Genomic DNA, 57671 nt, shown 5'->3' on the forward strand with positions numbered 1-57671 from the left:
CTTCTTTTTTGTATTTTTCTCAATCCCTTTTATATCTCCTAAAACTATTTCACATACTTGTTGCTCTACACAAAAGTTTATAAACTTTCTAGTTGTTTGGTGGTATAAATTTATTAATTGGTTATCTATTTTAGTTCTAATAGTGTTTTTTAATTTCCATAATCTCTTATATTGTCTACTACCTTTTTTACATCTACTTAATCTTTTAGAGATATAAGCATATATCTTATTTCTAAATTGCTTAATACTTCTATCTTCTCTATTAGATATTATAAGTCCGATACCTTCATTAGTTATACTAGCTATCGAATGTATTTCTCCTAAGTCTACACCTACGGTGTTGTTACCTTTCGGTGTTGGGTTAATGATTCCATCATCAAATGTATAATACAAATAATATCCGTTTCGCCATACTATTTCAGCAGTCTTTATATTTTCAATATTAAAATCTAACTCTAAATATATACCTTTTGACATTGATAACTTTAAGTTACCTTTAGCATTGATATTTATTGCACTAGCTTTGAATGGTATTATATAAAATTTCTTGGTTTTATATGGATACTTTGCCTTGGTATTACCTTTCTTTCTTAACTCTGAAATAGTCTTTCTATTAGCATCAAATTTATCTGATATTGCTTGTATAGTTTGACTATGTAGATTGTATTTACCTTTGATTATCTTTTGTATATCATTCTTTTTTATCCATTGTTTATGTTCAAAATAGTATTCTTTGGATAAGCTAACTATATGATTTCAACAATTAGCACTCTCCATTTGTTTTTCCCTTACTAATTCAAATTGTGTTCTAGTTAGGTTTAATTTTACTCTATGAGTTTTTATCATTTTTTCTTACTCCTAACTTGTTGATTCTCTACGTATTGTTTAACTACTTCTAAACTTACAGAGCCAACAGTTTTTCTACTTCGCCAACTAAAACAGGTTTACGATACTTAGGACAAAATATTATATGATATTTACAATCATATGTTATATTTCCGTTAGATTTATACATAAAAACTAACACCTCCTACACATAATCTATCATTCGTAGTGTTAGGTTGCAAGTATTATTCTGATTTTTATTTATATTAATACCTTGCCTTTCATCCCCACATCTAAAGAAGGGGTGCTTTTCGGCAATTTTATTGTAATAATTAAGTCCATTATATTTATAAAATTATATTATTTACTCATGACAAATCAAATTATATATTAATTGCTTTTTTTACATTTCTAAGTGGTATAGCAATCTTAACTACAAATTTTTTATCATCATACTCAATCACAACATTGCCACCATATTTATTTACAGCGTTTTTTATACTTTTTATTCCTAATCCATGAAGTGTACCTTTTTTATCTGTTACAATTTTCCCATTCTTTGTGATAATTTCATTTACTTTAGTGTTTTCTACTCTTATAAGATAAAAATTTTGTAAAACATCACCTTTAACACAAATTACTTTACTTCCCTCATCAATTTTTTTGCATGCTTCAATTGCATTATCTAAGACATTTGAAAATATATGGCATACATCTATTAATTCAATAGCTTCACAGTGACCAAAATTTATTCCTATTTTAAGTTCTATATTATTTTTATCACAAACTTCTTTCTTCTCACTCAATATAGCATCCAAGATAAAATTACCAGTATTAAATGAAATGTCATTACTTTGAATCTCCATCTGTAAGTCATCTAAATATGAAGTAACATCAATACCTTTTTTAACCATAGTTTTTATGCATAAGATATGATTTTTCATATCATGACTTAATAATCTAGTTTTTAAATGTTTCTTTTCTATATCCTCATAATATTCATTTTTAGTGTGTAAAACGTTTTTAATCATATTATTTTCTGCTATCAATGCATTATACTGTTGTAGTTTTTTAGCAATTAAAATCAAGATAATACTTGATAGAAGTAACATGATAGAGATAATAAGTAATTGATAATTATGTATTAAACCACCACTAGTTTTAGGATTAAATATGTATTTAAAAATAGTAAAAAAAGATGCTATATTGGCAATTATAGGTATAATTACATATGTTAATGTCTTTTTATTTATTTCTATATTCAATTTTGTTTTTAATGTCTTATATAAAAATAAAGTTAAAAGCAAAATTGTCTTTCCAGATACAATTGACTCAATTCTGTATATATTTTCTGTTAACATTTTGCTCATATCATCTATAGAATTAATCCAAATTGTTAAAGACATACTCAAAGCATCTATACCCATTAATAACATCCAATACATTAAAGATATTAGTATGGCTTTTATAAGCCTTACTCTATATGAAATTTTGTAAAATACAACCATAATCATCACAGATATAATTACTCTTATATTTGGAAGTACATCAAAGAAATAAAATAGATTAGCAAAAATAATAATACCTATCATGTAAATATTTATTCTTTCATTAGAAATTTTTTGTATACTTGTGTAATCTAGTATTTTTTTACAAACAAACCATTCTATGATAAAAGACATAGCAATGAAAATATTCCAAAACAAATTTGACTTTATCATAATATTTTCTCCTAGTGTATTAATAATTTAATTTTTAAAATTTTCCATATAACTTAATTATATACGACTCTACACCTGTAGTAAATACCTTGATAGAATTATCCTAAATAAATTAAATTTTGTTTTCTTTTTTAATCATATCATTACATATGCTAATCTATTTAAGCATTATTCCTTCTTCCAATTTAATAACAACATCATTTCTCTATAAATAACTATAAAAGTACGTTTTTTATATAATTTAGTATGTAATTCTTCCCTAAAACAGCATAAAGCCGTAAGAATTATAATAAAATAAATTTTATCACACGAAATACATTGACAGGCGAGGTATATAAAAGTATTATATACTTAAACGGAGGTGATGTTTATGACAATCGCATCTGATATGATAAGAGGTCATACAGAAACAATTATCTTAAAGCATTTACTTGAAAAAGATAGCTATGGTTATGAGATTAATAAATCTATATTAGAAAAAACACAAGGCTTGTACGAGTTAAAAGAAGCAACTTTATACACAGCCTTTCGTAGACTTGAACAATCTGGTGCAATAACATCTTATTGGGGAGATGAAGCTACTGGTGCTAGAAGAAAATATTATTCTATAACAAGCGAAGGTAGAGAAAAATATAAAAAAAGCCGTGAAGAATGGGATAATACAAAATTGTTAATAGACACATTAATTTAGGAGGTGAAAATATGTTAGATAAAATACATGATTATATTGAACAAAGCTTTACAGAAGTTAAAGAAACAAGAAAGGTCAAAGAACTTAAAGATGAACTATTCGAAAATCTAAAAGAAAAATACAACGACCAAATACAAAATGGTAAATCAAAGCAAGAAGCATATAATTCAGTAATATCTGGGATTGGAGATTTATCTGAATTAATTGAAAGTGTTAAAGAGCCATATTTTATGCCTTCTGAATTAATTGAAGAAAGAAAGAAAAGAGCTTTGAGAGTATCAATAGCAATTGCTCTTTTTATAATAAGCCCATTTTTAACTGCGGTTTTAATTGTAAACATTGGTATCCAACCAACTCTGGCTAGTCTTCCAATGTTTATATTAATAGCAGTTGGAACAGGTCTACTAGTCTACAATGGAATGACAAAACAAAACTATAGTCCATCTGATGATACTATGGTAGAAGAATTCAAAGAATGGAGAGTAAAAACTAAAAGTACAAATCTTGCTTATAAATCATTTATGAGTGCATATTGGATGATAATAGTTGGCATCTTTTTAATTGTTAACATATGTTTTGATGCTTGGAGCTTTTCATGGATAATATTCATAATAGGTGCTGCTGGAATTCATATAGCCGAAGGGGTACTACAATTAAAAGACGCGGAGGATGATGATAAATATGAATAAAAAATTTTTAAAAATAAAAATTATTGTTTGGAGTATTGTAGCTATAGTATTTTCTATAATATTTATTGTTTTCCTTACAAATACTATAATTTCGTCTGAATATGATGTCAAAGATTTGATTAAAGATTCAGTTAAAAATGAAAGTTTTTTATCCTCTAATAAAAATTATGATAAGTATCTAACCGTTAAAAGCGAGAGTTTTTCAAACAAAATAAATAATATTAATGTTGACTGGACTTCAGGTGAAGTTAGAGTTTTAAAGAGTGATTCTAATAAAATTAAATTAATTCAAAAAGCTCCTTCTAATTTTTCAAAGAAAAAGATTGCAAAAATAAAGGTTGATGGCAATACTCTTTCTATCATTGATAATTCTGCAAAAAAATTCTTCATTGGAATTGGACTTCCAAAATCAACAGTACTTGAACTATATTTACCTGGAAAATTATATAACAATATAAATGTATCTACTACTTCAGCAGATATATATAGTACTTATCTTAAAAGTAACATGACAGATATTGAATCAGTTTCAGGTAATATAGAAATGTCTGGTAAGATTGACAAAATTACTTTGGAGACAACTAGTAGCAATATCAACATAAAAAAACTTGATAGTAAAAGTGTTATTTGTAATTCAGTCTCTGGTAAAATTCAGCTTTCTGGTAAAACTGACGATTTGAAGATAAATACAACAAGCGGAGATATAGATTTAAAAAATATGGACAACAAGAATCTTATATGCGAATCAACTTCTGGTAAAGTTAATATAGAAGGTAGATTTTCTAATATTAAATCTGAGGCAACTAGTGGGGATATAAAAATTAATTCAAGTGAAATGTTATCTTCTTTCAAATGTGATACTATTTCTGGTGATATTGATTTGTATATTCCTGAAAATTCAGGATTTACTTTAGATTTTAGTAAGGTCTCTGGTAATTTAAATAGTAGCTTTAAATTACTTCAGGATGGCGATTCATATATTTATAAAAATGGGACTGCAAAGATGTATGTAGATACTACAGGTGCCAATTTAAATATTAGAAAAAACAACTAACAAAAAATAGCTATATTAAAGCGTTATATAAATTACATAAAGATAAATATATATTAAAAAGTTATATAAATTACATGAAGATAAATCTTTATATCTTACAAACAAAAATTAGAGGCACATTATCATAAAAAATATGACTAAATGTGCCTCTAATTATACTTATTTATTCATAAGATACTTATTTATTCATAAGATACTTATCTATCCAAAAAATACTTAGCTATACACAAGTTAATATTTTATATATCAATTAACTTTATTTTATATATTAGTTTTGGATAATACTTTCTCTTGATTCAATTTCTTTTGAGATACTAGCTATAAACTCATCTAATTTAATGCTACCTATTTCACCTTTATCTCTTGATCTTACAGAAACATTATTTTCAGCTACTTCTTTTTCACCTACTACTAACATATAAGGAACTTTTTCAAGTTGAGCTTCTCTTATTTTAAATCCAATTTTTTCAGCTCTATCATCTAGTTCAACTCTTATGCCTTTATCAAATAATACTTTTTTAACTTCATTAGCATAATCCATAAACTTATCAGATATAGGAAGTATCTTAACTTGAGTTGGAGATAACCAAACTGGGAATTTACCAGCATAATGCTCAATTAATATACCTATGAATCTCTCTATACTACCAAAAGCAACTCTATGAATCATAACTGGTCTATGTTTTTCACCATCTTGTCCAATGTAAGTATTATCAAATTGTCTTGGAAGTTGCATATCTAATTGGATAGTACCACATTGCCAAGTTCTTCCTAAACAGTCTCTTAAATGGAAGTCTATCTTAGGGCCATAGAATGCTCCATCACCTTCATTTATAGTATATGGTAGACCTAACTCTTCTAAAGCTTCTCTTAATCCATTTTCAGCTGCTTCCCACTCTTCTTCGCTTCCCATAGAATTTTCTGGTCTTGTAGATAATTCTAGATTGTATTCAAATCCAAAAGTCTTGTAAATACCATCTATTAGATTAGCTACACCTTTTATCTCATCTTTAATTTGTTCTGGTAACATGAATATATGTGAATCATCTTGAGTAAATGCTCTAACTCTCATTAACCCTTGTAATGCCCCAGATAACTCATGTCTATGAACTCTACCAAGCTCTGCAACTCTCATTGGGAAATCTCTATATGAGTGTAATTGAGAATTGTAGTAAATTAATCCACCAGGACAGTTCATAGGTTTTATAGCATAATCCTCATCATCTATTTTAACTGTATACATATTCTCTTTGTAATGATACCAGTGACCTGAAGTCTCCCATAATTTTCTGTTTAATATAATTGGAGATTCTATTTCAATATATCCAGCTTTTCTGTGTATTTCTCTCCAGAATTTTAATAATTCATTTTTAAGTTCCATTCCTTTTGGTAAGAACATAGGGAATCCAGGACCTTCATCAGGTATCATAAATAAACCTAATTCTTTACCTAATTTTCTATGGTCTCTCTTTTTAGCTTCTTCTAATAAATGTAGGTACTCTTCTAAATCTTTATTTTTTTCAAAAGAAGTTCCATAAATTCTTTGAAGCATTTTATTTTTTTCGTCACCACGCCAGTATGCACCTGCTACACTTTGTAATTTAACAGCTTTAACCTTTTTAGTAGATGGTAAATGTGGTCCTCTACATAAATCAGTAAAATCACCTTGTTTGTAGAAAGATATTATTTCACTTTCAGGTAAATCAGATATAAGTTCTACCTTGTAATCTTCTCCTTGTTCTTTCATAAGCTCTAAAGCTTCATTTCTAGGAAGTTCAAATCTTTCTATCTTTAAATCTTCTTTAGCTATTTTTTTCATTTCAGCTTCTATTTTTTCCAAGTCTTCTGGAACTAATCTATGTTCTAAATCTATATCATAGTAGAATCCATTCTCTATACTTGGCCCTATAGCAAGTTTTGCTTCTGGGTAAAGTCTCTTTATAGCTTGAGCTAACATATGTGCTGATGTATGTCTAAAAACGTCTTTTCCTTCTTTATCCTCAAATTTAAATAAGTTTAAATCACAATCACTATCTATCATGTGGTCCAGACCTACAACCTCTCCGTTCACAGACGCTGCTACCACATTTCTAGCTAATCCTTCACTAATGGATTTAGCCACATCCATAACAGAAAGAGCATTTTCAAATTCTTTTATTGAACCATCTTTTAAAGCAACTTTAATCATTGTTTTTTCCTCCTTATTGAGATAATTTTTTAAATTTTTTGTAATAAAAAATCGCCCCAAAAATATTTGGGACGATATTAATTCGCGGTTCCACCCAAGTTGGCGTATACAAATATATACAACCCTCTTGATGACTATAAGGTCGTCACCCGAGCACTTTCACAAATTGTATAAAACAAACACTGCTAATAAGCTCAGCTCCAAGGTAGTTTTCAAATAGACCTATTACATGGGTTTTCAGCCATAGACCCAGACTCTCTGTGAATGGTTTCCACTTTACTCTTCCTCTTCAACACTATAATTTTTGATATATTTTCATTATAACAGATAGTCATACATCAATCAACATTAATGTAATATATTAATTACCCATTATTTTTCATTTCAATCAATTGTAAACTAATATTCTTATATTTTATATTAATTTAATCTTTTGATTTATAGTGACATTATAATATTTTTACTAATTTTAAATTTTTAAAACGCATCTACATGCATGATAGATATAACTAGATAAATATAGTCACTAATCCTTGAACTATACCTATTAAGAAACCTAATACAAGGCCTAAGATTTCTATGTGTTTTAATTCATTTTTAGCTATTCTTATAATTATTTCTTCTAGTTCATATAAATCTAGTTCATTAATCTTATCTTCGACCATTTTTTGTATATCTATACGCTCATTTGCTTTATTTATTATATTTTTGCTTAATTCATCTATACTTTGTTTCACTTCAGATTCAATTATATCTCCTAAATAGTCCTGAATCATGTTCTTTATACTGCTTGGTATAAATGAAACTTTCTCATGTATGATAATTTTTACCCTTGCTTTTATGTATCTTACAACTTCTTCCTTATCTTCGTCAGTAATGATATTTGCAAGTATTTCGTCCATTGAAAGAAATTCGTTTTGAATTATTTCACCTACATTTGCTGCTATTTCTGCTCTTCTCTTTGGTATAAGACCTACTATCTCTATATTTAAAACAGGTATCTTAATAGGTACTATTGGTCTAAATATCAGTCTTATAGCAACTACATTTGTGACATAACCTATAAATCCACCAATAACAGCTAATATTAATATCCTAATTAAATTATCCATTATAAAACTTCTCCTTATCAATTGTATATTTGTTAGCTATATTTTATCTTTAATAACTCTAGTTATATTATAGCTTTATATACAATTATAAGTCTTTCGTGTCGATTTCAAAAGAATTTTTTTGATTTCTAATTTTTATTTTTACTATTTTAGTTATATTTTACTCTCTTTTAACTTCGATTCACCTTTAATTTGAATATATTTTTATTTTTAGCTTTCTTTTCAACTCTTAAATTATATCTTTCAATTCTAATTTTCCATAATTATACTAACTTTATTTTCAAAAATTGCTTCTACTGTATCTATGATTTCCTTTGAGCAATTGTTATTTAATAAATCTAATATTTCTATCTTCTTAGGACATAGAGTCAATAAGGTACTTATTAAAAAGTCCTCATAATTTAAATTTTCTCTTATGACCATATTTATAATTTCTTCATCATCTATACTATCTATTTTATTTCCATTTTTATCGTATAAAATAAATGTATTATCTTCCATTATATGAACTTTAAGCAAATCTATCTTTTCTTCTTGAGTATCTATAAAATATTTTAAAACTCTTATAAACTCATCTTGGTCTCTTTTTATTAAATACTCTTCAACTGCAATATCACCTATAGCAGAAATATATTTCATAAATTCTCTCATTCTAAATCGAATAAAACCTTCCACATTTATAAAATCATTTTCCTCTATATAGTTCCTAACCCTTGTAAATACTGTTTCTCTCATAAAAATCTCTTTTTTAGCAAATATGTTCAGTGAATATATGTATATATTATTTTTATCTTCAGGATATGTACGCCCATAGTATTTTAGAATGTATTCTTTTAAAAGTTTCTCTTTCATTATACTTATTATCATACTAGTTATTTCTGTAGATATTTCATCAATATTTAGAGCTCTTTGTTCAGTTTTAGTACCATTAAGTATTTTCTTATTTAACACTTCTTGCTTTGCAGAATCAATTACGACTTCTACAATGTCATTTGTATATATTAATCTATCGTTTACGTTATTATTCCTCAAAAATTTCATAGAAGAAATATTATCCTTCTCAACCAAAGTTATCGCTCCTTTCTTGTCATGAGAGGAACTATAGAACCTATATCGAGTAAATTTTCACTACTAAGTGTAACTATCTCCTTGTTTTTACTTTCTATAAAACTTTTTATACGTTCATAGTCAGGATGTTTTTTAACATCTCCACAAAAAGCTAGCTTATCCTTAGAAATTAACCCTGTACATCCACCTATAAATCCATAATTCATCTCAAATAAATTTATATGACCTTTTTCTATTAATAAACACTCTATTTCTGTATTCTTCATGCTTTTCCAAATACCTTTATCTGATGTTATTATAGATGTTCTATCTACTATACAGATTGAGCATTTAGAATAGCCCTGCTCTATATTTATCTTTTTAAGTTTATTATTTTCAATATAATCTAATATTACTCTATCAGTGTACTTAAAATTGTGTATGGCATAATCACCAACTATAGCAATATTGTAAGGTATATCATAAGGATATTTATTTGATAAATTAGCTTCTCCCTTAATTATATTAAATTTATGTTTACTTAATAACTCTTTGTATTGATTATATACATTCGGCGCAACAATTATATCTCCTTTTCCTAAATTACAAATACATATATCTGGGTGATATTTTATACTTTCATATAATTCTTTACATTCTATTGTTTTTATTATCTCTATATTTCTTAATTTTAATTCATTTTCCATTAGATAACTAATTCTTTTGTCCACCAAAGCTAGACATAAATCGTCATCTAGTATAAATGGCTCTCTTGTAAATTCCATTTTTTACTCCTTTTTATTTTTTTTGATAAATTTCTTATTTGAATATAAATAAAGTGTGCAGTAGATTTTTTCTACTTACACACTTATTATTGGACTTTTATGTAATTAATCTAAATTAATTTATTTATTTTTTTATAAATTCTTATAAAAACTCTACTTTATCATCTAATTGATTTTAATTTAGCTATATCATTCCAATTGCTTGCTGTTACTATTTCAATTTTATTTAAGTCTCTTTTTATCTCTTGTGTGTCTCCCTTAACAGATACAACATGTTTTTCTGTATATTCTAATTCTATCTTTGTGTCTTTTAAATCTTTTTTAATTTCTACTAGATTATTTTCTATCTTATATAATCTAGAGTCTATTCCATTAAATCTAGCATCCATTTTATCTAGTCTTATGTCCACTTCATCAAATCTAGCATCTACTTTATCTAATCTTATGTCCACTTCGTCAAATCTAGCATCCATTTTATCCAGTCTTATGTCCACTTCATCAAATCTGGCATCCATTTTATCCAGTCTTATGTCCACTTCATCAAATCTAGCATCTACTTTATCTAATCTTATGTCCACTTCATCAAATCTAACATCCATTTTATCTAGTCTTATGTCCACTTCATCAAATCTAGCATCCATTTTATCCAGTCTTATGCCCACTTCGTCAAATCTAGCATCCATTTTATCCAGTCTTATGCCCACTTCGTCAAATCTAGCATCCATCTTATCTAATCTGTCGTTAATACTGTTTTGCATTTTATCCAGAAATTGCAAAATTTTACCTTCCATATGTATCAACTCCTCTACAGATAATTATAACATTTCACATAAATATTATACATATCTTCAGCAATAATTAGTATGTATCTTTCACCTTATTGTACTCTTTTTTTACATATTCCAAAACATCTGGTGGTATGTTTCTACTGCTATTTGGAGTAAGTCCAATTTCTCCATCTTTTATCTTAAACTCCATGACTTTACTTCCCTTAAAACCATCTTTTACAACATTCTGTATCAATTCATAAACAGGCTGTTCTATATCCTTTACAATTGAACTTATTACATTATCTGGAGCCATCTCATATTGGTCTTTATTAATAGCTATAACTTTACCACCATTTTCTCTAGCTACCTGAATAGCTCTTTTCCCATCATCTTCTGTGGCTGAAAATACAACATCTCTATCAGAATCTCTCATTTCTTTTGCAATAGTTCTAGCTGACTCAGGATTTTCAAATACATTTGCATACTTTACCAATAAATCAGCATTTTTATTTGAAGTTTTAAGCCCTTTTCTAAATCCAGATTCATATTTATCTCTACTAGAGCCTTCAACTCCTCCTATAAATCCTACTTTACCAGTGTCAGTCATTTTTCCTGCAATAAGACCTGCCAGATATCCAGTAGAATTATCTTGAAATGATACAGAAATTACATTAGCTGGTTGAACCTTATAATTATAATCAACTATCGCAAATTGCTGTTTTGGATATTTTGTAGCAGCTTGTTTAATTGGTTCTGCAAATCTAGCTCCAACTGCTATTATCAAGTCTGGTTCATATTTATATAATTTTTCTATGCTATTTGCAAAGTCATTAGAAGTCTTTGGTCTTTCAATCTTCTCTCTAATATCAAAATCCTCATCAGCTGTTTTTAAAGCTGACAGTACATGATTATTATACGATTCATTCCCTAAGCTTTGAGTATCTAACAATACTCCAACAGTTTTTCGTACATAAGAATCATCTTCCAATTCATCTTCATTATTGCTACTTGTACTATTTGACTTATCTTTATCGGACGAAGTTGACACATTTTTAGATTCACTTTGTTTAGACTTATTATTATTTATATTAGAATTATTATTTACTCTATTAAATCCAAAATCAAAATTACAGATAACTAGTATAAAAACTGTAAAGACCACGACAAAACAAAACATCAATATCCTTTTTATTTTCACAAAACTCACTCCCTGATATAGAACATGAAGTCTCTATAGATTATTTATTGTTCTTATTTACATATTCTAACACATCAGGAGGAATATTTTGAGAACTATTTTGAGCAAGTCCAGTACTTCCAGACTTCATTGTATTTTCTATAACTTTACCACCCTTATATTCTCCTTTTACAAAGCTTTGTATTAAGTCATAAGTAGGTTTTTCAAAGTCTTTTACAATAGAACTTATAACATTTTCTGGGGCTAACTCATGCTGATCTTTATTAATTGCTATCACTTTTTTATTCTTTGCTCTAACTGCATTTATTACACTCTTTGAATCATCCTCAGTATTAGAAAAAATAATATCTACTCCGCTATCCATCATTTTTTTAGCGACAGATTCAGCAGATTTACTATCCTTAAAAATATCTACATACTCAACTGAAACATCTTTTATATTGCTATTAGAAAATTTAACACCTTCTTTAAATCCAGATTCAAATTTGTTTCTACTGGACCCCTCTACACCACCTATAAAACCAACCTTATCAGTTTCTGTCATCTTTCCAGCAACTAATCCAGCCAAATATCCAGTCTTATTATCCTCAAAAGAAATTGAAGTTATATTAGATGGTTGTTTGTCATACTCATAATCTACAATGGCAAACTGTTGCTTTGGGTATTTCTTGGCTATCTTTTCTAGAGGCTTTGCAAATCTAGAACCAACAGCTATAATCAAGTCAGTATTATCATTACATAAAATATCTATGCTATTAGAAAAAGTTGATGAATCATCTGATTCCACTTTATTTGTATCTATGTTAAGATTTTTTTGTGCAGTATTTAAAGCTAACAAAGCTGAATTATTCATAACTTCATTGTTTGACCCTTCAATATCTAATATCATAGATACAGATTTTTTTGAATTTTCTTTATCATTTAGCTTATTTTTATTATCTTGATTAGAACCAGAACTATTACTTGAATTACTGCTACATCCAACTAATATTCCAGTACTCATTGCCACAGTTAACATTAATACCAACAATTTTTTTAAACGCATCAAAATTCACTCCTTATATTTTTGTGATATTTTTACATCCTATTTACTAATTTGCTATACCTCATTTGCAAGTATTTCTTTAATTTTTTCAATAAACTTACCATAAAAAAGTGTGTAATAGATTTTTATCTATTTACACACTTCCCTAAAAGCTCAACTTAATATATCAACACTTAATTATATCTAAAACAAATCATATCTAGTGTATCAATGTTTAACATATCTTATCATAATTTAATAAAAAAATAAATAATCCCAATATAAAAAATTGTTATTTATTTTTTATACATATAATTCCAGTTACACCAGGACCAGCATGTGCACCTATACACACACCAATTTGGAAAAATTTAATTTCCTTAGGTCTCAGTTCATCCTCCATAACTCTAGATAATTGTTCTTTTTCCTTAATGTCATCGCTATATCCTATATATACAACTTGGTCTGATAAATCATCCCCACAATTCGATTTTATCAAGTCTATCATCTTAGAAATTACATTCTTCTTACCTCTTACTTGAGATAATTGTGAGACTAACCCACCTTTTATTTCAAGAATAGGTTTTATATTTAATATACTTCCTATTGCCGCCTTAGTAGATGATATTCTTCCTCCCTTTTGTAAATACTCCAATGTATCCACGGAAAATATGACAAAAGCTTTTTCTTTTAATTCATCTAAAACAGGTAATATTTCATTAATAGATTTTCCTTCACTTGCAAGCTCTCCTGCTTTTATTACAAGCAGACCAGTTCCCATACAAAGTAAGTTAGAATCATATGTATATATTTCACCTTCTACATCATTCTTCGCCATTACAGCACTTTGATATGTTCCTGTAGCTGTAGCCGAACCAGCTATATAAAGTATTGCTCTACCTTCACTCGTGTATTTCTCAAAAACTTTCTTAAATTGGGCATAAGTAGCTTGAGAAGTTTTTGGATATGCATTTTCTTCTCTAAGCTTTTTATAAAATTCATCTCCAGATATATCAATCCTATCCTTGTATTCTTTTTCTTCTAATATAACTGTTAATGAAACAATATCTATATCATATTTATCTAACAAATCTTTTGGCACGTCCGATAAACTGTCACAGATTATCTTTAGATTTTTCATTAAGTATGCTCCTTTCTAATTTAGGATTATTTAAACTACCTCATATTAGGGTATCCTATTTGTCTTAAAGCCTCATATACTACTATAGCGACTGAATTTGATAAATTTAACGACCTAGCTTTTTCAACATCTAACATAGGTACTCTAATACAAGTATCCATATTTGCTTTCAACAAAGGCTCTGGTAATCCCTTTGTTTCTTTACCAAATACTATAAAACAATTTTCTTCATATTTTACATCTGAATGTGATTGTTTAGCCTTTGTTGTAGAAAAAAAGTATTTACTGTTTGGATATTTTTCTTGTAATTCTTCAAAGCTATCGTAATATTGTATATCAGCTATATCCCAATAGTCAAGACCACATCTTTTCAAGTGCTTATCATCCAATGAAAAACCTAATGGTTTTACTAAGTGCAAAGTTGAACCTGTTGCCGCACAAGTTCTTATTATATTTCCTGTATTTTGAGGTATTTCTGGTTCTACTAATACTATATTTAATGACATTTTTATCCTCCTAAATATCGTTCTTGTTTACTAAACTTTATTTTATAAATAGAATAACAATAATATTATACTATTATATATAATAATTTTAATAATAATTTTTATTTTATTATACATAATAGTTTTCTATCTAACATTTTCATAAGTATTATTATATCAGAAAATCACTCTTGTACAACTTACTTTGGAAAAGTTATTTCATTTCTTTAAGTTCTTGATAATAATTACAATTATCTTTTATTGGACAGTTTTCACACTCTGGATTTCTAGCTTTACACATTCTTCTTCCATGAAAAATCAATACATGATGTGAGTGTGACCATCTTTCTTTTGGTATAGCTTCCATAAGTGCAAATTCTGTCTTTTCAGGGTTTGGCTCGTCCACTATTCCAATTCTATTGCTAACTCTAAATACATGAGTATCTACTGCTATTGCTGGATGATTAAAAGCATTACTAAGAACAACGCCTGCTGTCTTTCTTCCAACGCCAGGAAGTTTTACAAGCTTTTCTAAAGTATCTGGTACCTCACCATTATATAATTCACACAACTGTTCAGATGTATCTTTTATTTTTTGAGCCTTACTTTTATAAAGACCACAACTTTTTATCTCTTTACTAATTTCTTCAATACTTAAATCTGCAAAATCTCTTGCTGTATTGTACTTCTTAAATAACTCTGATGTAACTTTATTTACTCTTACATCAGTACATTGAGCTGATAATATAGTTGCTATTAAAAGTTCAAAGGCTGTCCCATAATTTAGTTCACATGTAGCATCTGGATACAATTTTTCTAATTCATCTAAAATTTTATTTACATCTTTTTCATTTATCGATTCTTTCTTATCTACAGATTTACTCTTAGCTTTCTTATTACTCACTTTTTGTGTATTTTTACTAGACTTATTATCTTTTAATTTTCTATCTTTTTCACTTTTTTGAGCATCTTTTTTGCTAACTTTGACACTTTTTTTATTATCCTTAATATCTACAAAATTTTCTATATCTTTTTCATCAATTATTCCATCTACTTCTTTTTGAGTTTCAATTTTATTTACATCATTCTTAGTTACATCTTTCTTATTTATATCTTTCTTATTTACATTTTTCATAATTATCCCCCTTAAAATACCAATTTATAAAACACTATTTATATATAGTTTAATCATATCAACAAAAAATAAACATCAACATACAAAACAAAACTTACTCTACAGATATTTCACAAAAAAAGCAAAAACTTATTAAAGTTCCTGCTTTTTATTATACATATAAATACCCATTAAATTCTATTATAAACTTATTCTTTTGACTCAATTTGTATCTTACTAAAAGATAGTAGTTTTTCTTTGACCAATTTTTTTATTTCTTCAAATTTAACATCTGTCAATATCTCTATAGCTTCTTCCACTCTTTCAACTGTATATATTTTAAATTTTCCATCTTTTATAGCATCATTAACTTCATCTGATAAAACAAGATTTCTCTGATTTTTCTTAGGAATTATTACACCCTGTTCATTGTTTAAACCTTTAGTTTTACATATAGAATAAAATCCTTCTACTTTTTCACTTATTCCACCAACTACTTGTATATCTCCCTTTTGATTTATAGAGCCTGTAACCGCAATATTTTGCTTAATTGGTACACCACTAAGAGATGATAACAATACATATAACTCCGCAGAAGATGCACTATCTCCATCTATACCTCCATAATTTTGCTCAAAACAAATATACGCATTTAATGACATCAATAAATTCTGTGCAAAGTTTTCAGAAAGATAACCCCCTAATATAAGCACTCCTTTATTATGTATTGAGCCACTCATATTTACTTCTCTTTCTATATTTACTATACCATTACTTCCTGGACTAGTAGTGGCTGTAATTCTTGAAGCCCTACCAAAAGAATATTCTCCTGTACTTAAAACTGATAGCCCATTTATTACTCCAACTTTTTTTCCTTCTGTTTCTATTAGAGTAAAACCATTTTCAATTGATTCATCCATGTGTGTTTCTACTCTATTAATACGCTTTTTCTTTTCACTTATTGCTTTTTTAATATCATCTCGCTCTGTATAATTGGAACTTCTAAATTCTGCATATGCACTTCCTTCTATTACAACTTCCATTATTTTATTAAACTTAGTTGATAGCTTCTCTAAATCACCAGACAATTTAGTACTAAACTTAACAACTTCGTCAACTGCATCTTTCGTAAAATGTTTTAAGCCATTTTTATTACATTGATATGCTATAAATCTAGCTATTCCATCTTCATTATTTTCATTCTTATCCATTTCGCTATCAAAATCTACAAATATTTTAAAATATTTTCCAAAATCTTCTTCATATCTATATAAAATATCATATATATAATGACTTCCAATCAGTATCACTTTGACATCTAATGGCATATTTTCTGGTTTAATTGCTGTCTGTGTTTCTAAAATTACTTTTTTTGTTTGCAATGTCTTTTTAAGAATTTCCCAAGACATAGTATATTTTAATAACTGGTCTGCATAAAGCACCAAATATCCGCCATTAGCTCTATGAAATGCTCCTGATAATAGTTTTGTAAAATCAGTCTTTATATTTCCATTTGCATAATCATATTCTGCTTTTCCAAATAGGTTTGATGGGCTTGGATTTATCTCCACTATGACAGGTGCTGATTCCTTATTTTTTGAACCTCCATTATCTACAAATAAATTAATTTTATATTTTATAAAGTGTTCTTTATCATACTTATCTTTCAATTCTTCTTCATCTAAATAAAATAAATACATGTATTCTATGATATCTTTTTTTATATTTTCCAGATAAAGTTGAATTTTTTCATAACATTCATATTTTTCACATAACGATTTAATATGAGGTTCTACTACAAGCTTAGCTATCTCTTCTTCAAGCTCTAATACAGCCTTTTCAGCTTTTTCTTCCAAGTTTCTAATTTTATACACAACTTGTATTGCCATGTTTTCGAGTTCTCTTTTAGCCTTATAAAACTCTTCATCTGATATATCACTTTCTTCTTCATCTTCCTTCAAAGGTATGAAAACTATTCCCATTTTACTTTGTTTTAGTTTAAATCCTTTTTCTTCTCCATATTTTTTAATCTGCTTTAGTAACATATCTTTTTCTATTTCATATTCATCCAAAAGTTTATTTTTCTCTATTTCAAAATCTTCACTTTCAAATGCATTTTTAAAATCTTCTAAAAGACTTTCAACTAACTTTTCCATGTCTTTCTTAAGTTCTCTTCCAAACCCTTTTTCTAATTCAACTATCATAGGCTCTCTAGGGTTTTCAAAATTATATATATAGCACCAATCTTTATGTGTACTTTTTTTAGATGCATATTCATTTAAAACCTTTAAGGCATAAGTACTTTTACCTGTTCCAGATTCCCCAGCTAGGTATATGTTATAGGCTGGATTATTTATCTTTAAACCTAACTCCATAGCTTCTACTGCTCTTTCTTGACCCAATATACTATCTAGTGGACTTATTTCAGATGTATTATTATATTTCAATACTCCCCCACCTCCCCATATTTAACTTTAATGATATAATATGACTTTTACACCATAAGTGTTAAAGTAAATACACATTAAAGTATATGAAATAGACTCTTATTATTAGTCATCATACTTATCTAAAATTATTTCCATATTTCTCTTTATTATATTTTTACCCCTCCAGCTAAAAGCTCTATCTCCGTATCTCCTCTTAAATTCTTTATTTGATATATTTTGTATCTCATCATAATCCAAATAATCTATTATATCTTCCTTAAATTCCAAGATGTGAGTTGTTGGTATTTCAATATTATGCGGACATACTTCCTGACAAATATCGCATCCAAATATCTTTTTACTTTTCTTTAAAACATACTTTTCTTCCTCTGTCAAATCTCCCTTTTTTTGAGTTATATATGATAAACATTTTTTAGGATTCATATCATAATTTCCCAATATAGCATTTCCCGGACAATATTTTACACATTTTCCACATTTAAAACAGCTTTTTTCTAGTGGTTTATCTTCTTCAAACTTATAATTATTTACTATATATCCAATAAATATATAAGAACCATATTCATCAGTTATAATATTATTATTTATTCCAAAATATCCAATACCCGATAAATAAGCTAAATATCTGTCAACTAATGGTCCATTATCAGCAAATACCTTATATTTAAAACCTTCTACATTTTTGGAAATATAATCACAAATTTGTTGTAAAAAATCTTTTACTACAATATGATAGTCTTTTCCATGACAATATTTTGATAAATTTGAATTTTTATTCTTTTCTTGTCTATTTATATGGTATGGAAAAGCGCACACTATTATGGAGTTAGCATCTTCCATTATATTTCTAGGATTAATTCTATTTTCAATTATAGGTTCTTCCATACCTGTTAAATAGTCTTTTTTCTGTCTATCTTCAAGTATATCTCTTAGATTTTCATACTTATCTACTCCAGCTATTCCTACACACTTTAATCCTATAAGATTACAAAATTCTTTTACTCTGTTATTATCCATAAAATTATTCCTTCTCAACTTAAATTCTAAAATTACAATTATGCTACTTCTGTTTCTTTGTTTAGACATAACAACATTTGTATAGTCTAAAAATATATAGTCTAAATAGTCTAATTTTTTAAATTTACATATTTATATAATTTATTTTCTATATAATTTGACTTTTATGTACTGTTGTCTTAGTATAATTTAATATTTATCTATTTTAAATTTTCAGCTATTTTGCTCTTATAACACTACTTATTTTTCACTATCTATATTTTGTTATTCATAAAAGCACAACAAATAAGAATTTGCTTTTAAACCATCCACAGATTATAATAAATACTGTATAAGGATGGTGAATAAATTGATTAAAATAACAATACCAGGTAGACCCATTAGTAAATCTAATTTTAAACTTCATAATATAAATGGTCAAGCATGGATGCCTTCAAAGGGAAAATATTCTAAGTATTTAGCATATGAGAACATGATTGCAGGTTTTATAAATCAACAGTATCAAGGAGAAACTGTTGAAGAAAATTTAATAACAGTGTTAAAATTATTCTTCCCTAATAAGAGAATGGGCGATTTACATAACTATCCAAAGAGCATTTGTGATGGTATTGAAAAAAGTGGAATAATAAAAAATGATAAGCAGCTTAAGCCAGTACTTTTATTTGATTTTATAGATAAGGATAACCCTAGAGTTGAAATTGAACTTTATCCAATATCTAAATATGATATATCTTATAATATTTTTGAAAAATAAAAATCTGTATGTGATGATAAAATTATACTTATACAAAAACAATATTTATATAATAATTAGTACTTGTATAAATACTGGACTTGCATAAATTAAATATCTGCATGACAGTTGTACTAAAAAAATAATTTATATATAATGATAATACTTACAAAAAAAGAAATCGGTGTAAATTTATTACACCGATTTCGAGACTGTAAATTAATTTGTGCTTTTAAAGATAATTTTCACTTTATAGCAACAATTGTTTATTTACTATTAATGTTTCCCAATATATGAATTTTATTTTAATAAATTGTAAAATATATATATTTGGATATTCTTAAATATTTTTGGAAACCATATCTATTATGGCAAATTTTTAGAATATGATTAAATCATTGCCACAAAGAAGCTTTTTATTAATCTTGAAGTACAAATTATTTTACATTACCCATTTTTAAAAAAATAAATTATTTTAGGAGTTATAAGTAGATTTGTGTAAAAACAAATTTCCCTATAGCTCCTCTTTTAATTATAACCCAACTTTCGTATCAACTTTACATTCTTTTATTAATATATTTATTATAGTATTCTTCAAAATTTTCAATCACAATATTTTTGCTTCCTTTGTGCTTACCTTTCTGTTTTGCTATTATTATACATTCCACTTTACGTTCCAGTAGATTAGTTCTTTCAAACTCATTTATAGCCCCAATCATAGTCATCAGTAATTTACAATTTAATAGCAGAAAAATATTCTGTTTCATACAATTAAGTTAGAAGATAGACTCTTAAATATAAAGAAAAAGGTATAGATGGATTAGAAAATAGAAGAGGTAAAGCAAAAAAGAAGATGCATTAACTCAATTAGATGAGATAAAGCTGGAATTGAAAATTGTAAAAGCAGAAAACACAAATTATAACTGAAAAATGAATTCTTAAAGAAGTTAAAAAAATAAAAAGATGGTGGTAATTACACTTCCCAGAATGAAGATAAACATAAAGTGATTCAATATTTATTCAATGAAAAAAAAGCTTCGCTTATCCAATTATGTGAAATTGCTAAAGTAAATCGTTCTGGATACTATAAATGGCTAAATCTAGATAAAAGTAATTTAGAACTTGAAAACATTAAATTAACAACATTGATAACTAAGATATATGAAGAGAAAAATGTTGTCTTTGGTTCATTAAAGATGACTCTACAGTTAAATATAGAGTATAAACTTATGTGAGTCACAAAAGAGTATACAGACTAATAAGAGCACAGGCTTAAGATCTATTTATAGAAAAAATAAATTTATTTATGTTAAATGTATACCAGAAATTATTGCTGAAAATGTATTAAGTAGAAAATTTAGTGCAGATAAAACCTGTCAAAAATGGTTAACAGATGTAACTGAATTTAAATTAACTAATGGGACTAAGGCTTATTTAAATGCGATTTTGGATTTAGATGATAGAAGTATATTTTCATATGTTATTCGAAACTTTTGATAAAACAATAGAAGTCTATCCATGTGAAAAACCTATCTTTTATAGTAATAGAGGTTACCAGTATACTAGTAAGGTATTTAAATCAAAGCTTTTAACACAAGTCATGGTACAAAGTATGTCAAGAGTTAGTCGTTGCATTGATAAGTCTCCTATGGCATGTTTTGGGGAGATTTTAAAGATGGAAAGGTATTATTTGCAAAAGTTTGATACATATTAACAATTAGTTAAAGCTACAGATGACTATATATATTACTATAATAGTTTTAGATATCAAATGTTCAGAATAAATATTTAAATTTGATTTTTAAATATGCCATAGAATTTAGGGCTACTGGTTTAGTTGATAAAGCAGTAAAATATCATATAATAAAATTGTTCATGCTGTAATTGAAGTAGCCCTCATATCACTTTAGACTAGAAATAATAATTTTTCATAATCTGATTCATTACTTATTATTGAAATTAATGATAAAATTATACCTGTTGTTCCTTCTAAAAAGCTTGTATTTTTAATTATTTCTGCGTCTCTAAATGTTTTAAAACCAAATCTTAATGATGGATCAAATAATAGGTATATTTCGTCCAAAGTTTTTTCAAGATTGTACAGATAAACTTTGTCATTAGTTTCTTTATATATTGATGTCATTATAGATAAAACACTACTATGTCCATGACAAAGAATTGGTGTGTACAAATCATATTGCTCAAAATTTTGAGTTAATAAGTTTTTTAACATATCATTGCTTTGAAATACTAAAGTATCATTTTTTAAGTTTATAAATACATTTTTCAATCCTTTAGCTATGCTCATTCCTCCATAACACCAACTCTCTATCTGCGAGCGATTAACATCGAAACTTTTTTTCATATACTCATCAGGGGATATTTGTGTTGGCCATCTATAATAATCTTTTTCTTTATTTACAAACACCTTATATAAATTTAAAATTTTATCTATAGCCTTATCAATATCTTTTATATTGTTAATCTTTTTCTTTAATTTAGTTATTGAAATTAAAGGTGCTATCATACCATGAGCCATTCCAAAATTTAAATAACCTTCTGGAAATCTATCTTTATCAATTTCATTAATGATATACTTAGATTCCATATGGAATCTTGGAATTATATATTCTTTATATTCATAATCAAAACAAAGTGATATAAGATATTCGCCAATTTTCATTATTTTACAAATATCTTCATCAGCCCACTCAAATTCTAAAAGATAGTACAATACACCAGATACTCCATATATTAAATCATAATCAGTATCTTTAGAACCTTTAAATGTTATATTTTTTGTTAAAATTTCAACTTTCTTATAACACTCACTCAATAATAAATTATTTAATGAGTATAAAAAGTTTCCTAAAAGACCTGTTTTTTTATTAAATAAATATACTGAAAAAGCTGAATAACCTAAACCAATAAACATAGAAGGCTTTTTATTACTTTCAAAATCATGTTCTAGTTTATGTTTTATACCTCTTGCTAAACTATATCCTATTTCTATATATTCTTCTTTTTTCTCATTATTTACCAAAAGAATAAATTCGGATATTGTAATTAAATAATCTTCATATCTAAATGGTGGTATGTAATCATTTCTATATTCTTGTTTTATTGATATTAAATACCATTCAATAATAACTTTAATTTTATCAAAATAACTTTTTTTCAATTCAATATTACTTTTCATAGAGATCATAATTTATGCTCCTTTTTTTGGCAGCAAATTCTTGGAAAGAATCAGTATTTTTTATCCAATTTTGAGACCAAAATTTTAACTCATTTTGATGAGACACATTTTCAAAATTCACAGCATCCTTTGGTAATGTTTCAGATTTATACATTCTAAATAAATACTCTAAATAATAGTTTGAATATCCATAGTTTCCTTGTATCTTTCTAAGCATATCTTTAGCTATTAAAGTTGGCTTTTCATACATTGAATCATTAATATAAATAAAACTATAGTTAGATAAATTTTTAATTCCTAAATGAATAGATAAATGATCAAGATATTCAATAACTTTTTCTGACCCGCTGTGATCAGCAACAGTTAAAGTAAATCCTAATTTACCTGAAAAACTTAATAGATGAAATTGATAAGATATCCTATCTATAAATGTCTTCATTATCCCAGATACATCATTGGCATATACTGGCGATGCCAAAAGTATAATATCTGCTTTTTCCATATATTCACGAATTAAGACCATATCATCTAATTTATCTAATTCGCAAAAACCATCATTAAAACATTTTTGACATCCTATACAATACTTAAGATTTAATTCTCCTAGAAAAATACCTTTGTAACTATAAGCTTGATCTAGTTTTGTCAACTCATTAAGTATATTCTCTGTAATTGCTTTTGTTTGTGATCTATTATTATTAGAACCTATGATAGCTACAATATTTTTTTTAATAATACCCCCCCTTAATTATATATCTACTTATTAAGCATAAGGTAACCAGTATAATTTTTTAATTAAAACTTATGATTTATCAATTCATTTCTTATATTAATAACAAATGCTTTATAAAATTTATTTAATTAACTACTTCTTTTTACCACATATACTAATTTTCGTCATATTGCAATTGCATGAATCACTTCCTCCACAATAAATATTTGTACAAACTTGTATTGATATTTGTACTGTAGTAATAACACATCCCCAAGTAGATGGAGGTACTGCTTTTGAATCAACTAAAGCATCATTTTTATTCTCTCTTAAATCAATATTAAAATCATCAAATTTTCCCATAACTAACCATCCTTTCAATTTTTTATGTAACCATTTTATTATAAAGCATTTGCTACTTACCAAGTTATTGTTTATATTTGCTCTGATTAATAATTGTTTTGACTGATAAATGAGCTAAGGATAATATTCTTTCTTCATAGTTTCTATCACCATGTAAACGATTACAGAACATGTGTGATATTGATAAAAATAAATTTTTATTATCTTCAGTATTGTTGCATGACTTCTCATTATTAGTTAATACTTTAAATTCAGTTAATTTATTTTTTCTAGATAAATAGTTTTCTAAAACAGTTTTATCTTTTACAAAGGCTTCAAAGTTGTCTTTTAAAACATTCTCTACAAAGCTAACATATTTGTTATTTGATTTATGAAATTCCTTCCTATATTCTAACTTATCAAAATCCATTAATATTTCATTTAATTCATCTAAATCTTTAGTTAAAGTTTTTAAAATGGAAATAACTCCAAATAAATATATCTCATCCAACACTTCTTTATTTTCGATATTATAAGAATTTAACAGTGATATGACAAACTCACTATCAGATTCAAATAATTCTTCAGCTTTACTTATAAGATTTAGACCTCCATATCTATTTGTTTCTCTTTCATAAACATCAAAAATCACTTTATTAACCATTCTACTATTTTCTATTTTTTCTAACCACTCACTAATTTTTCCTATATTTTTTATTGAACTTTCTTTACTCTCAAATTTAAATCTTATTCTCAAATGATATCCTGTATGGTCTAAATATCTAATGAAAAAAAATAAATGTTTATCTAGATTAAACCTTAACTCATTTTCTATAGAGTTTAATACATCTAAATTTCTATCTCCCACACCATAAACTTTTATATATACCCAACCATCTGAAAATAAATTAAAGCATCTATTTTCACTTATTATTTTTCTACCTTTGTTTATTTGTATAGCTTTTTTATAGTTTTCTATAATAAAAGTAAAAACAAATTCTGATATATATTTATTATTACATTCATCTACCACCATACTTCCATCAATTAAATTAGTTTCAACTTCAGAAAGCTCTACAAACCTAGATTTCTTTAATGAGGCTAATATCAAATTACTATACACATCTTTTTCCAAATTAATTAACAATCTATTATCAGCACTCTTTAAGTAAACATATTTATCAATGGAAAATTTATTAATATAATTTTTTAATTCTAAAATAAATTTTGAGCTATCATTAACTGTAAAATCGTCAGAATCTAATATCCAAGTTTTTGGAAAAGCCGTAACCTTTCCAATTTTTACTCTTGGGATATAAACACTACTTATATCATTAAACATAAATATTCTATGTATCAAGCATTTATTGTAATTACTAGAAATACGATACAAAATATATGCTACATCATTTATTACGCTAGGATTCAACATATTATCCAGTACAAATTTTATCTTTTTATTATTTTTATATTTAATATAAAATTGAGCGTTGTCATCTAAGCCTATTGATAAGTCTTCCACATTAATTTCTCCAACACTATCATTAGAAGGAAATCCAAAATTAATATAATTATTATAGTTTGTTGTTTTATTAAATATATTAGTAATTCTACCATTTGAGCTTATCTCTCTTATTTCTGATACTATATAGTCATCATCTATTAATTTATTTTTTTTGTCATAGATGTCTAAATACTCTTGGAAAAGCTTCTTATCTAATACCTCTTCAAATCTTTGGAATGTAGTTCCACCATCGTCACTTCCTACATTAGGTCCAACGAAATAATTATAGTTATTCATTTCATCTTTAGTTATAAAAACATTTAAATCAAAAGATATTGGCAGTTCAGTTTTAGGCTTAATTTCATCTTTTATATCTTTTTCCTCTATTATTATTTCGTCACTATGATTAATCTGAGATAAGGTTAACTTTTTCTCTAATAGTCGTTTGATCATATCCTCTCTTTCATATATTAATTTATTATGCTCATTCACATGTTTAAATCTTTTAATTGCATCAAAACCATTAGGATCAATAAAGTCAACAAATGGTACTTCTATATTCAGTCCATATTTTTCTATAAAATCATCTTCCACAGATTCATTATCATATTTTTTCTCAATAAATAAATTTTTAAAAATATTTGCAAATTCTTCTAAGTCTTTTTTTATATTAATATCAATTGAATTATTATTAAATTTTATACCAGTGTTTAACATTAAATATGTATTTGACTTATGGATACTCTCCATAATAGAAGAGATTTTCTTAATATTATTAACATCATAATTATAATTATTATAAAAAAATATTAAAGAATCTAACTCTTTTAATTTTGATAAGATTTCTTTGTTTTTTTCATCTAATTCTAGAAATTCAAGCTTTGATATTAGCTTTTTTAATGGTTCATGAGTTAATAAATTTATTCTTAAATCAGTTAATATAAACTCACTTTTTATTAACTTAAGTATAGTGTCATTAACAATATTTATATTAATTCCTTCATACATAGATACAATTGCTAAACATAATTTTTCGTAACTTTTAAACGTTTTTAATTCTTCTTTAATTAACTGTATCAAGTTTGAATATTTAATATTATTTTTATTTGAAGAAATTTTTTCATTACCTAAATTAGAACAAAAAGGATTTTTAAATCTATCTCCATATTTATAACATAAGGGATTAATTTTTAAGTTTAATTGCTTTAAAATTATTATATTATTTTCAAAAGAATTTATTATAAAATGAAGCCAAGAATTGTCAACATTAACTTTTTTAGTTACTAAATCCTTAGAAATATTTATTCCAATATCACTATTCCTAAATTGTGCTAGTCCTACTTTACTAAAACCACCAAATGGTGTTGGTCTTGATGATGATCTTATTATATATTTCAAAAGACTTTCTTTGTAGTTCTTTATTTTTTTTATTTTGCCTTCTTCTTTTTTTATAGTATACTTTTCAAAAGAGTCATATAAATTTCTACTTGATACAAGTAAATTTTCTTCAAAAAAATTATATAAATTGTATTCTTGAATTAAATTTTCAACATTTTCATTATAGTATCCATCTAATGCTGTATATATATTTATGGGTAAAGATGGTGTTCTTACCATAAAAATATCATGACATTTATATCTGTTCACATTCTCCATCAATAAACTCCCCTTCTAGTTGTATTTTATAAAGTTTTGAATATAATTTTCCTTGTTCAAATAAGTATTCATGTGTTCCTTTCTCTACAATACTTCCTTTCTCTATAACAATTACTTCGTCAACTTTTTTTACAATATTTATAAATCTATGGGTTATTATTATACCTATCTTATTTTCGAAAACCTTTGTATATAAGTTTGATAAGTTGTTTTCTGTAAATGGATCTAGGCTTGAATTAGGTTCATCTAAAAGGTATACATCTGCATTTTTGACAAAAGTTCTTGCTAAGGCAACTCTGTGCCACTGTCCCATTGAAATTTGTTTTCCAGAGTCAAACCAATATCCCAATTGTATATCATATTTATTAATTTCACCTTCTATAATTTTATTTAAATCAAACTTATTTATTATTTTTTCTAATTTCATATCATCATTAATTAAAGTAAGGTTACCATAATAAATATTTTCTCTAAGTGTTGCTTCAAACCTTAAAAAATCTTGAAATAAAAATCCTAACTTTTCTCTATATGAATCCATATCTATATTTTTGATATCAACTCCATTGATTAAAATATCTCCTTCATAATCAAAATAGTAACCCATTATTAATTTACCTAAAGTAGTTTTTCCACTACCATTTAAACCTACAATAGCAAAAGAAGTACCCTTTTTCATAACTAAATTTATATTTTTAAGTATATAATCTTGACTACTTTTATACTTAAAAAATACATTTCTAAATTCAATCTTTTCAATAGAATCTACCTTTATTAATGTCTTTTTTGTTTGAAGTTCAACTTCATTTGTCATATCTAAAAGTTCAAATAACATGTTGATATATAAACTGTTTTGCTTTAAAATTGAAAATAAATTCAAAATATTTTTAATATTATCTTTTATATTCATTATCAGTTTTGTATATGTAATAACATCACCTATTAATATAACTTGAACTATACCAAAATATATTATTATTCCAAATAATATGCCATCAATAAATTCTTCTAAAAAATCTAATAGTGATATTTTAGTCAGTCTTTCTTTCTCTAATGTTAAGTCTTGTTTATTAAATTTATTTATGTATATATTATATTTTTTTATAAAATATGAAAATAAATTGTTAATTTTTAATTCTTTGAAAGCATCTCCATTAGTAATTAAATAACTGTAATACCATGATTTTCTAGTCTCACTTGTCCTATTTCTAATGATGTTATATTTCTTGATATTGAGTTTATTTATAACGAAAAATTTTATTATAGGTATAATTATAATAAAAGGTATCATCCAAATATTAAAACCTATAAATTTTATAATGTATAAAATAGTGGTTATTAGTAAAGTCATTATTTGAATAATTGTGCTTATCATTAATATAATTTTATTATTGATATCTCCTTGTGCTCTATTAAATCTATCATACACATCACTATCCTCAAAATCTTTTAAAGAAAGATTAGATGCCTTCTCTAAAATTAAGTTATCTAAACATAAATTGAACTCTAATTCAAATTTGTTTTTATAATAACCTATAAATGTTTCTATTATTAAGAGTAAAAAGTTTACAAATAAATATAAAAATACAATAACAAATATTTTTTCAATATTTTTATTACTTATTTGCAAAGAATTTATAATTTCTTGCATTAAATTAAGAGATAACAATGGTAGAATTGATAGTATTATTGAAGAAATCAAGCTGATAAAAATAAATTTTTTATCAGTATCTAATATTAATTTTATTATTCGCTTCATTTTTAAGATTTTATTATTTTTAATAATTATCACTTCCATTTTAATTAATAATTGCAGTTACATAAAGTTGAATTATAATTGAGATAAATCATACATGTAGATTACTTTTTAAAAAGTATTAATGATTTTTTGACATTTGCAAATGTGATATGGGATTAATTTATGTTTATGAATAATATATATTTTATTAATTTTCTATTTATTATTAGTATATTAGGTGTTTTTCCTAATTTCAACACTTATTTTTATACATAATAGTACACAAACTTTACAATAAAATTTATAATAAAATTTATTATTTTATGTTATTAATATATATTTCAAAAAATTATTGCTATTAAATTTATAATTTTGTTATTTAAAATAGCAAAATTATAATATTTTTTTAATATAATTTATTTTATCATTTAACATAAATTAGTAAAATACTATAATTTTTATACCTTCTGATTAAATTGTACTAGTAAATAGATGTCTATCTACTAATTCCTTTCTTCTTCAAACACTTAATGTCTTAATCTATATTTTAATTTATTTTCAGTCTTGACAATAAAACTTGTCATGCTATAATAATATTAATACCAAGTAAACTTGGCATATATAAAAGGAGGTTTATTAAATGAATAAAGAGGAAATTTTAAAAAAGAGCCGCCAATCAAATAATGATGAAGGTATAAAATATATACAAAATAAAGGAAGATCTGTAGGATATTTTGTATTCTGTTGTATATACGTTTTTATCATTCTATTTAATGCTTATGTAGGACAAGAAAGTTATGCTGCATCTTCATTATTTTGGGCATTTTTAGCTGCTGAGACTATTTCAAAATATCCATTTACACATAAAAAATCTTATATTATTGTTGGAATTATAGGTACAATCGGTACTATTTTTTCATTAATTAATTTTGTACTATTATCATTGAGGTAGTCAAATGAAAAAAGAATTAGTATTAAAAAATAACTTAAAAGCAGCTAGAGAAGAAATAAATTTATCTCAGAGCCAATTAGCTGAATTAGTGGGTGTGTCAAGGAACACTATTAGTTCAATAGAAACAGGAAAGTTCAATCCAACAGCAAGACTAGCACTTATTTTGTGTATAGCTTTAGATAAAAAATTTGAAAAATTATTCTATTTTTAATTATAGTAAAGTTATATTATTACCAAAAATTCTATGTAATATGTGTAATTTAAATAAAAAGGTTATATAGTTGTATATATAAGGAATAATAAAAAATAGGCTGTGAAGAATGATTATGAGATATTTGAGAATAATATATTCCATAAAGAATTTGAAAAAATTGCTTAAGCTTGTTATATGGAACAAATGAAATCTTTCTCTAAATTATTTAAGAATAAAAACTTCTATAATCTATAATGTAAAACTTAGCCAAAGAATTGTATAAAGATTTAAAGAAGTAAAAAAGATTAAAGTAAAAAGCAACTATAGCATCTAATTACCTATACTCCATTTTTACACATATGCACTCTATCTTATATATGGTTAAACACTGTTTTCTCCGAACTGTAATATTATTAAATTTCAATCTGTTCATTTTGTATTTTGTAAATTAAGCGTTCACAGGATTATGGTAAAATAAACTATTTTTATTTTGCAAGTGTGATAAACTACCAAAAATAATAATCTGTATCTTTAATAGGGAGATTTCTTGACTATTCTTGAAAAAATATAACAAATGAGGAATTTTGTATGGAAAAATGTGAGATTGACTTTGTAGAATATAAATCATCAGATACTATTACGAAACAGTGTAAGCGTTCAGATATTCGAAAATACACTGATATTGGATACTATGTAGATATGCATAAAAATGGAAATTGGTTTTTAAAAAAGATGCAAAGGTTAGTTTTACAATAAAAAATTCCTCACATACTGAAACTCTTGACAAGAAATATGATATAGTAAGATTTTATTCTAGAGATCGAATTTTCAAAGCTTTAGTTTACAATTTTAAACAAGACATAAAGAGTGGGATAGTAAGCATTTATATGGATAAAAACGAAAATATGAAATAAAGTCTAATTAGTATTAACACTAAAATAGTAGTTATTTTATATATCTAAATATTTTTTTATACAGATTAAGAAAGTAGATACTGTATACTCTCTTAATCTGTACCTATTTATTTTATAAGAAAATTGACTATCTTTCAAGTTCATTATTTTTTTGAATAATATTTTCGTCATTTTTAAATATAAATGTAAGATCTTTTGAATAATCACTGATTTTAAACGAAATTGTAAATTAATTTGTGCTTCTAAAGATAATTTTCGCTTTATAGCACAATTGTTTATTTACTATTAATGTTTCCCAATATATGAATTTTATTTTAATAAATTGTAAAATATATATATTTGGATATTCCTAAATATTTTTGGAAACCATATCTATTATGGCAAATTTTTAGAATATGATTTTTAAAAATTATATTCTATTATCAAAAAATATGGATAACTGATTGTATATACCATCCCAGTTATTTCTCCAAATTTTAATTGCTTAAGGATACTGCTTACCACCTTTTTCATCTATTTTATCTAAAGTTGACGAAGCTTCTTGTTCATTAACTGCCTTATATACAGATTTAAAATCACTTATTAATTATTTTGAATCTTTGTATGAAATATATTTAAAAGTGTTTCTTATCTGATGGATTATACATTTTTGTATTACAGAATTAGGATAACTTGCAACTATCGCCTCTTTAAAGCCATTTAATCCATCAAAACTGAAAATCAGTACATCTTTAACTTCTCTATTTTTTGAATCCGTTAAAACACTATACCAAAACTTTGATTTTTCGTTTTCACCTATCCATATTCCTAAAATATCTTTGAAACCATCCTTATTTACTCCTAAAATCACATATGCAGCTTTATTTTTTATTTTTCCATCATATCTTACTTTATAATGAATTGCATCCATAAATACAAAAGGATAAACTTGTTTAAGGGGTCTATTTTGCCATTCTTTAGTTCTTGAATTACAACATTTGTTGTATTATCAGTTGAAATTTCTATACCACATAAATCTAATATTTAGTCATGTATATCTCTTGTTGACATACCTCTTGCATAAAGTGATATTATTTTTCCTTCGATTCCTGAGGTATCTCTAATGTTTTTAGGAACGACTATTAGATTAAAGTCATTATCTCTGCCTCTTGGAACATCTAGTTGTAAATCTCCAAATTGTGACTTTATAGTTTTTTGCTATATCCATTTCTTCTGTTACTTGTATTCTTATTATGGTTGTCACCATTTTCATAACCTAGTTCTAATGCCATTTCTTGCTCTAACATCTCTTGTAATATATCTCTAGATTTTATAAATTCTCCATCTGGTATAATTTATTTGACTAATTGTTTTCTAAAGTATTCATAAAAAAGCTTCTTTATGACATTTGATTATATTTAAATCATTGCCATAAAGAAGCTTTTTATTAATCTTGAAGCACAAATTATTCTACATTACACCGATTTCAATAAGTAAAATCTATCCTAACTTTTCAACAACAGTCTTTAACATTTCTCTTATTGGAAGTTCATATGGACATCGACTCTCACAAAGCCCGCAGTCAATACATTCAGTAGGTTTAACATCCATAACTTCGTATTTTTCCTTAGCCCACTCCTCTAATCCATATCTAGTGTAATATCCTTCACATAAGAAGCTTAAAGGTATATTTATTCCAACAGCACAAGGCATACAATATTCACATCTTCTACAGAATTTTTTACCTAGAGAATTTCTTATTTCTTTAATTGCTTTCTCATCATTCTCATCTAATACAAGATTTTCAAGCACAGCGACATTTTGTCTAACTTGCTCAACACTATCCATTCCTGGTATAACCACATCTATATAGTCCTTAGACAATATATATTTAATAGCCAATGTAGCATTATCTAAAGCTCCACCAGCTAAAGGTTTCATTACTATTATACCAATTCCTTTTTCATGAGCTTTTTTAAATACCTCGTCTGCTTGTCCTTCAACTATATTGTAAGGAAATTGTATAGTATCAAATTTGCCACTTTCTAAAGCTTTTTCTATAGTATTTAAGTTATGACTAGTTATACCAATATGTTTTATCTTACCTTGTTCTTTTGCTTCTAAAAGAGCATTATAAGCTGTTTTACCTTTAAAAAGATTGTCATACTCTTCTTCTTTAACATTGTGGAATTGATATAAATCTATAAAATCAGTTTTAAAGTTATTTAAACTTATTTCCACATCTCTCTTCATTGAATCATAATCTCTAGACATACTTTTAGTAGCTAGAAAAAATTTATCTCTTTTTCCTTCTATAGCAATTCCAATCGCTTCTTCACTTATTGTATATCCCCTCGCGCTATCAATAAAGTTTATGCCTTGTTTTTCTAGCTCATTTATAACTAAATTAGTATCTTCTTGTGTAATTCTTTGTATTGGAATTCCCCCAAAACCGACTCTTTTTATCTTCATACTAGTTTTGCCTAAATTTCTCATAACCTTCCCCACCTAACTTTTAATTAATTTTACACATTATCAATATGTTACTTTTAATTATACAACAAATTATGAGAATTTTTGCAATCTATTTATATACTATTCACAATATATACACATATTATCAAGTTCATTTATATAGTTTATAATATACTCTTTTATATTAAATCAAGATTTCATTTAATATGCTTCATAATATACCAATCTATATTTCACTAACTTCTAATCTAAATTTAATCTACATAGCATCAAAATATTATTTATATCAAATCAAAATACTATCTACATCACATTAAAATATTATTTACTAGATAAAATTTCTTTAATCATCTTAATCTCTATCTTATGACCTTCATCATCAAAAGGTGTTTCTAAGAAAAATGGCAAATCTTTAATGCTTGGATGTTCCATAAAATCAGTTAAAGCTTTTAGTCCTATCTTGCCTTCACCTATTGCAGCATGTCTATCTTTTTTATCTCCAAATGGCATCATACTATCATTTAGATGTATAGTTTTTAATCTATCTATACCTATAACCTTGTCGAATTCCTCTAAAACTCCATCCAAATCATTAACTATATCATAACCAGCTGAAAAAATATGACATGTATCAAGACACACACCTATTCTTTCTTTATGTTCGATATTATCTATTATGCTCTTTAACTGCTCAAAACTAAATCCTATTTCAGTTCCCTTTCCTGACATTGTTTCAAGGAGTATCGTTATATTTTCATCTCCTTTAATAGCATTGTTTAGCCCTTTTACTATTCTATCTATACCAAAGTCTACTCCACCGCCTACATGACTTCCAGGGTGAAAACACATGTATTCTATACCTAGTGAGTCCATTCTTCTTATGTCTTCATCTATTACTCGTGTTGCGAATTCATAAACATCATCCTTCACTCCACCTAGATTCATAGTATATGGAGCATGTGCAAGTAATGGTGCAAAATTGTTTGCTTTTCTAATCTCTTGAAATTTAGCTATATCTTTTTCATCAAATGCTTTAGCATTTCCTCCTCTTGGGTTTCTACTAAAAAATTGAAATGTATTTGCACCAATATACACAGCTGTTTCAGCTGCCTTTGCAAATCCTTTTGCTATTGAAATATGTGTTCCTAATTTAATCATATTAATCTCCTTTTATTTATATATAATTTTAATTTTTAAACTTTTAATAAGTAAGTATTGATTTTAGTATAACTATAATTAATTTCGTATAGATTAATTATAAATTTTAATATTTATAGTTTAATTATACCCATTTTGATAAATTTCAAAGAGCATATTTATTCACTCTAATAGCATAAAAAAATAGAGACTAAAAATCATTATTTTACTCATGCTCAAAAGTATTTTTTGATTATTAAGTAAATTCTGATGTTCAATCTCTAATCTTATGTTTTATAATTAATACATAATTAATGATTCTAATTAGGACATTCTTCTTCAACTGTAGGAACTACAACCATAGCTATATCATACTTAGAACCTTCAACGCTGTCTTGTCTTTTATTTAAAATTTCATCTATCTTTGATTTCATAGTGTCATTAAGTTCAACTAATTCATCATGAGTAAGAGAAATATCATGATAATCAACTATATTTTCATTTTCTAAAACATCTTCCTCTGCTGCTTTATAAAAAACTTCACTCATATTTTCAAATCTTGATATGTACAATTCTTCTTTTTCTTCCCCATTGTCTAAAGAAAAATTAAGTATCCTGTTCCCTATAACCACATTTTTTGCACTTGGATAATAATATTTTTCCACAATCCCCGACTTTATTTTTTCCTCAACTAATTCTAAAATACCAACTTTGTATAACATTTTTATGTGGTAGTTTATTTTTGCATGAGGTTCTTCCAATAATTGAGATAATTGTTTTGCTGACAATGGCGATTTGTCAAATGCTTTTAGAATATCTATTCTACGTGGATGTGCAATAGCCTTTATGCACTCCAAATCTCGTAATACCAATACCTCTTTCATTGACCCCTCCTAAAAAATTTATTTAATTCATATTTCTTTACAATTTAATTATATATTAAATTATATGTTGTTGTCAAAAAAATCCTTTCTTAAAATTTTAAAAAATATTTAATCTGAGTTTATTTGACAACTCCTCTAAAACTTTAACTCCTGCGACGCTGTTACCTTTTTTGTCAAGTGCAGGTCCATAAACACCAATACCCATACGTCCTGGCACAGAAGCCATTATACCACCCCCAACTCCAGATTTTGCAGGAATTCCAACTTTAATAGCAAATTCCCCAGAAGCATCATACATTCCACAAGTCATCATAAAGGTTTTGACAATTCTAGATACCATTTCACTCATTAAATGCTCTCCATTTTCTATGTCTACTCCATAATTAGCAAGATTTATACCAATTCTCGCTAAATCTATAGAATCCACTTCAATTGAGCATTGTTTAAAATAAAGGTCTAAAACATCTTCTACATTACCTCTGATAAATCCATCACTTTTTAACAGATAAGCCATAGCTCTATTTCTATCTCCAGTCATTTTTTCAGACTTATAGACATCATAATTTATTCCTATATTATCATTTTTTGCCAACTTTCTAAAAAAACTAAGCATTCTTTCTTCTTTTTCTTCCAAACAGCTCCCATTTATAAGAGAAGTGGTAACTATTGCTCCTGCATTTATCATTGGGTTACAAGGCTTTTTAGTATCATTAGTCTCAAGTTTCATTATAGAATTAAATGGGTCTCCACTTGGCTCCATTCCAACATTTGAAAAAACGTCTTCCCAGTCATTGTCCATAAGTGCCATTGCAAGCACAATTGGTTTTGAAATGCTTTGTATAGTAAATTTCGTGCTACAATTTCCAGCACTATAAAGGTTATTTTCACTATCTATAATACAAATTCCTAAATCATTTCTACGAGCATTTTTTAATTCTGGTATGTAACTAGCAACTTGTCCATAATTTGTATATTTTTTATTAGAACTTATAATTTCTTTTAATAATGTCTCATCTAACGTATTCATATGCACCTCATCATCTTATGTTATATACTCTATTTTAGCACAAGTTTATACTATAATAAAACAGTGTTAAAAAAAATTATACTTTAAAACTATTTTTTGCAAACTTAACTTTATTTTTCAAGCATATTATAAAAAATATCATAATATTATAAAAGGAGTATTAAAGTTAAACAGTATTTATTATCTATACTAATTCTCACAAAACAAAGAATTTTTGATAACTAAATAGAATTTTCACTTTAATACTCCATCAATATTATTTAAAATACAAACCATAGATTATTCAGTATCTCTAAGAAAATATTTAGTTCAATATGAGTACAATAAAATAATCAATAATACATGCTAATCAACTATTTTACTTCCTCCAATAAATTCCCTAAGGATTGAAGTTCCTGGTATATCAGAAATATCATCTAGTTCAACAAAGTACTGTAAAAACTTTAATAATCTAGTCGCTTCAATATAAGCAGGATTATCTTCATCTATTTCTTCCAATAGAGGCTTAGCAAATCGCTTTAAAACCGCTAATTCATACACACAGGCGGAATTAAATATAGCATCTGCTTCATCTTGATAAGGGAATATGTTTTTCTTTTCTCCTCTTCTAACTGATGCCCATTGCAAAATAGTATTATCAGCACTATATCCTCTAAAATTATAATCTCTAACAATTCTTCTTATCATTCTCAAATCAGCAGTAGGAATTCTATTATGGTCATCTAAATTTATTTGAGTAAGGGCACTTATGTATATCTTAAATTTATCTTCATCTGGTATAGATGCTGTTAAAATAGGATTTAACCCATGTATACCTTCTAATATAATTGGTTGATTTGAGTCTATCTTTATCTTTTTGCCAGTATACTCCCTTGCTCCAGCTTTAAAGTTAAACCTTATATCCTCAATTTCTTCACCTGCTAAAAGTTTATTTAAATCTAAGTTGAATCTCTCTAAATCTATAGCATAAATTGACTCAAAATCATAGTTTCCATATTCATCTAAAGGAGTATGTTTTCTATCTATAAAATAATCATCTAAAGATATTGAAATCGGATTTAAGTTATTTACTCTAAGATGTATTGATAGTCTATGAGCAAAGCTTGTTTTTCCAGATGAGGATGGAGCTGCTATTAAAACTACTCTCTTATTGTTATCTTTTATCATATCTGCTATTTGAGATAGTTTCTTTTCATGTAATGCTTCAAATGTTCTTATTATATCTCCATATTCATTATTTTCTATTATTCTGTTAAGTGATACTACCTTATCAATTCCCATGAGTCTTGACCATTCTTCTGCTTCATAATATACATTTGATAGCTTAGGTTGAGGTATAAATTTCATAGGAAGAGTCTTATCTTCTTCACTAGGCCCTAAAATTATAATGCCTCCATTGTAAAGTATGATATCAAACGATTTTATATAACCAGTTGATGGCAACATATATCCATAAAAATGGTCTATATAGTTTCTACATTTATATACTTTAGCGCTATCATATTCCTTGTATTTCAAAAGCTCTGCTTTTTCATACATCTCATTATTTTCAAATATAGAAATAGCTTCATCCCTCGTAACTTCTATTTTTTCTATAATGTAGTCATTATTTATTATCTCTTGCATTTTATTTTTTATATTTTCAATATCAACTTCTTTAAGTTTTCTCTCTATATGAACTTCACAATATAGTCCACCAGATAGTGAATGTTCTATTGTAACTCTGCTGTCCCAAAATATCTCTCTGCAAGCCATCACAAACACAAATGACATGACTCTAAAGTAAACTCTTTCTCCATCTTCATTTGTAGTATCTAAAAACTCTATCTCACAATCCTTATTCACTCTACAATTTAGCTCTTTCAGTTTATTATCTACAACTGCAAGTGTTATATATCCTTTATGTTCATCGCAAAACTCTTTTGCTATATCTCCTAGTCTAATTCCCAAAGAATTTTCGTCTAATGAATACTCCTTATTTCTTCCGTCTATTTTTAAATTTATTTTCTTCACTTCAACATCTCCTTCCTTTTGATGAATATACATTTTAATCAACAAGGCATATCAACAAGATAAAGAGAGGTATTTAACCCTCTCCTACAATATGATTCAATTTACTTATAGTATCTTCAATGTCTTCATAATTTATTTCTAATACTAAATATTCTGCATCTAATTTTAAAACCTCTTTAACACTCTCTTCAGATAAAATACCTCTTCCTATACCAACATGTATATCATTGATACCATCATTATCACTTAAGTGTATCAATTTTATCTTATCTTTCAAGTTATTTAAATAATCATCCTCATCAATTAAACAGTGTCCAGTATCGTAACAAAAACAAATCTTAGAATTTTTAATCCTCTTAAATATATATTCAAAATCATAGGATATATTTCCAATATTTGAAAAATCGCCACCTTTTGAATAAGTATTCTCTATACAAATATATGAATCTGTATTTATCTTATTTAAAAAATCCACACTATTATCTAAATACTTGTCCCTATTCTTTTTAAGTCTATTTGTCATAATATAACCCAAATGAAGATTAAAGTACCTTATATCAAATCCTTTTAGCTCTAATTCTATCTTCTCAATAAAACTTATCCACGAAGCTCGTATATATTCTATATTTTCACAAGTGTTTAATTCCATAGGTAAGTGTATTCCTATAGACAACCCTAGTTTAGAAATTCTCTGCTTATATTTACATAACTCACTACATTCAGATATATTATCAATACCAATTTCCAAATGAGTTATTTCCTTTGTACTTTCACAAAGCTTTAAAGCATCTTCAATATTAAACAATAAAGATGCCACACCAACTGCCATACAAATCACCTACTCAAAAATACCTATTTGTGTAAAAGGAAACACTCTTACAATAACTTTTCCTTTAATATTCTGTTCATCCACTAATCCCACTTCTTTATACCTACTATCTAAACTTACTTCTCTATTATCTCCCATAGCAAATACTTTACCTTGAGGAATCACCATATCAATATCGCCTTCAGTATAATTATCATGTATATATGAAACTTCATTTAATAACTTACCATTTATATAAACCTTAGAATCTTTAATTTTTAAATGGTCACCTGGTACACCTATAACCCTTTTTACTAGCTCTTTTTTTCTTCCATTATCTTGTAACAAATCAGTCTTAAATATCATTATATCTCCACATTTTGGTTCTGATAATTTATATGTCATTCTATTTGCCACTAAGTAATCGTGTGGTTTAAGTGTTGGGTACATTGATTCTCCATTTACTAATGTTGGTTTTATAAAGCGAGTTATAATAAATGCCAAAAAAAGTGCAGTAATAATTATTTTTATCCACTCTACAATCTCTTCTTTAATAGTTTCATTCATTCACAAATTCTCCTTTATAGTTATATTATCTTTATTGATAATGCTACTTTTAAACACTATCTTTTAGATAAGTCTACTAAATAAGGTGTTGTCTATTTGTATATAAATTTTTTAGTAAATACTTTTATACAAATCATAATATAGACAACTATTGTGTATGGTCTGGTGATTTCAGTTAATCAGCGATTGCTCCAAATTTTATATTTATAATGTTTAGTCAATAGTCCCTATCTTAGAAAATGGATACAATCTGACTAGAACTTTTCCTAAAACGGTGTGCTCGTCGACCAATCCAACCTCATCGTATCTACTATCTAAACTTCTTTCTCTATTGTCTCCCATCGCAAATAATTTTCCTTCTGGAACTACAATATCAATATCTCCATCAGTACGATTATTATGTATATAGGAAGCCTCATCTAACAATTTATCATTTACATATACCTTGGAGTCTTTTATCTTTACATGGTCACCAGGAACCCCGATAACTCTTTTTACTAAATCTTTTTTCTTTCCATTTTCTTCTGTTAAGTCGGTTTTGAATACTATTATATCTTTGTATTTTGGCTCTCCTACTTTGTACGCAATTCTATTGACTATCAAATAATCGCGTTCTACAAGCGTAGGATACATTGATTCTCCTTTAACTATTGTTGGCACTATAAAACGCGTTATTGCAAATGCCAAAACAAGAGCTATGACAATCACTTTTATCCACTCTACAACTTCTTTTTTAACTGCTTCACCCACTAAAATCGTCTCCTCTGTGTTCAATATTAAGTCAATCTACAGCAAAACTAATCTACCATAAACTTACAATATAAATATTATACTTCTTTTTTCTAATAGTTTAAAATACTTTTCTAAGACCTTTAGGGTAATGATTCTTAATTACTCCAGCAGATTCTTTTCCCCAACCTAAAGGTATATCTTCAACCGAGACCAAAACCCACCCTCTACTTTCATTAGAATTTATAACATCCCCTTTTAAATATTTAAGAATTGATTCGCTTTGTACACTAAAGTTTTCAACGTTTTTTACATCTTCAACTTTTAAGTAATGAGATAATGCATGAGAAGGCTCAAATCTATTCTTCTTTAAAACCCCTAAATGCAAACCGTATCTCAATACTTTTAGTTTTTTTGTATCTGGATATATTTCAGGAAGTAGGTACAAGTTTTCCCCTCTTAAATAAAATTTATTTTTTTTATTGCTATAAAAATCAGTCTTTAAAAATTTCTTTTCAAACTCCCTATAATCCTTTATTTCTTTATCTAAATTTTTTATTTTTAATTCTTTTACATTACTTTCTTCTTCTTCTAATTTTTTTATCTTGGCTACAAAATGACCTTCTCCCTTTATTTTATGAGGCCATAGCCTTTCCATCTCAACAAGTTCTGCATGTGGATGTTCACTGATAAACTCATTTATAACATGTTCATTTTCCTCTTTTGAAAAAGTACATGTTGAGTAAATTAAAATACCATCTTTCTTTAACATTTTATATCCATCTCTTATAATCTCTTTTTGAATAGATTGGCATTCAAGTACTTTTGCATGACTCCAATCTAAGATGGCCACTTCATCTTTTCTAAACATTCCTTGACCAGAACAAGGTGCATCTATAATCACCTTATCAAAATACCCATTAAATGCCTTTCTTAAGCTATTAGAATCAGTATTTGTTATAATACAATTTCTTGCCCCAAATCGTTCTAAATTTTCTCCTAGAGCTTTAATTCTACTCGCATTAATCTCATTAGAAACCAATAAACCTGTGTTTTTTAATTTAGATAATATATATGTAGATTTGCCACCAGGTGCGGCACACATATCAAGTACCTTATCTCCTTCTTTAATATCTGCTTTTGGTATTACACTCATTGCAGAAGGCTCTTGCAAATAATATGCTCCAGACTCATGTAATGGATTTCTACCAGGTCTATTAATTTTATCATCATAATAAAAACCTTCATCTGCCCATGGTATCTGATATAAATCAAATAAATCTAAATTCAATAATTTTTCTTTGTCAATTTTTAATGTATTTATTCTAAGACCAGTAGTCTTTTCTTCATCATAACTTTTTATAAAATCATCATATTCATCTTGTAGTATTTCTCTAATATCTTCTAAAAATTCTTTTGGTAAATTTGCCAAATTTATAATCCCCCTTTTTATCTGCTTTGCTTGTTCGTCATTTATTTTCTTTTCTTTTTCTTTAAGTTTCCAAAAAACACTTTTTTAGAGTTATTCATATATTTTTCAAGTTTATCGAGATTTATCTTCCACAAAATTATTACATAAACTATAAATAATATAATAGCCCATCTATATTCTATCATCAATATAAAATCAAAAACTCCATGTAATAAAATCGGAATTAATACAGCCATAAATAAGTATTCACGTTTCTTACTTTCATTCCCCTCAAACTTATACTTAGAAATATAATATCCCATAGTAATAGCAAACATTACATGTGCTGGAATGGAGATAACTGCTCTATTAATACCAACCTGTAGTGCTAAATTTCTACTTTCAGAGAAAATATAAACTATATTTTCAATTGTTGCAAATCCTAAAGATAAAAATACAGAATAAATAATACCATCTAGTTTTTCAGTAAAATGCTTTTCTTTAATCAATGAAGGGATTAGTATTAAAGCTTTTACACCTTCTTCCACAAGACCTGCAACTATAAATGATACATATAATAATTCTGAATATCCTTCAAATACATTAAATTTCATTAATAGATTTTCTAAAAGAATAATTATAACACTTAAAAAAGCACCTATCATAAAAAATTTAATTAAATGGATTAACGGTTCTCTACAATATTTATCTTTAGATCTTATCCAAAACATACCTATTAATATAGGTACTACTGCCAATAAAAATAAATCCAGCTTCATAGGTAATTTTCCTTTCAAAGTTTTTAATTCATTTATGTTTTATAATTACTTCTTATTTTTAGTTTATTTGTGTTTTAAATATACACTTACTTTTAATTTATTTTTTTCTATATTTCTATTTTCTCTAAGCTTTTATTTTAAATTTTTCTACATTCAAATTTATATATCAAACTCTTTACCATTAAATAAGTTAAAAACACTCAAAAAAATTTAAATTTATATCTATATTATTTAACAAATCTCAAGCTATATTCATATCTTGAAATATAAGGGAACTAAATTCATTTAAAGAAAGGGTGATTTGATGCAAGATGGTTTCTTAACAGTAAGTATAATTGATGCTACTAACAATAGACCCATTCAAAATGCAACAGTAAACATATATTCAATGTCTAATGGTAGCCAAAGTTCATCAACTTTATACCAGAACCTAATAAGCAATGAATCTGGTCAAGTGACTGGATTAGTATTACCAGCACCAGATGTAGATTACTCTCTACAACCATCTGATGTTAGGCCTTATAGCCAGTATATAGTAGAAGCCATAGCAGATGGATATGAGACAGTTGTCATAGAAGGGACACAATTACTAGCTACAATTGAAGCTAGACAAGGAGTTCCCATGTTTCCTAGAACAAGAAGTAAGCGTTCCTTCTCAAGACAAAGTGAGTTGATTTTTGATATAGGAGAACATACTTTATATGGTACTTATCCTCCTAAAATTCCAGAAAGTAACTTAAAACCATTGCCACCACCTACTGGCTTCGTTGTATTAGATAACCCTGTAGTACCTGAATTTATAGTAGTTCATGATGGTCTGCCAGAAAATACATCAGCTGCAAATTATTGGATTCCATTTAAAGAGTACATTAAAAACATAGCTTCATCTGAAATATATTCAACTTGGCCTGAGCAGACAATTTATGCAAATGTAATAGCGATAATATCATTTACTTTAAATAGAGTCTTTACTGAATGGTATAGAAACAAAGGATATAATTTTACAATAACCTCATCAACAGCATATGATCATAAATTTATAAATAATAGAAACCTATTTGAACCAATTAATGTGGCTGTAGATGCTATATTTAATACATTTATAAAAAGACCTCCTACCGCAAGACAGCCATTATTAGCTCAATATTGTGATGGTCAAAAATCTCAATGTCCTGATCAAATGACTCAATGGGGTAGTAAAGACCTAGGTGACCAAGGATACGATTATGAGTCAATCCTAAGATATTTCTATGGAGATGAAATAGTATTTGAAAAAGCTCCTATCGTTAGTGGTGTACCAGTATCATTTCCTGGAACTACGCTACAAGTTGGTTCTTCTGGACAATATGTTAGAACTATACAAAATCAGTTAAATGCTATATCTAACTCTTATCCAGCTATTCCAAAGGTTAGAGAAGATGGTATATATGGAACAGATACAGAAAATGCCGTTAAAATATTCCAAGGAATTTTTGGTTTACCTCAAAGTGGAGTAGTAGATTTTAAAACATGGTATGAAATATCTAGGCTTTATGTAGCTACAACTAGAATAGCTTCTTTAAATCCTCTAATTTAGATTTTAACTTACTAACTTAACATAAAAAATGGCTGTTATAAACTAATATATGTTATAAGTTTTTTAACCTATAATCATAATAGTCCCAACAGCCATTTTTTGTAGTTATAACTTATTATTTTAGAACCTTAAAACTCTTAAATGGGGGATTTTAAGCTTCTTAAAAAATAGCAATCAATAATTTTAACTTAACAACTCTAACTTTATTAATAATATTAATTTACAGCTTTAGATTTATTGGCTAATGCTAAAATTAATCCTAGAGCTATAGATGCAAAAGCAGAGGCAATTACTCTATATTCAGCAGGGAATAAGAATACAATTGTATGACATGGTATCCAGAAAAATGGTATAGTTTTCAAAACACTAAAACCAAGATAGGCATTCCAGTCTACAACATTTACTACATCTTTAAGAGCTACCTTAACGCCCTTTCCAACTTCGTATTTTTTATCTATAAGACAATCCATAACCTTATGGAATAAAAATATAGTCGGTGACATTAATATATTCATAGTTGCACTTTTAAATAGAGCATTTGCAAAAGCTATTCCTTCAAATGGAAGCATACCATCTACTTGTGCTTGCCCTACACCTGCTGAGTAAATTGACATAGCATATGTTGTAACTACACCTATAATTCCCCAAACTACAGCCCTGTAAAAAATTCCTACTGGTATTTTCCAGTCTTTATGCAAAATTCTAGCACCAAGTAAGTCTCCCATTGTTGCTAACACAGCAAACTTGAAAAAACCTCCAATATATGGATGTGCACCTGTTGCTTCCATAAATACCGCTCTACTACTTGGTATCACTAAAATAGCAATAAGACAAATAAGAACTCCACTCCATATAAAATCGCCTTTTTTCATATTATAAATACTATTTAATAATCTAAATAGCTCTCCTTCCTTTCAAGTATTTATTTTATTGTTATCTCTATATAAATATATTTATTAAATATTGCTTATTTAGGTATTCATTTTCCATATTTAAATTAATAAAATTTCGTTTTTAAATAACTATCTCAGTAAATAGCTATTGCATTAAATAACTATTACATATAATTTTATTTTATAATTATTTTTTAACCCTTTATATATTATATTTTTAATTAATCTTTCCTAATCCCTTGTGTATTATATCTATAATTAATCTTTCCTAACCTTTTGTATATTATATATAATTATTTTTTCTAACTCTTTATATAATATAGTTTTTTATCTGTAATTTTTATTTTCTAAACATTCATTCCTTCTCTTAAAGCTTTTATATTAATTTCTATAAATCTAGGCTTAACCTGTTGTGACACTATCTTTTCCCAATCTATGTCATTTTCTAGCTGTAAAGCCTTAATCAATGCTCCTAAAAGTACTACATTCATAACCTTCTCATTTCCAAGACCTCTGGCAATATCAACTGCCTTTATCACTGTTACATCCACTTTTTCTTTAATATCGTCTATTATATTTTCAGGATAATCCACTCTTCCTGTTAAAATTGGTGCTGAAGGCATTTCATAATCATTTACTACTAATTTACCATCAGGTTTAAGGAAATCAAGATATCTTAAAGCCTCCATAGTCTCAAATGAAACTAATACATCAACATCTCCTTTTCCAAGTATAGGAGAATGTACTTTTTCTCCATATCTAACTTGTGTTGTTACGCTTCCACCCCTTTGAGCCATACCATGAACTTCCGACATCTTAACATCATATCCAGCATCTATAAGCCCTGCAGAAAGTATTTTACTTGCTAAAACAGTACCTTGACCTCCTACTCCTGATAACAATACATTTTTAACCTTTTTCATTATTTTTCACCAACCTTTTTTATAGCATTTACTGGACATACTTGTGCACATACTTTACAACCTACACATTGAGCTTGATTTATACTTGATTTCTTTTTAGATTTATCAAATCTCAAAGCAGGACATCCCGTTGTAAGACATTTCTTACATCCAATACACTTCTCATCATCTACGCTACAAATTGATGGTGTAAGGTCAAATCTTTTCTTATCATCTTCTGTAAATTTTTTTAATGCACATGGCCATCTAGTGATTATTACTGAAGGTTCATCAATTGACAAAGCCCAATTTAACGCTTCTTTAACTTCATTCAACATGTTAGGATTAACTATTTTTACGTTTTTACAACCCAAAGCTTTTACTATAGTCTCAATGTCCATCATTTCAGTAACATCACCTTGTAATGAAAATCCAGTTCCAGGATTTTCTTGATGACCAGTCATTCCAGTAATTCTATTATCAAGAATACATGTTACAGTATTACTTTTGTTGTAGATTATATCTATTAGACCATTTATTCCTGTATGGAAGAATGTTGAATCTCCTATTGTAGATATAGTTCTCATGTTAATATTATTTTTAGTAAATATCTTTTGTGCTCCATGAGCTACACCTGGCCCTCCTCCCATACATATACAAGTATCTTTAGCATTTAAAGGCTCTGCTCCTCCTAAACCATAACATCCTATATCTCCACTTATAAGTACATTTTTAACCTTTCCTAGTTCATAGAAAAATCCTCTGTGTGGACATCCTGCACATAATGTTGGAGGCCTACCAACTATTTTTTCTTGGCTATATTCTATTAGTTTTCTTTTTTCTCCTAAAATTGATTGCGCTATAATATCTGGATTTAACTCACCTATATTAGGTATCTTTTCTTTTCCAATACATGGTATGTTATTTTCTTTAAGATGTTCTTCTATATAAGGTTCTAATTCTTCAATTACATAAACAGTTTCTACTTGTTCTGCAAAATCTCTTATCTTCTTTGTTGGAAGAGGATATGTAAATCCTAATTTTAAATATGATACAGTATCTCCAAACACATCTTTAGCATACTCATAAGAAGCTCCTGAAGTTATCACGCCTATTTTCTTATCATTCCATTCTATAAAGTTTAAGTCAGTTTCATTAGAAAACTCTTCAAGCTTTTTTAATCTATCTTCAAGTTTAATTCTCAATGCTCTTGAAGTTGCCGGAATAGCATCAAACTTAGAAAGATTTCTTTCATATTTTTTTACAACTGTTTCTTCTTTTTCTCCTAACTCGACAAGTCCTTTACTATGACATATTCTCGTCACCATTCTAAATAAAACTGTTGTATCATATTTTTCACTTATCTCAACAGCAGCCTTTATCATATCCTTGCATTCTTGGCTGTTACTTGGTTCTATCATAGCTATCTTTGCAAATTTAGCATAATGTCTATTATCTTGTTCGTTTTGTGATGAGTGCATTCCAGGGTCATCTCCAGATACAATAATCATCGCACCATTTACTCCCATATATGCATATGTAAATATTGGGTCTGCAGCAACATTTACTCCAACATGCTTCATAGCTGCGATAGCCCTACCTCCTGCAATAGACGCTCCTATTGCTGACTCTACTGCTACTTTCTCATTTGGTGCCCACTCTGCAATTATGTCATCTTTATATAGTGCTATATTTTCCAATATTTCAGTACTTGGTGTTCCTGGATAAGCAGCTGCATAAGATATACCTGCTTCATAAGCACCACGTGCTACTGCCTCATTTCCTGTAAGCAATTGTTTCATGCCTTTCCCCTCCTTAGAAATAATACCTTTTTGATAACTTAGTGTATTTGTTAGTGATACATTTTAGAAGCTATCAACTATATATTTATTATCAATAAAGTTTAAATATTGATAGTAAATAATACTATGAATCCATAAATTTATAATATTGTTCTTATTTTATTTACTAAGCAATTGTCATGCCAATAACCTCAGTTTTTTAAAACCAGCTTTTAAAATACCCATTTGGATATTTTCTTTAAATTTTAATGAATCTAATAACTAGCATTTAACTTTCTTTAGAATTTTCATAATATTTTCAATATTATTTCAAACAAAAAAAAGTAATGTTAACATTTCTTAACATACATTAAAAAAAGTTAACATTACAAGCTGAATTAATACTTCTTACTTTGACTAAATTTACTTTTGTATCATTTAATTATTTAACGACCATAGAAACCTATCAATCCATTTCCATTATCTATTCTCATAGGTTTCATAATCTTTAAACCTTCATTTTTTATCTTTTCTAAATCTTTTTCCATACTCTTAATTGTATTTTCAAGGTCTTGTGAACTTAAATCTTTAACTTGTGTGGTGTCTTTAGCATATGCTTTTAACTCTTCAATACGCTTAGCATACTCTTCATAAGTGTAATACTCAACTCCATATTTTTCTAAGTCAGCAGGCTCAGTTATTCCTGATTTTATTAGAGAATCAAACTTCTCTAATGTAATATTAGATACATCACTACTTTCATCAGCAAATACTGCTCCTGTTCCTCCTAATACTATAGCAGATGCCATCATTGTACTTATAAGGGATTTTTTTATTTTCATAACTCATCTTCCTTTCTTAGAGATTTATTTGGGTAGTGTAGTTTCTAATGACTATTACAATAGTTATAAACCACACCTTTAGACTATCATAATAGTCACTTTTATATCAAGTATTTCTATAAAGTTTTTTAGTAAAAATCCCTATTCTAAATAAAAAAAGTAATGTTAACATTTCTTAATACATATAAAAAATGTTAACATTACAAATTGGGTTTAATACTTTTACTTTGACTAGATTTACTTTTATATTATTTAATTTGTTTATTTTTTACTTCTCTATCTTCATGTAGACTTTAAGTCTTTTGTTATTGTTTATTTATTGCTTTTTTTATTCTTGTTTGCTATGTTTAATTACGCTTATTTAGTTTTTTAACTACTTTTGATACTTATCACTAAAAAACTTAATATTAATTATTCAGCTATATCAGCTCTAGATAAAGAAACTGCCAATTGAGTTCCATCTTCATTATCTATTACGATAGGTTTCATAATCTTTAAGCCTTCAGTTTTTATCTTTTCTAAATCTTTTTCCATAGTCTTAATTGTATCTTCAAGGTCTTTTGAACTTACATCTTTAACTGCTGAAGGGTCTTTAGCATATGCTTTTAACTCTTCAATATGCTTAGCATACTCTTCATAAGTATAATACTCAACTCCATGTTTTTCTAAGTCAGCAGGCTCAGTTACCCCTGATTCTACTAGAGATTTAAACTTGGATAACTCAATATTAGATACATCGTCATTTCCACTTGCAAATACTGCTCCTGTTCCTCCTAGTACCATAGCAGATACCATCATTGCACTTATAAGGGATTTTTTTATTTTCATAACTCATCTTCCTTTCTTAGAGATTTATTTGGGTAGTGTAGTTCATAGCGACTATTGCAATAGTTATTAACTACACTTTCAGACTATCACAATAGTCATTACTGTGTCAAGTATTTCTATAAAATTTTTTAATAAAAAATACTATCTCAAAATAAATTTAATTATTTTAAGATAGTATCCCTAATTCTCAATCCATCTTTATTTGTCATATACCTAGTTACTTTCAGAAGCTTTATATTGCACTTTATTATTTGTTAAAGTCTTCATACTTTTTGTTACAGATATATTCTTAGAAACATTATCAACTGGTACAACTGAATACTTTAACACATCAGAATATACTTCTTCGCCATCAACCTTTGAACTAATTTTCTGATTTTTATATGTTTCTGATGTACTTAAGTCAATACTTCCATTACTTTCATCTGATAACCCTATAGAAGTATTTGTGCTACTTATCTTAGATTCTATTTTTAATGGCTGACCTCCTATTGAAAAGTCATTTTCATTACTTTGCTCACTTTCCATTAGATTAAAAGATTCAACTTCATCAATTTCTTTATTCCCAGTTGCGAAAACAACACTAGTTCCACAAATTAACACAGCTGAAACCAAAAAAGTAATATAGGTTGATTTTTTAAACTTCATAACATTGACTATTCTTTCTTCTATCTTTGTCTTTCCAAATCCATTATAAAGTGTCATTGGAAATGTATTATGTTCCTCTGCCAAACTTATAAGTGCAGTTGCATAATCAGCTCTATATTCTTCACCAACTATACTCATTACCTTTTCATCACAACTAAATTCTATATCTTTATTTAATAAAAAAAGCATTACCCAAACTAAAGGATTAAACCAATGAATAGCAAGGGCTACAAGCATAAAAAACTTCAACATATTGTCAAACCTATTAATATGAACTAATTCATGAGTTAAAACAAAGTTTAAAGTTTGGTCATTACTATAGTCCATTTGTTTTGGCAAAATGATATTTGGTTTTAAAATACCAGTCGTAAGTGGTGTTTTAGTAAATTCAGATATACAAACAAAAAATTTTCTAAGACGCCTATTATCATATGCCCACTTTTTGATAAATTCATGATTTTTTATATGTATCGAAGTTTTAAAAAGATTAATCGTCCTGATATACTTAAAGCATAAAAACATAATAAAAATAATAGAAATTCCAAACGTTAAAATACTTGAGATTTCAAATGCTGTAAAATTCTCAAGATTAAATAAAGCCTTAGACTCTCCAAAATTATTCTTGCTTATAAAATTATTATTTTTCTTAATTGAATAATTTACAGCTGATGTATTTCCCAATTGGGCATCAAAATTTGACTCAATAATGCTATAAATACTAAAACTAGAGTTTAAACTTACTGGTACTAAAAGTTTAAACAGAACAACTAGCCATAATAATACAAATACCTTTTTAGGCAATTTTTTAAACAAACATGCTCTTATAAAAATAACAATTAAAATTAAAACTCCAGAAGTAACACTCATTTCTAATAATTTAGTGAACATTAATCTTACCTCACTTTAATTTCTCAACAATCTGTTTAAGTTTTGTAATCTCATCACTTGAGAGATTTTCTTTATTAATAAAAGCTGAAAGAAATTTTTCTGAAGACCCTCCAAACATTTTATTAATTAAGCTTTCTGTTTCATGCTTTTGAACTTCTTCTTTGCTTATTAAAGGTTTACAAACAAAGTTTGGTTCAATTCTTTCTATTGCACCTTTTGATACTAATTTTTTTATAACTGTATACGTAGTGTTTCTATTCCATCCGGTCTCTTCCTTTAAAATTTTTACTAATTCCCCTGCTTTACTTTCTCCTATCTCCCATAGAACTTCCATCACTTTAAGTTCTGAATCAAATAATTTTATTTCCATATAAAATCGCTCCTCAAATATGGTTATCACAATAGTCAATATTATAATTTAAAACTATCACAGTAGTCTATGTGATGTCAACCATTTATTTTTTTAATAACAAAAACTGTCCTTTAAAGAAATAGTTCTTGTAAAAGACAGTCTTGTCATTCTTATACTTTAATATCTAAATAAAGCTTTATTTTATTTAACTATAAAACTATCTTAATACATAGAATAAGATTTTTCCTTATCTAGCAATATATTTTCTACATCTGGATTATCTTTTAATAATTCTCTATAGAAATTACAATTAGTAACTCCTATATATGGAATTAACCATAACAAACCTATTCCTAAAGTGAATATAGTCAATATATACCATCCTATAAAGCTAAGATTTAATATAAATAGTTTAAGTACATTTCCCTTCATCATATCTAAACTAGCACCCATTGCTTTAAATACACCCAGATTATCTTTGTCTTCACATATTAAAAAAGCAGCTTGAGAAATGTATAATAGCAATATATAAACTGGCAACATCAACACAATTACTATAATAACTAGAGTTATAGCAGTAGAAATTACAGTTCCTACTCCAACGTTATTACTTGATAGATATTCAATTGCTCCACTAGTAAGTAAAACTCCAAATGATAAAAATGCTCCTATAATTGTAATTATAAAAGAATAAATATAAACAGCAATTGATTCTAATATATAAAGTCCAAAACTTCTTAAATAAATTCTTCCATTTACGAAGATATCTCCCATCTTGACTTTTTTATCTTTAGTAATCTTTAAAAACATGCATGTAAATCCTGCTGCAACTAAAAAACCTATTATAGCTACTATGATAGTAGTTAAAGGCTCAAAAGGTAATCCTATAAATGATATAACTAATATCAACGCAATATATATTGCCATATTAATTGCACATATTCCCCAGTTTCCAGATAACTGAGCTTTTGATACTCTTTTTAATTCTTTCCTTGATAACATAAAAACACCCCTTTCATTTTATATAAAAAATCTCCCTAAAAGCATATAAATAAACTTTTATCATATAATATAATATTAATATATCATATTTTCGACTATATAACATACAATTATTCACCATGTTTTATCAAGATATAACATAATTGTATTGAAAGTTTTATATAGTCAAAACTGCCAAGTATATCAAATAAATTTGAAAGGTAGTGTTCAATAAATAATAAAATAAACTATCTTCCAAACAGTTTATTATATGTTTAAAAGATAGTTTTAGTGTCTTTAAAATAAATTAAATTGTATATATTCCTTCACATAATTTTTGTATATTGCTAGGTGGTTGCCATTTACCATCTTTTTTAGTATATGTAATTGAAGTTGTAACATCCTTAGTTGGCTTTTTGTTGTAAAGGTCGATAATCATTTTTGCCATATCGTCTTGAACTTCTTTTTCTGCTTTGTTGTAATTATTTTTATCAGTTACATATGATTTTACTAAATCATTTGCCTCAGACATTACTTTACTAGTATCCAATGCTTTACTTACAACTTTTAGAGTTATCTTATCCTTACTAGAAGAATCTACTGTTACTGTCTTTTCAACACCTTGTATTAATTTAACAATTGTGCTGTATATCTTTTCAGCATTCTCTTTTCCATAAAGAGGTGTTAATTGATTAAGCATTGAAACTTTATCTACGTTGTTATAAGTTTGAATTCGTTTATATTCAGCTTCTGTCAAAGCTTCAGAAATACCTTTTTCATCGTATTTATACATTTCTAGTGCTGCTAAATTAGCTTCAAAATTCGATTTTACTTTTTCTTCTGCATTAGAACAGCCTATAGTTAGAACTAAAACTAAAGCCATAATAGCAGATAAGATTAATTTTTTTACCATTTTCATACAAATATCCTCCCTCAGTTAATTGAATAAAAAAATTTATTTATTGATATTATAGCATAATTTTGTCTAATTATAACTTTATTTTGAAAATTTTACCACTTCCAGTCTGTTCCAATCCCTCTATCTTTTGCTTTATCATATATTCTTTTTGCTGTTACGACATCTTGTACACCTATTCCGACACTTTTAAACACAATTATTTCATCATCATTTTCTCTTCCAGAAATAGTTCCGTTTATAACATTTCCTAAATCACCACTAAAATCAGCTTTACTTATTTTACCTTCTTCTAAAGGAATCAATATATCTCCTGATTCTGATAAAACTGCATCTGTTGATTCAAAAAATATCTTAGATGCTCTAATTAAACAAGTTGGGCACATCTCTTGCATATCTGGTAAGTATGAACCTACAGCACTTACTAATGCTCCCTTTTTCACTAAATTTCCATCAAATACTGGTTTTTTTGATGTAGTTGCTAAAACTATTACATCAGCATTATCTATGGCTTCATCAGATGACTCAACTGCAACTATTTTAGTGTTATATTTGCTTAGCTTTAAGTTCATCTCTTTTGCAAATTTTTCTCTACTTTCTTTATTTCTACTGAAAACTCTTACTTCATCTAAATTTCTAGCTTCTAACATAGCCTCAAGTTGTGACTCACCTTGTCCTCCTAAGCCTATTAAAGCCCCTATCTTAGAATCTTTTTTAGCCAAAACATCTATAGCTGCACCAGATGCTGCACCAGTACGAACTTGAGTTATATAAGTACCATCTAAAGCAGCACATACTTCTCCAGTTTCGCCATCTAATAATAATACTGTTGCTGGAATTACTGGTTTGCCTTTTTGAGCATTTTTAGGGAATACAGATACAATTTTTATTCCTGCACACCCTAAGTCCTCTACATATCCTGGCATAAATAACATACTAGCATCCTGACTTGGAACTGGTATATTAGTTCTCAAAGGAGTTACACTTTTCCCTTCGCAATAAATTTTAAAAGCTTCTTTATCAGCCTCAATTGCATCTCTCATAGTAAATACTTTTTTTATGTCATCTTTTTTTAAAAGTAGCATTTTACATACCCCCAATTTTAATAAGTTTCTATGCTAGATATTATAACATAACATTTTAATACAAATTCTATTTCATATTAAATAAATATATTTCATATTAAACAATCCTATTTCATATTAAACAAATCTACATACTCCGATTTTAACATGTAGCTTATTAGTTTTTTATTTATTGAAAATTCTGGTATTCCCGCTGCATATGGAGTTATATCGTATAAATCAAAATATATAACTAAGTTATCATCTTGCAAATAAAAATTTTGATTTTCTTTTATCCCCTTAAAATTATATATTCCTACATTTTCTTTATCTTTCTTTTCCAAATCAGTTATTTGTTGTTTAATTTCCTCATCTATAACTTCTTTATATTTAGCATTATCTTTAAATAAGTCCATTAATTCTAAAAACTTACCTGTTCTCATATCTACATTATAAGCTATATCTTGATAATATCCATGTGCTCCACCACTATAAGTATAATATCTTACCTTTATACTAAGAGTAGAATCAGTATTCTTTTTAAGTTCAAAGTCTACATTTGCAACAAATTTATTTTCTTCATCAGGATTATCTTTAAGGTATTGTTTTGCCTCTTTATACGATTTGTTATAAAATTCAAATATATCATTTTTTATTCTATCATTTGTAGACCTTTCAACAATCTTATTTGAATTTGTTATTATAGGCATATTTATAGTGCTTTCTATATATTCATCATTTTTAACTATTGTTTTACTTCCTATTGTACTTACTGATAAAGTTTGTTTACTATTTGTAATATCTTTTGGCAATGATTGATTGCTCATAACGCTTACAGCTTCTTTATCTTTATTTAGATTAAGTAAAGCATCTTTCCCTAAATTATTATATCTATAGTCATGTTTAATTGCTAAAACAGCTATTATAGTCAAGGATAAAACAAACACATATCTTAAAACTCTAGCTTTCGTATTTACTTTAAAAAATTTCATCTTATCATTTTCCTCCTAAATATAAATCTCTCTTATTATATTTGGAGTTTCTAGGGTTTTTTATCCATATATTTTAATAAAAGATTAATTTTTATTTATAAAAATTAATCTTTTGCTTTTCAAATATTAAGATGACTTATCAGACAACTTGAAATTTTATCAAGTGGTAATTGGATTACAACAGAACCTCTATCAAACGCTATCATTGGCATTCCGTATACAATGCAAGAATTTTTATCTTGCCCAATTGTAAATGAACCTTTTTCTCTCATTTTCAAAAGTCCAGTTGCTCCATCTGAACCCATTCCTGTAAGTATTATCCCTATTGAGTTTTTACCTGCTACTTGTGCTACTGAGTCAAACAAAACATCTACAGATGGACAATGTCCACTTATTCTTTTACCTTCTTCACAAGTTACATAATACCCATCTTTATCTAAATGTAATTTCATTTGATATCCACCAGGTGCAATAAGTACATTTCCTTGCTCTACTCTATCATTATTTTTAGCTTCTCTTACATTCATAATACACTGCTTATCAAGTCGTTGTGCATACATCTCAGTAAATATAGCTGGCATATGTTGAGCCACAACAACCCCTGGTGTAGATTTTGGTAAGTCTTTTATAATCTCAAGTATTGCTTCTGTACCACCTATAGATGCGCCTATAGCAATGACCATGTTATTAATATTTTCCACATTACCGCCCCCACAAAATCATATACCCAAAATATTCTTCTATTTTTTATAAACAGCAGGTTTTACATAGTTGTATTCTGTATTTCTTCTATTTACTATCTCTGCATGACCTACAAATAAAAAGCCATCTTTTTTAGTTACATCATAAAATTTACTTATAAGCTCTTCTTTTGTTTTTAAATCGAAATAAATCATAACATTTCTACAAAAAATCAAATCAAAAAATTGATGTGAGAAATCTTCAATTAAATTGAATGTTTTAAAAAATACACTTTTTCTAATCTTATCACAAACTTTAAATGTACCATCTTTATTATCTATGAAGTATTTCTTCTTCCATAATTTTGGAACATTATCAACATTTGCTTCTGTGTATATAGCTCTTTTAGCTTTTTCAAGTGAATTCATTGAAATATCTGTGGCTATAATTTTAATATTCCACAAATCTTTCTTACTTCCAAAATAATCATCTAAAATCATAGCTATTGAATATGCTTCTTCTCCGCTGGAGCAACCTGCACTCCATATATTTAAGTTTCTGAGTTTATTATTTTCTTCCCAAAAAGGAAGTACATTATTATACATATACTCAAAATGCTGATGTTCTCTCATAAAAAATGTATGATTTGTGCTCAACCTATTTATTAAGTTTATAGCTTCATTTCCTGTCTTATCCTTAAATAATAGGTTCATATATTGACTAAAAGAACTAAACTTTCTCTCTCGCATTGTATTATATAGTCGTCCTTCAATTAATACCCTTTTTTTGCTTAAATCAATTCCATACTCTTTTTTTATATAGTTTACAAGAATTTTAAATTCTTCATCAGTAAGTTTTATCATACAAAAACTTCCTCCTGCTAATTTGTCAAATCTAATTACATGCTGCCAATTAGAAACTTTCGAATATCTAAAATTAGTATAGAATTATCTCCAACTTTTACAATCTCTTTTATAACTTTATTTATATTTACGTTGTTAGAAATAGTTGTCTCTAGTAAGTTTAAGTTATCTATAAGAACAACATCAACAATTTTATCTACAATAATTCCAACTTGATACTCATCAATTTTTATAATTATTATACATGTTCTCTCATTATAATCAACTTCAGGAAGATTGTATCTAATATGCATATCAATAACTGGTATAATTCTTCCTCTCAAATTAATAACTCCATTTATATAATTTGGAAGACGTGGTACATATGTTATTGGTTGAAACCTTATAGTCTCAATTACATTTTC

At 26.9% G+C, this 57671-nt stretch carries 55 protein-coding genes, 1 pseudogene and 1 other annotated feature (1 of these 57 running past the window's edge); of the genes and pseudogenes, 10 read left to right on the forward strand and 46 right to left on the reverse strand.

What is annotated here, in order from left to right; translation table 11 throughout:
- The 3 genes and pseudogenes from KGF36_RS16255 to KGF36_RS16265 form a co-directional block, all read right to left on the reverse strand.
- Window positions 1-477 (reverse strand): transposase (locus KGF36_RS16255; protein WP_227854896.1); only part of this gene is annotated, 477 nt, incomplete at its 3' end.
- Window positions 478-910: 433 nt separating this feature from the next.
- A pseudogene (locus KGF36_RS16260) lies at window positions 911-1015 on the reverse strand (transposase); the annotation flags it as partial.
- A gap of 193 nt (window positions 1016-1208) precedes the next feature.
- The gene (locus KGF36_RS16265; protein ID WP_227830302.1) at window positions 1209-2546 is read right to left on the reverse strand and encodes an ATP-binding protein; all 1338 of its coding nucleotides are present in this window, start codon (window positions 2544-2546) and stop codon (window positions 1209-1211) included.
- 370 nt (window positions 2547-2916) lie between these two features.
- Between KGF36_RS16265 and KGF36_RS16270 the strand changes: the two genes are divergently transcribed.
- The 3 genes from KGF36_RS16270 to KGF36_RS16280 are packed head-to-tail and all read left to right on the forward strand — an operon-like array spanning window position 2917 to window position 4980.
- Window positions 2917-3237, forward strand: coding sequence for a PadR family transcriptional regulator (locus KGF36_RS16270; protein ID WP_227830303.1), 321 nt, complete (start codon window positions 2917-2919; stop codon window positions 3235-3237).
- An 11-nt stretch (window positions 3238-3248) separates the two neighbouring features.
- Window positions 3249-3926: a TMEM198/TM7SF3 family protein gene (locus KGF36_RS16275; RefSeq protein WP_227850928.1), complete on the forward strand. Its 678-nt coding sequence runs from the start codon at window positions 3249-3251 to the stop codon at window positions 3924-3926.
- Window positions 3919-4980, forward strand: a complete 1062-nt coding sequence (locus KGF36_RS16280; RefSeq protein WP_227830305.1) for a DUF4097 family beta strand repeat-containing protein — start codon at window positions 3919-3921, stop codon at window positions 4978-4980. The genes KGF36_RS16275 and KGF36_RS16280 overlap by 8 nt, the downstream gene beginning before the upstream one ends.
- Before the next feature lie 268 nt (window positions 4981-5248).
- On the opposite strand, the gene thrS is transcribed toward KGF36_RS16280, so the two are convergent.
- The 12 genes from thrS to queG all read right to left on the reverse strand — a co-directional run bounded on the left by thrS (window position 5249) and on the right by queG (window position 19311).
- Window positions 5249-7168: a threonine--tRNA ligase gene (gene thrS / locus KGF36_RS16285; RefSeq protein WP_227830306.1), complete on the reverse strand. Its 1920-nt coding sequence runs from the start codon at window positions 7166-7168 to the stop codon at window positions 5249-5251.
- Window positions 7169-7232: 64 nt separating this feature from the next.
- Window positions 7233-7470, reverse strand: a binding site (T-box leader).
- A 207-nt stretch (window positions 7471-7677) separates the two neighbouring features.
- Window positions 7678-8280 carry a DUF445 domain-containing protein gene (locus tag KGF36_RS16290; protein ID WP_227830307.1) on the reverse strand — a complete coding sequence of 201 codons (603 nt, stop codon included), beginning with the start codon at window positions 8278-8280 and terminating at the stop codon, window positions 7678-7680.
- 249 nt (window positions 8281-8529) lie between these two features.
- Complete coding sequence (locus KGF36_RS16295) at window positions 8530-9348, reverse strand: putative sporulation protein YtxC (protein ID WP_227842745.1); 819 nt, start codon at window positions 9346-9348, stop codon at window positions 8530-8532.
- A 2-nt stretch (window positions 9349-9350) separates the two neighbouring features.
- Complete coding sequence (locus KGF36_RS16300; RefSeq protein WP_227830309.1) at window positions 9351-10112, reverse strand: DUF6873 family GME fold protein; 762 nt, start codon at window positions 10110-10112, stop codon at window positions 9351-9353.
- A gap of 161 nt (window positions 10113-10273) precedes the next feature.
- Window positions 10274-10903: a hypothetical protein gene (locus KGF36_RS16305; RefSeq protein ID WP_227854897.1), complete on the reverse strand. Its 630-nt coding sequence runs from the start codon at window positions 10901-10903 to the stop codon at window positions 10274-10276.
- Window positions 10904-10970: 67 nt separating this feature from the next.
- A complete protein-coding gene (locus tag KGF36_RS16310; protein ID WP_227830311.1) occupies window positions 10971-12080 on the reverse strand; it encodes a BMP family ABC transporter substrate-binding protein in 1110 nt (369 codons plus the stop codon).
- 40 nt (window positions 12081-12120) lie between these two features.
- On the reverse strand, window positions 12121-13125 hold the full coding sequence (locus KGF36_RS16315) for a BMP family ABC transporter substrate-binding protein (protein ID WP_227830312.1): 1005 nt from the start codon (window positions 13123-13125) through the stop codon (window positions 12121-12123).
- A gap of 271 nt (window positions 13126-13396) precedes the next feature.
- Window positions 13397-14245, reverse strand: a complete 849-nt coding sequence (locus KGF36_RS16320; protein WP_227840916.1) for a DegV family protein — start codon at window positions 14243-14245, stop codon at window positions 13397-13399.
- 35 nt (window positions 14246-14280) lie between these two features.
- Window positions 14281-14751, reverse strand: coding sequence for a tRNA (uridine(34)/cytosine(34)/5-carboxymethylaminomethyluridine(34)-2'-O)-methyltransferase TrmL (trmL, locus tag KGF36_RS16325; RefSeq protein ID WP_003429657.1), 471 nt, complete (start codon window positions 14749-14751; stop codon window positions 14281-14283).
- 193 nt (window positions 14752-14944) lie between these two features.
- On the reverse strand, window positions 14945-15865 hold the full coding sequence (nth, locus tag KGF36_RS16330; RefSeq protein ID WP_227842747.1) for an endonuclease III: 921 nt from the start codon (window positions 15863-15865) through the stop codon (window positions 14945-14947).
- Window positions 15866-16053: 188 nt separating this feature from the next.
- Entirely contained in the window at window positions 16054-18291 is a 2238-nt protein-coding gene (locus tag KGF36_RS16335; protein ID WP_227830315.1) for a Lon protease family protein, read from the reverse strand.
- 105 nt (window positions 18292-18396) lie between these two features.
- The gene (gene queG, locus KGF36_RS16340; protein WP_227842748.1) at window positions 18397-19311 is read right to left on the reverse strand and encodes a tRNA epoxyqueuosine(34) reductase QueG; all 915 of its coding nucleotides are present in this window, start codon (window positions 19309-19311) and stop codon (window positions 18397-18399) included.
- Window positions 19312-19660: 349 nt separating this feature from the next.
- On the opposite strand from queG, the gene KGF36_RS16345 reads away from it, so the two are divergent.
- The 3 genes from KGF36_RS16345 (at window position 19661) to KGF36_RS16355 (ending at window position 21758) form a co-directional block, all read left to right on the forward strand.
- A complete protein-coding gene (locus KGF36_RS16345; RefSeq protein ID WP_227433607.1) occupies window positions 19661-20065 on the forward strand; it encodes a RusA family crossover junction endodeoxyribonuclease in 405 nt (134 codons plus the stop codon).
- 983 nt (window positions 20066-21048) lie between these two features.
- Window positions 21049-21279 carry a hypothetical protein gene (locus tag KGF36_RS16350; protein WP_227842749.1) on the forward strand — a complete coding sequence of 77 codons (231 nt, stop codon included), beginning with the start codon at window positions 21049-21051 and terminating at the stop codon, window positions 21277-21279.
- A 242-nt stretch (window positions 21280-21521) separates the two neighbouring features.
- Complete coding sequence (locus tag KGF36_RS16355; RefSeq protein WP_227854898.1) at window positions 21522-21758, forward strand: hypothetical protein; 237 nt, start codon at window positions 21522-21524, stop codon at window positions 21756-21758.
- 192 nt (window positions 21759-21950) lie between these two features.
- Here KGF36_RS16355 and KGF36_RS16360 read toward each other — a convergent pair whose 3' ends face one another.
- The 5 genes from KGF36_RS16360 to KGF36_RS16380 form a co-directional block, all read right to left on the reverse strand.
- Complete coding sequence (locus tag KGF36_RS16360; protein ID WP_227854899.1) at window positions 21951-23252, reverse strand: lanthionine synthetase LanC family protein; 1302 nt, start codon at window positions 23250-23252, stop codon at window positions 21951-21953.
- Window positions 23233-23979: a flavodoxin family protein gene (locus KGF36_RS16365; protein WP_413926594.1), complete on the reverse strand. Its 747-nt coding sequence runs from the start codon at window positions 23977-23979 to the stop codon at window positions 23233-23235. The genes KGF36_RS16360 and KGF36_RS16365 overlap by 20 nt, the downstream gene beginning before the upstream one ends.
- A gap of 129 nt (window positions 23980-24108) precedes the next feature.
- Window positions 24109-24318 carry a hypothetical protein gene (locus KGF36_RS16370; protein ID WP_227830321.1) on the reverse strand — a complete coding sequence of 70 codons (210 nt, stop codon included), beginning with the start codon at window positions 24316-24318 and terminating at the stop codon, window positions 24109-24111.
- Window positions 24319-24382: 64 nt separating this feature from the next.
- Window positions 24383-27457 (reverse strand): lantibiotic dehydratase, encoded by a 3075-nt coding sequence (locus tag KGF36_RS16375; RefSeq protein ID WP_227842750.1) that lies wholly within the window; start codon window positions 27455-27457, stop codon window positions 24383-24385.
- Entirely contained in the window at window positions 27435-29213 is a 1779-nt protein-coding gene (locus tag KGF36_RS16380) for an ABC transporter ATP-binding protein (protein WP_227842751.1), read from the reverse strand. The genes KGF36_RS16375 and KGF36_RS16380 overlap by 23 nt, the downstream gene beginning before the upstream one ends.
- Before the next feature lie 619 nt (window positions 29214-29832).
- On the opposite strand from KGF36_RS16380, the gene KGF36_RS16385 reads away from it, so the two are divergent.
- From KGF36_RS16385 to KGF36_RS16395, 3 genes are all read left to right on the forward strand, one after another.
- Entirely contained in the window at window positions 29833-30144 is a 312-nt protein-coding gene (locus KGF36_RS16385; RefSeq protein WP_227829965.1) for a DUF6442 family protein, read from the forward strand.
- A 4-nt stretch (window positions 30145-30148) separates the two neighbouring features.
- Window positions 30149-30355: a helix-turn-helix transcriptional regulator gene (locus KGF36_RS16390; protein ID WP_227829966.1), complete on the forward strand. Its 207-nt coding sequence runs from the start codon at window positions 30149-30151 to the stop codon at window positions 30353-30355.
- Between the two features lie 570 nt (window positions 30356-30925).
- Window positions 30926-31093, forward strand: a complete 168-nt coding sequence (locus tag KGF36_RS16395; RefSeq protein WP_227829967.1) for a hypothetical protein — start codon at window positions 30926-30928, stop codon at window positions 31091-31093.
- Between the two features lie 744 nt (window positions 31094-31837).
- On the opposite strand, the gene KGF36_RS20285 is transcribed toward KGF36_RS16395, so the two are convergent.
- From KGF36_RS20285 to KGF36_RS16450, 12 genes are all read right to left on the reverse strand, one after another.
- Window positions 31838-32161: a transposase gene (locus tag KGF36_RS20285; protein ID WP_255287876.1), complete on the reverse strand. Its 324-nt coding sequence runs from the start codon at window positions 32159-32161 to the stop codon at window positions 31838-31840.
- 113 nt (window positions 32162-32274) lie between these two features.
- Window positions 32275-32439, reverse strand: a complete 165-nt coding sequence (locus KGF36_RS20290) for a transposase (protein WP_304521572.1) — start codon at window positions 32437-32439, stop codon at window positions 32275-32277.
- 291 nt (window positions 32440-32730) lie between these two features.
- On the reverse strand, window positions 32731-33726 hold the full coding sequence (locus KGF36_RS16405) for an aldo/keto reductase (protein ID WP_227850758.1): 996 nt from the start codon (window positions 33724-33726) through the stop codon (window positions 32731-32733).
- 300 nt (window positions 33727-34026) lie between these two features.
- Window positions 34027-34863, reverse strand: coding sequence for a deoxyribonuclease IV (locus tag KGF36_RS16410; RefSeq protein ID WP_227842753.1), 837 nt, complete (start codon window positions 34861-34863; stop codon window positions 34027-34029).
- Window positions 34864-35162: 299 nt separating this feature from the next.
- Window positions 35163-35726, reverse strand: coding sequence for an ArsR/SmtB family transcription factor (locus tag KGF36_RS16415; RefSeq protein WP_227433610.1), 564 nt, complete (start codon window positions 35724-35726; stop codon window positions 35163-35165).
- Window positions 35727-35823: 97 nt separating this feature from the next.
- Window positions 35824-36753, reverse strand: coding sequence for a glutaminase A (gene glsA / locus KGF36_RS16420; protein ID WP_227850757.1), 930 nt, complete (start codon window positions 36751-36753; stop codon window positions 35824-35826).
- A 345-nt stretch (window positions 36754-37098) separates the two neighbouring features.
- Window positions 37099-38766, reverse strand: coding sequence for a nucleoside kinase (locus tag KGF36_RS16425; RefSeq protein ID WP_227842754.1), 1668 nt, complete (start codon window positions 38764-38766; stop codon window positions 37099-37101).
- A 73-nt stretch (window positions 38767-38839) separates the two neighbouring features.
- Window positions 38840-39595, reverse strand: a complete 756-nt coding sequence (locus tag KGF36_RS16430; protein ID WP_227829972.1) for a sugar phosphate isomerase/epimerase family protein — start codon at window positions 39593-39595, stop codon at window positions 38840-38842.
- 9 nt (window positions 39596-39604) lie between these two features.
- Complete coding sequence (gene lepB, locus KGF36_RS16435) at window positions 39605-40141, reverse strand: signal peptidase I (RefSeq protein WP_227829973.1); 537 nt, start codon at window positions 40139-40141, stop codon at window positions 39605-39607.
- A gap of 213 nt (window positions 40142-40354) precedes the next feature.
- A complete protein-coding gene (lepB, locus tag KGF36_RS16440; RefSeq protein WP_227829974.1) occupies window positions 40355-40891 on the reverse strand; it encodes a signal peptidase I in 537 nt (178 codons plus the stop codon).
- Window positions 40892-40991: 100 nt separating this feature from the next.
- Complete coding sequence (locus tag KGF36_RS16445; protein ID WP_227829975.1) at window positions 40992-42302, reverse strand: RsmF rRNA methyltransferase first C-terminal domain-containing protein; 1311 nt, start codon at window positions 42300-42302, stop codon at window positions 40992-40994.
- Window positions 42303-42343: 41 nt separating this feature from the next.
- The gene (locus KGF36_RS16450) at window positions 42344-43060 is read right to left on the reverse strand and encodes a PrsW family intramembrane metalloprotease (RefSeq protein WP_227829976.1); all 717 of its coding nucleotides are present in this window, start codon (window positions 43058-43060) and stop codon (window positions 42344-42346) included.
- Window positions 43061-43364: 304 nt separating this feature from the next.
- Between KGF36_RS16450 and sleC the strand changes: the two genes are divergently transcribed.
- Window positions 43365-44636 carry a spore cortex-lytic germination protein SleC gene (sleC, locus tag KGF36_RS16455; RefSeq protein ID WP_227854900.1) on the forward strand — a complete coding sequence of 424 codons (1272 nt, stop codon included), beginning with the start codon at window positions 43365-43367 and terminating at the stop codon, window positions 44634-44636.
- Window positions 44637-44851: 215 nt separating this feature from the next.
- On the opposite strand, the gene KGF36_RS16460 is transcribed toward sleC, so the two are convergent.
- The 14 genes from KGF36_RS16460 to KGF36_RS16525 form a co-directional block, all read right to left on the reverse strand.
- Window positions 44852-45508 carry a hypothetical protein gene (locus tag KGF36_RS16460; protein WP_227829978.1) on the reverse strand — a complete coding sequence of 219 codons (657 nt, stop codon included), beginning with the start codon at window positions 45506-45508 and terminating at the stop codon, window positions 44852-44854.
- A gap of 368 nt (window positions 45509-45876) precedes the next feature.
- Window positions 45877-46452, reverse strand: coding sequence for an indolepyruvate oxidoreductase subunit beta (locus tag KGF36_RS16465; protein ID WP_227842755.1), 576 nt, complete (start codon window positions 46450-46452; stop codon window positions 45877-45879).
- Complete coding sequence (gene iorA / locus KGF36_RS16470) at window positions 46452-48233, reverse strand: indolepyruvate ferredoxin oxidoreductase subunit alpha (protein WP_227842756.1); 1782 nt, start codon at window positions 48231-48233, stop codon at window positions 46452-46454. The genes KGF36_RS16465 and iorA overlap by 1 nt, the downstream gene beginning before the upstream one ends.
- A 425-nt stretch (window positions 48234-48658) precedes the next feature.
- Window positions 48659-49054 (reverse strand): hypothetical protein, encoded by a 396-nt coding sequence (locus tag KGF36_RS16475; protein WP_227829981.1) that lies wholly within the window; start codon window positions 49052-49054, stop codon window positions 48659-48661.
- A gap of 411 nt (window positions 49055-49465) precedes the next feature.
- Complete coding sequence (locus tag KGF36_RS16480) at window positions 49466-49882, reverse strand: hypothetical protein (RefSeq protein ID WP_227829982.1); 417 nt, start codon at window positions 49880-49882, stop codon at window positions 49466-49468.
- Window positions 49883-50095: 213 nt separating this feature from the next.
- The gene (locus tag KGF36_RS16485) at window positions 50096-51418 is read right to left on the reverse strand and encodes a M56 family metallopeptidase (protein WP_227829983.1); all 1323 of its coding nucleotides are present in this window, start codon (window positions 51416-51418) and stop codon (window positions 50096-50098) included.
- A 10-nt stretch (window positions 51419-51428) separates the two neighbouring features.
- On the reverse strand, window positions 51429-51788 hold the full coding sequence (locus tag KGF36_RS16490; RefSeq protein WP_227829984.1) for a BlaI/MecI/CopY family transcriptional regulator: 360 nt from the start codon (window positions 51786-51788) through the stop codon (window positions 51429-51431).
- Window positions 51789-51992: 204 nt separating this feature from the next.
- Window positions 51993-52772, reverse strand: coding sequence for a DUF975 family protein (locus KGF36_RS16495; protein ID WP_227842757.1), 780 nt, complete (start codon window positions 52770-52772; stop codon window positions 51993-51995).
- Between the two features lie 286 nt (window positions 52773-53058).
- Entirely contained in the window at window positions 53059-53670 is a 612-nt protein-coding gene (locus tag KGF36_RS16500; RefSeq protein WP_227829986.1) for a hypothetical protein, read from the reverse strand.
- Window positions 53671-53762: 92 nt separating this feature from the next.
- Entirely contained in the window at window positions 53763-54752 is a 990-nt protein-coding gene (locus KGF36_RS16505; RefSeq protein ID WP_227842758.1) for an ornithine cyclodeaminase family protein, read from the reverse strand.
- Between the two features lie 107 nt (window positions 54753-54859).
- On the reverse strand, window positions 54860-55723 hold the full coding sequence (locus KGF36_RS16510; RefSeq protein WP_227842759.1) for a DUF3298 and DUF4163 domain-containing protein: 864 nt from the start codon (window positions 55721-55723) through the stop codon (window positions 54860-54862).
- A gap of 119 nt (window positions 55724-55842) precedes the next feature.
- The gene (locus KGF36_RS16515; protein ID WP_227829989.1) at window positions 55843-56424 is read right to left on the reverse strand and encodes a CheB methylesterase domain-containing protein; all 582 of its coding nucleotides are present in this window, start codon (window positions 56422-56424) and stop codon (window positions 55843-55845) included.
- A gap of 39 nt (window positions 56425-56463) precedes the next feature.
- The gene (locus KGF36_RS16520) at window positions 56464-57267 is read right to left on the reverse strand and encodes a CheR family methyltransferase (RefSeq protein ID WP_227829990.1); all 804 of its coding nucleotides are present in this window, start codon (window positions 57265-57267) and stop codon (window positions 56464-56466) included.
- Window positions 57268-57302: 35 nt separating this feature from the next.
- Window positions 57303-57671: the 3' portion of a chemotaxis protein CheW gene (locus tag KGF36_RS16525; RefSeq protein ID WP_227829991.1), read on the reverse strand. Its footprint extends 72 nt past the window's final position; only the last 369 of its 441 coding nucleotides appear in the window; its start codon lies off the right edge, out of view; its stop codon occupies window positions 57303-57305.

The sequence above is a fragment of the Clostridioides sp. ZZV14-6009 genome (assembly GCF_020658095.1).
GTDB lineage: Bacteria > Bacillota > Clostridia > Peptostreptococcales > Peptostreptococcaceae > Clostridioides.

Bases quoted from the DNA above. Each gene is read 5' to 3' on its own strand.
- lepB (WP_227829973.1), bottom strand. From the start codon at position 40,141: ATGAATGAAACTATTAAAGAAGAGATTGTAGAGTGGATAAAAATAATT.
- KGF36_RS16375 (WP_227842750.1), bottom strand. From the start codon at position 27,457: ATGGAGAATGTGAACAGATATAAATGTCATGATATTTTTATGGTAAGA.
- KGF36_RS16520 (WP_227829990.1), bottom strand. From the start codon at position 57,267: ATGATAAAACTTACTGATGAAGAATTTAAAATTCTTGTAAACTATATA.
- KGF36_RS16320 (WP_227840916.1), bottom strand. From the start codon at position 14,245: ATGAAAAATCTAAAGATAATCTGTGACAGTTTATCGGACGTGCCAAAA.
- KGF36_RS16315 (WP_227830312.1), bottom strand. From the start codon at position 13,125: ATGCGTTTAAAAAAATTGTTGGTATTAATGTTAACTGTGGCAATGAGT.
- KGF36_RS16405 (WP_227850758.1), bottom strand. From the start codon at position 33,726: ATGAGAAATTTAGGCAAAACTAGTATGAAGATAAAAAGAGTCGGTTTT.
- iorA (WP_227842756.1), bottom strand. From the start codon at position 48,233: ATGAAACAATTGCTTACAGGAAATGAGGCAGTAGCACGTGGTGCTTAT.
- KGF36_RS16370 (WP_227830321.1), bottom strand. From the start codon at position 24,318: ATGGGAAAATTTGATGATTTTAATATTGATTTAAGAGAGAATAAAAAT.
- KGF36_RS16485 (WP_227829983.1), bottom strand. From the start codon at position 51,418: ATGTTCACTAAATTATTAGAAATGAGTGTTACTTCTGGAGTTTTAATT.
- KGF36_RS16395 (WP_227829967.1), top strand. From the start codon at position 30,926: ATGGAAAAATGTGAGATTGACTTTGTAGAATATAAATCATCAGATACT.
- KGF36_RS16275 (WP_227850928.1), top strand. From the start codon at position 3,249: ATGTTAGATAAAATACATGATTATATTGAACAAAGCTTTACAGAAGTT.
- KGF36_RS16465 (WP_227842755.1), bottom strand. From the start codon at position 46,452: ATGAAAAAGGTTAAAAATGTATTGTTATCAGGAGTAGGAGGTCAAGGT.
- KGF36_RS16385 (WP_227829965.1), top strand. From the start codon at position 29,833: ATGAATAAAGAGGAAATTTTAAAAAAGAGCCGCCAATCAAATAATGAT.
- KGF36_RS16360 (WP_227854899.1), bottom strand. From the start codon at position 23,252: ATGATCTCTATGAAAAGTAATATTGAATTGAAAAAAAGTTATTTTGAT.
- nth (WP_227842747.1), bottom strand. From the start codon at position 15,865: ATGAAAAATGTAAATAAGAAAGATATAAATAAGAAAGATGTAACTAAG.
- KGF36_RS16490 (WP_227829984.1), bottom strand. From the start codon at position 51,788: ATGGAAATAAAATTATTTGATTCAGAACTTAAAGTGATGGAAGTTCTA.
- KGF36_RS16380 (WP_227842751.1), bottom strand. From the start codon at position 29,213: ATGAAGCGAATAATAAAATTAATATTAGATACTGATAAAAAATTTATT.
- KGF36_RS16280 (WP_227830305.1), top strand. From the start codon at position 3,919: ATGAATAAAAAATTTTTAAAAATAAAAATTATTGTTTGGAGTATTGTA.
- thrS (WP_227830306.1), bottom strand. From the start codon at position 7,168: ATGATTAAAGTTGCTTTAAAAGATGGTTCAATAAAAGAATTTGAAAAT.
- trmL (WP_003429657.1), bottom strand. From the start codon at position 14,751: ATGTCATTAAATATAGTATTAGTAGAACCAGAAATACCTCAAAATACA.
- KGF36_RS16460 (WP_227829978.1), bottom strand. From the start codon at position 45,508: ATGAAAAAAGGCGATTTTATATGGAGTGGAGTTCTTATTTGTCTTATT.
- KGF36_RS16450 (WP_227829976.1), bottom strand. From the start codon at position 43,060: ATGAAGCTGGATTTATTTTTATTGGCAGTAGTACCTATATTAATAGGT.
- glsA (WP_227850757.1), bottom strand. From the start codon at position 36,753: ATGAATACGTTAGATGAGACATTATTAAAAGAAATTATAAGTTCTAAT.
- KGF36_RS16475 (WP_227829981.1), bottom strand. From the start codon at position 49,054: ATGAAAATAAAAAAATCCCTTATAAGTACAATGATGGCATCTGCTATA.
- KGF36_RS16480 (WP_227829982.1), bottom strand. From the start codon at position 49,882: ATGAAAATAAAAAAATCCCTTATAAGTGCAATGATGGTATCTGCTATG.
- KGF36_RS16495 (WP_227842757.1), bottom strand. From the start codon at position 52,772: ATGTTATCAAGGAAAGAATTAAAAAGAGTATCAAAAGCTCAGTTATCT.
- KGF36_RS16305 (WP_227854897.1), bottom strand. From the start codon at position 10,903: ATGGAAGGTAAAATTTTGCAATTTCTGGATAAAATGCAAAACAGTATT.
- KGF36_RS20285 (WP_255287876.1), bottom strand. From the start codon at position 32,161: ATGGATGCAATTCATTATAAAGTAAGATATGATGGAAAAATAAAAAAT.
- KGF36_RS16290 (WP_227830307.1), bottom strand. From the start codon at position 8,280: ATGGATAATTTAATTAGGATATTAATATTAGCTGTTATTGGTGGATTT.
- KGF36_RS16300 (WP_227830309.1), bottom strand. From the start codon at position 10,112: ATGGAATTTACAAGAGAGCCATTTATACTAGATGACGATTTATGTCTA.
- KGF36_RS16265 (WP_227830302.1), bottom strand. From the start codon at position 2,546: ATGATAAAGTCAAATTTGTTTTGGAATATTTTCATTGCTATGTCTTTT.
- KGF36_RS16270 (WP_227830303.1), top strand. From the start codon at position 2,917: ATGACAATCGCATCTGATATGATAAGAGGTCATACAGAAACAATTATC.
- KGF36_RS16510 (WP_227842759.1), bottom strand. From the start codon at position 55,723: ATGAAATTTTTTAAAGTAAATACGAAAGCTAGAGTTTTAAGATATGTG.
- KGF36_RS16415 (WP_227433610.1), bottom strand. From the start codon at position 35,726: ATGAAAGAGGTATTGGTATTACGAGATTTGGAGTGCATAAAGGCTATT.
- KGF36_RS16500 (WP_227829986.1), bottom strand. From the start codon at position 53,670: ATGAAAATGGTAAAAAAATTAATCTTATCTGCTATTATGGCTTTAGTT.
- KGF36_RS16390 (WP_227829966.1), top strand. From the start codon at position 30,149: ATGAAAAAAGAATTAGTATTAAAAAATAACTTAAAAGCAGCTAGAGAA.
- KGF36_RS16430 (WP_227829972.1), bottom strand. From the start codon at position 39,595: ATGGCAGTTGGTGTGGCATCTTTATTGTTTAATATTGAAGATGCTTTA.
- KGF36_RS16355 (WP_227854898.1), top strand. From the start codon at position 21,522: ATGTTATTCGAAACTTTTGATAAAACAATAGAAGTCTATCCATGTGAA.
- queG (WP_227842748.1), bottom strand. From the start codon at position 19,311: ATGGATAATAACAGAGTAAAAGAATTTTGTAATCTTATAGGATTAAAG.
- sleC (WP_227854900.1), top strand. From the start codon at position 43,365: ATGCAAGATGGTTTCTTAACAGTAAGTATAATTGATGCTACTAACAAT.
- KGF36_RS16410 (WP_227842753.1), bottom strand. From the start codon at position 34,863: ATGATTAAATTAGGAACACATATTTCAATAGCAAAAGGATTTGCAAAG.
- KGF36_RS16505 (WP_227842758.1), bottom strand. From the start codon at position 54,752: ATGCTACTTTTAAAAAAAGATGACATAAAAAAAGTATTTACTATGAGA.